Source organism: Pseudoalteromonas sp. JC3 (assembly GCF_030291895.1).
Taxonomy (GTDB): Bacteria; Pseudomonadota; Gammaproteobacteria; order Enterobacterales; family Alteromonadaceae; genus Pseudoalteromonas.
In genome coordinates, this window is record NZ_CP127855.1 from 283,015 (window position 1) to 340,685 (window position 57,671).

Annotated in this window: 52 protein-coding genes and 1 riboswitch (1 of these 53 running past the window's edge); of the genes, 30 read left to right on the plus strand and 22 right to left on the minus strand. The window is 44.1% G+C overall.

Annotated features, from left to right (window positions below; all coding sequences use genetic code 11):
• Positions 1-83, minus strand: partial view of a 2,3,4,5-tetrahydropyridine-2,6-dicarboxylate N-succinyltransferase gene (locus tag QSH61_RS01175; RefSeq protein ID WP_206471668.1) — the 5' end (the start) only. 658 nt of this gene lie to the left of the window's left edge; the window shows 83 of its 741 coding nt (coding positions 1-83); its start codon is at positions 81-83; its stop codon lies beyond the left edge, outside the window.
• A gap of 10 nt (positions 84-93) precedes the next feature.
• The gene (gene dapA / locus QSH61_RS01180; RefSeq protein ID WP_206471669.1) at positions 94-978 is read right to left on the minus strand and encodes a 4-hydroxy-tetrahydrodipicolinate synthase; all 885 of its coding nucleotides are present in this window, start codon (positions 976-978) and stop codon (positions 94-96) included.
• Between the two features lie 115 nt (positions 979-1,093).
• Positions 1,094-1,272, minus strand: a riboswitch (Lysine riboswitch).
• Positions 1,273-1,414: 142 nt separating this feature from the next.
• On the opposite strand from dapA, the gene QSH61_RS01185 reads away from it, so the two are divergent.
• Entirely contained in the window at positions 1,415-3,142 is a 1,728-nt protein-coding gene (locus tag QSH61_RS01185; RefSeq protein ID WP_206471670.1) for a response regulator, read from the plus strand.
• Here the strand turns inward: QSH61_RS01185 and QSH61_RS01190 are convergent.
• Together QSH61_RS01190 and QSH61_RS01195 are read right to left on the minus strand one after the other, a co-directional pair.
• Positions 3,128-3,745, minus strand: coding sequence for a toast rack family protein (locus QSH61_RS01190; RefSeq protein ID WP_010607762.1), 618 nt, complete (start codon positions 3,743-3,745; stop codon positions 3,128-3,130). The genes QSH61_RS01185 and QSH61_RS01190 overlap by 15 nt on opposite strands.
• A 159-nt stretch (positions 3,746-3,904) precedes the next feature.
• Positions 3,905-4,780: a TraB/GumN family protein gene (locus tag QSH61_RS01195; RefSeq protein ID WP_010607763.1), complete on the minus strand. Its 876-nt coding sequence runs from the start codon at positions 4,778-4,780 to the stop codon at positions 3,905-3,907.
• Between the two features lie 528 nt (positions 4,781-5,308).
• On the opposite strand from QSH61_RS01195, the gene ilvG reads away from it, so the two are divergent.
• The 9 genes from ilvG (at position 5,309) to can (ending at position 15,205) form a co-directional block, all read left to right on the plus strand.
• Positions 5,309-6,970 carry an acetolactate synthase 2 catalytic subunit gene (gene ilvG / locus QSH61_RS01200; RefSeq protein WP_206471671.1) on the plus strand — a complete coding sequence of 554 codons (1,662 nt, stop codon included), beginning with the start codon at positions 5,309-5,311 and terminating at the stop codon, positions 6,968-6,970.
• Positions 6,967-7,209 (plus strand): acetolactate synthase 2 small subunit, encoded by a 243-nt coding sequence (gene ilvM, locus QSH61_RS01205; protein WP_010376329.1) that lies wholly within the window; start codon positions 6,967-6,969, stop codon positions 7,207-7,209. Before ilvG ends, ilvM begins: the two co-directional genes overlap by 4 nt.
• A 20-nt stretch (positions 7,210-7,229) precedes the next feature.
• Entirely contained in the window at positions 7,230-8,153 is a 924-nt protein-coding gene (locus QSH61_RS01210) for a branched-chain amino acid transaminase (RefSeq protein WP_010607766.1), read from the plus strand.
• A 92-nt stretch (positions 8,154-8,245) separates the two neighbouring features.
• Positions 8,246-10,102, plus strand: coding sequence for a dihydroxy-acid dehydratase (gene ilvD / locus QSH61_RS01215; protein ID WP_206471672.1), 1,857 nt, complete (start codon positions 8,246-8,248; stop codon positions 10,100-10,102).
• Between the two features lie 2 nt (positions 10,103-10,104).
• Entirely contained in the window at positions 10,105-11,646 is a 1,542-nt protein-coding gene (ilvA, locus tag QSH61_RS01220; RefSeq protein ID WP_206471673.1) for a threonine ammonia-lyase, biosynthetic, read from the plus strand.
• A 57-nt stretch (positions 11,647-11,703) separates the two neighbouring features.
• Complete coding sequence (locus QSH61_RS01225; RefSeq protein ID WP_206471674.1) at positions 11,704-12,138, plus strand: hypothetical protein; 435 nt, start codon at positions 11,704-11,706, stop codon at positions 12,136-12,138.
• 122 nt (positions 12,139-12,260) lie between these two features.
• The gene (locus QSH61_RS01230; protein WP_206471695.1) at positions 12,261-13,313 is read left to right on the plus strand and encodes an ABC transporter substrate-binding protein; all 1,053 of its coding nucleotides are present in this window, start codon (positions 12,261-12,263) and stop codon (positions 13,311-13,313) included.
• A gap of 27 nt (positions 13,314-13,340) precedes the next feature.
• The gene (locus tag QSH61_RS01235) at positions 13,341-14,537 is read left to right on the plus strand and encodes a methyltransferase (protein WP_010607771.1); all 1,197 of its coding nucleotides are present in this window, start codon (positions 13,341-13,343) and stop codon (positions 14,535-14,537) included.
• Positions 14,537-15,205 (plus strand): carbonate dehydratase, encoded by a 669-nt coding sequence (gene can, locus QSH61_RS01240; RefSeq protein WP_206471675.1) that lies wholly within the window; start codon positions 14,537-14,539, stop codon positions 15,203-15,205. Before QSH61_RS01235 ends, can begins: the two co-directional genes overlap by 1 nt.
• A gap of 66 nt (positions 15,206-15,271) precedes the next feature.
• On the opposite strand, the gene ubiK is transcribed toward can, so the two are convergent.
• Positions 15,272-15,541, minus strand: coding sequence for a ubiquinone biosynthesis accessory factor UbiK (gene ubiK / locus QSH61_RS01245; RefSeq protein WP_010376312.1), 270 nt, complete (start codon positions 15,539-15,541; stop codon positions 15,272-15,274).
• A gap of 191 nt (positions 15,542-15,732) precedes the next feature.
• On the opposite strand from ubiK, the gene rep reads away from it, so the two are divergent.
• Positions 15,733-17,748, plus strand: a complete 2,016-nt coding sequence (gene rep, locus QSH61_RS01250; protein WP_010607774.1) for a DNA helicase Rep — start codon at positions 15,733-15,735, stop codon at positions 17,746-17,748.
• Here rep and QSH61_RS01255 read toward each other — a convergent pair.
• The 3 genes from QSH61_RS01255 to elbB all read right to left on the minus strand — a co-directional run bounded on the left by QSH61_RS01255 (position 17,734) and on the right by elbB (position 21,814).
• Positions 17,734-20,304 carry a sensor domain-containing diguanylate cyclase gene (locus QSH61_RS01255; RefSeq protein ID WP_174170896.1) on the minus strand — a complete coding sequence of 857 codons (2,571 nt, stop codon included), beginning with the start codon at positions 20,302-20,304 and terminating at the stop codon, positions 17,734-17,736. The two genes, rep and QSH61_RS01255, sit on opposite strands and share 15 nt — an antisense overlap.
• Positions 20,305-20,526: 222 nt before the next feature.
• A complete protein-coding gene (locus QSH61_RS01260; RefSeq protein ID WP_010607776.1) occupies positions 20,527-20,919 on the minus strand; it encodes a c-type cytochrome in 393 nt (130 codons plus the stop codon).
• Positions 20,920-21,163: 244 nt separating this feature from the next.
• Positions 21,164-21,814, minus strand: a complete 651-nt coding sequence (elbB, locus tag QSH61_RS01265; protein ID WP_039494621.1) for an isoprenoid biosynthesis glyoxalase ElbB — start codon at positions 21,812-21,814, stop codon at positions 21,164-21,166.
• A gap of 432 nt (positions 21,815-22,246) precedes the next feature.
• On the opposite strand from elbB, the gene polA reads away from it, so the two are divergent.
• The 3 genes from polA to QSH61_RS01280 all read left to right on the plus strand — a co-directional run bounded on the left by polA (position 22,247) and on the right by QSH61_RS01280 (position 26,705).
• The gene (gene polA, locus QSH61_RS01270; RefSeq protein WP_206471676.1) at positions 22,247-25,003 is read left to right on the plus strand and encodes a DNA polymerase I; all 2,757 of its coding nucleotides are present in this window, start codon (positions 22,247-22,249) and stop codon (positions 25,001-25,003) included.
• Between the two features lie 615 nt (positions 25,004-25,618).
• A complete protein-coding gene (locus QSH61_RS01275; protein WP_102055922.1) occupies positions 25,619-26,188 on the plus strand; it encodes a YceI family protein in 570 nt (189 codons plus the stop codon).
• On the plus strand, positions 26,175-26,705 hold the full coding sequence (locus tag QSH61_RS01280; RefSeq protein ID WP_206471677.1) for a DUF1285 domain-containing protein: 531 nt from the start codon (positions 26,175-26,177) through the stop codon (positions 26,703-26,705). Before QSH61_RS01275 ends, QSH61_RS01280 begins: the two co-directional genes overlap by 14 nt.
• A 17-nt stretch (positions 26,706-26,722) precedes the next feature.
• Here the strand turns inward: QSH61_RS01280 and yihA are convergent, their stop codons facing one another.
• The gene (gene yihA, locus QSH61_RS01285) at positions 26,723-27,361 is read right to left on the minus strand and encodes a ribosome biogenesis GTP-binding protein YihA/YsxC (protein ID WP_010607781.1); all 639 of its coding nucleotides are present in this window, start codon (positions 27,359-27,361) and stop codon (positions 26,723-26,725) included.
• Between the two features lie 453 nt (positions 27,362-27,814).
• On the opposite strand from yihA, the gene QSH61_RS01290 reads away from it, so the two are divergent.
• The 4 genes from QSH61_RS01290 (at position 27,815) to QSH61_RS01305 (ending at position 30,864) form a co-directional block, all read left to right on the plus strand.
• The gene (locus tag QSH61_RS01290; protein WP_010607782.1) at positions 27,815-28,447 is read left to right on the plus strand and encodes a c-type cytochrome; all 633 of its coding nucleotides are present in this window, start codon (positions 27,815-27,817) and stop codon (positions 28,445-28,447) included.
• 636 nt (positions 28,448-29,083) lie between these two features.
• Positions 29,084-29,737 carry a class I SAM-dependent methyltransferase gene (locus QSH61_RS01295; protein WP_010607783.1) on the plus strand — a complete coding sequence of 218 codons (654 nt, stop codon included), beginning with the start codon at positions 29,084-29,086 and terminating at the stop codon, positions 29,735-29,737.
• Between the two features lie 24 nt (positions 29,738-29,761).
• Positions 29,762-30,349: a Der GTPase-activating protein YihI gene (gene yihI, locus QSH61_RS01300; RefSeq protein WP_010607784.1), complete on the plus strand. Its 588-nt coding sequence runs from the start codon at positions 29,762-29,764 to the stop codon at positions 30,347-30,349.
• Positions 30,349-30,864 carry a DUF2489 domain-containing protein gene (locus tag QSH61_RS01305; RefSeq protein WP_010376294.1) on the plus strand — a complete coding sequence of 172 codons (516 nt, stop codon included), beginning with the start codon at positions 30,349-30,351 and terminating at the stop codon, positions 30,862-30,864. The genes yihI and QSH61_RS01305 overlap by 1 nt, the downstream gene beginning before the upstream one ends.
• A 159-nt stretch (positions 30,865-31,023) precedes the next feature.
• Here the strand turns inward: QSH61_RS01305 and QSH61_RS01310 are convergent, their stop codons facing one another.
• Positions 31,024-31,710, minus strand: a complete 687-nt coding sequence (locus QSH61_RS01310; RefSeq protein ID WP_174170893.1) for a 4'-phosphopantetheinyl transferase family protein — start codon at positions 31,708-31,710, stop codon at positions 31,024-31,026.
• A 121-nt stretch (positions 31,711-31,831) separates the two neighbouring features.
• Positions 31,832-32,398, minus strand: a complete 567-nt coding sequence (locus QSH61_RS01315; protein ID WP_010607787.1) for an NADPH-dependent FMN reductase — start codon at positions 32,396-32,398, stop codon at positions 31,832-31,834.
• 107 nt (positions 32,399-32,505) lie between these two features.
• On the opposite strand from QSH61_RS01315, the gene QSH61_RS01320 reads away from it, so the two are divergent.
• Positions 32,506-33,393 carry a LysR family transcriptional regulator gene (locus tag QSH61_RS01320; protein ID WP_206471678.1) on the plus strand — a complete coding sequence of 296 codons (888 nt, stop codon included), beginning with the start codon at positions 32,506-32,508 and terminating at the stop codon, positions 33,391-33,393.
• A 23-nt stretch (positions 33,394-33,416) separates the two neighbouring features.
• Here QSH61_RS01320 and QSH61_RS01325 read toward each other — a convergent pair whose 3' ends face one another.
• The 4 genes from QSH61_RS01325 to QSH61_RS01340 all read right to left on the minus strand — a co-directional run bounded on the left by QSH61_RS01325 (position 33,417) and on the right by QSH61_RS01340 (position 36,875).
• Positions 33,417-33,803: a hypothetical protein gene (locus QSH61_RS01325; RefSeq protein ID WP_010607789.1), complete on the minus strand. Its 387-nt coding sequence runs from the start codon at positions 33,801-33,803 to the stop codon at positions 33,417-33,419.
• The gene (locus QSH61_RS01330) at positions 33,803-35,395 is read right to left on the minus strand and encodes a S41 family peptidase (protein WP_010607790.1); all 1,593 of its coding nucleotides are present in this window, start codon (positions 35,393-35,395) and stop codon (positions 33,803-33,805) included. Before QSH61_RS01330 ends, QSH61_RS01325 begins: the two co-directional genes overlap by 1 nt.
• Positions 35,396-35,458: 63 nt before the next feature.
• The gene (locus QSH61_RS01335; RefSeq protein WP_206471679.1) at positions 35,459-36,079 is read right to left on the minus strand and encodes an endonuclease; all 621 of its coding nucleotides are present in this window, start codon (positions 36,077-36,079) and stop codon (positions 35,459-35,461) included.
• An 85-nt stretch (positions 36,080-36,164) separates the two neighbouring features.
• Positions 36,165-36,875 (minus strand): hypothetical protein, encoded by a 711-nt coding sequence (locus tag QSH61_RS01340; RefSeq protein ID WP_206471680.1) that lies wholly within the window; start codon positions 36,873-36,875, stop codon positions 36,165-36,167.
• A 155-nt stretch (positions 36,876-37,030) separates the two neighbouring features.
• Between QSH61_RS01340 and QSH61_RS01345 the strand changes: the two genes are divergently transcribed.
• Both QSH61_RS01345 and QSH61_RS01350 read left to right on the plus strand, forming a co-directional pair.
• Positions 37,031-37,411: a hypothetical protein gene (locus QSH61_RS01345; protein WP_206471681.1), complete on the plus strand. Its 381-nt coding sequence runs from the start codon at positions 37,031-37,033 to the stop codon at positions 37,409-37,411.
• 118 nt (positions 37,412-37,529) lie between these two features.
• Positions 37,530-38,699, plus strand: a complete 1,170-nt coding sequence (locus QSH61_RS01350) for a DUF3103 family protein (RefSeq protein ID WP_095729038.1) — start codon at positions 37,530-37,532, stop codon at positions 38,697-38,699.
• A 57-nt stretch (positions 38,700-38,756) separates the two neighbouring features.
• On the opposite strand, the gene QSH61_RS01355 is transcribed toward QSH61_RS01350, so the two are convergent.
• A complete protein-coding gene (locus QSH61_RS01355) occupies positions 38,757-40,367 on the minus strand; it encodes an endonuclease (RefSeq protein WP_206471682.1) in 1,611 nt (536 codons plus the stop codon).
• 299 nt (positions 40,368-40,666) lie between these two features.
• Between QSH61_RS01355 and QSH61_RS01360 the strand changes: the two genes are divergently transcribed.
• The 5 genes from QSH61_RS01360 to QSH61_RS01380 all read left to right on the plus strand — a co-directional run bounded on the left by QSH61_RS01360 (position 40,667) and on the right by QSH61_RS01380 (position 46,450).
• Positions 40,667-42,484 (plus strand): assimilatory sulfite reductase (NADPH) flavoprotein subunit, encoded by a 1,818-nt coding sequence (locus QSH61_RS01360; protein WP_174170934.1) that lies wholly within the window; start codon positions 40,667-40,669, stop codon positions 42,482-42,484.
• A gap of 44 nt (positions 42,485-42,528) precedes the next feature.
• The gene (cysI, locus tag QSH61_RS01365; RefSeq protein WP_174170887.1) at positions 42,529-44,250 is read left to right on the plus strand and encodes an assimilatory sulfite reductase (NADPH) hemoprotein subunit; all 1,722 of its coding nucleotides are present in this window, start codon (positions 42,529-42,531) and stop codon (positions 44,248-44,250) included.
• Positions 44,251-44,288: 38 nt separating this feature from the next.
• Positions 44,289-45,029, plus strand: a complete 741-nt coding sequence (locus tag QSH61_RS01370) for a phosphoadenylyl-sulfate reductase (protein ID WP_010607797.1) — start codon at positions 44,289-44,291, stop codon at positions 45,027-45,029.
• 104 nt (positions 45,030-45,133) lie between these two features.
• Positions 45,134-45,898, plus strand: coding sequence for a transporter substrate-binding domain-containing protein (locus QSH61_RS01375; RefSeq protein ID WP_206471683.1), 765 nt, complete (start codon positions 45,134-45,136; stop codon positions 45,896-45,898).
• 12 nt (positions 45,899-45,910) lie between these two features.
• Entirely contained in the window at positions 45,911-46,450 is a 540-nt protein-coding gene (locus tag QSH61_RS01380) for a DUF4124 domain-containing protein (protein WP_206471684.1), read from the plus strand.
• Here QSH61_RS01380 and QSH61_RS01385 read toward each other — a convergent pair.
• The 3 genes from QSH61_RS01385 to QSH61_RS01395 form a co-directional block, all read right to left on the minus strand.
• Complete coding sequence (locus QSH61_RS01385; protein WP_206471685.1) at positions 46,447-47,532, minus strand: NAD(P)/FAD-dependent oxidoreductase; 1,086 nt, start codon at positions 47,530-47,532, stop codon at positions 46,447-46,449. The genes QSH61_RS01380 and QSH61_RS01385 overlap by 4 nt on opposite strands.
• A gap of 71 nt (positions 47,533-47,603) precedes the next feature.
• Positions 47,604-47,822: a hypothetical protein gene (locus QSH61_RS01390; protein ID WP_102055937.1), complete on the minus strand. Its 219-nt coding sequence runs from the start codon at positions 47,820-47,822 to the stop codon at positions 47,604-47,606.
• A gap of 77 nt (positions 47,823-47,899) precedes the next feature.
• On the minus strand, positions 47,900-48,337 hold the full coding sequence (locus QSH61_RS01395) for a hotdog fold thioesterase (RefSeq protein WP_010607802.1): 438 nt from the start codon (positions 48,335-48,337) through the stop codon (positions 47,900-47,902).
• A gap of 95 nt (positions 48,338-48,432) precedes the next feature.
• On the opposite strand from QSH61_RS01395, the gene QSH61_RS01400 reads away from it, so the two are divergent.
• Positions 48,433-49,194, plus strand: a complete 762-nt coding sequence (locus QSH61_RS01400; protein ID WP_174170883.1) for a hypothetical protein — start codon at positions 48,433-48,435, stop codon at positions 49,192-49,194.
• A gap of 49 nt (positions 49,195-49,243) precedes the next feature.
• Here QSH61_RS01400 and acnA read toward each other — a convergent pair whose 3' ends face one another.
• Positions 49,244-51,979, minus strand: a complete 2,736-nt coding sequence (acnA, locus tag QSH61_RS01405) for an aconitate hydratase AcnA (RefSeq protein ID WP_206471686.1) — start codon at positions 51,977-51,979, stop codon at positions 49,244-49,246.
• Positions 51,980-52,247: 268 nt separating this feature from the next.
• A complete protein-coding gene (locus tag QSH61_RS01410; RefSeq protein WP_206471687.1) occupies positions 52,248-52,616 on the minus strand; it encodes an RNA-binding S4 domain-containing protein in 369 nt (122 codons plus the stop codon).
• Between the two features lie 198 nt (positions 52,617-52,814).
• Between QSH61_RS01410 and QSH61_RS01415 the strand changes: the two genes are divergently transcribed.
• Together QSH61_RS01415 and QSH61_RS01420 are read left to right on the plus strand one after the other, a co-directional pair.
• A complete protein-coding gene (locus QSH61_RS01415) occupies positions 52,815-53,084 on the plus strand; it encodes a hypothetical protein (RefSeq protein ID WP_010607806.1) in 270 nt (89 codons plus the stop codon).
• A gap of 84 nt (positions 53,085-53,168) precedes the next feature.
• A complete protein-coding gene (locus QSH61_RS01420) occupies positions 53,169-53,831 on the plus strand; it encodes a hypothetical protein (protein WP_174170881.1) in 663 nt (220 codons plus the stop codon).
• Here the strand turns inward: QSH61_RS01420 and QSH61_RS01425 are convergent.
• Positions 53,808-54,788: an extracellular solute-binding protein gene (locus QSH61_RS01425; protein ID WP_227387582.1), complete on the minus strand. Its 981-nt coding sequence runs from the start codon at positions 54,786-54,788 to the stop codon at positions 53,808-53,810. The two genes, QSH61_RS01420 and QSH61_RS01425, sit on opposite strands and share 24 nt — an antisense overlap.
• Positions 54,789-54,944: 156 nt before the next feature.
• Here QSH61_RS01425 and QSH61_RS01430 point away from each other — a divergent pair, with 156 nt between their 5' ends.
• Positions 54,945-57,602, plus strand: a complete 2,658-nt coding sequence (locus tag QSH61_RS01430) for a putative bifunctional diguanylate cyclase/phosphodiesterase (RefSeq protein WP_249122743.1) — start codon at positions 54,945-54,947, stop codon at positions 57,600-57,602.
• The last annotated feature ends 69 nt before the right edge of the window (positions 57,603-57,671 follow it).

The following is a 57,671-nucleotide window of genomic DNA, read 5'->3' on the forward strand; positions in this document are numbered from 1 at the left end:
GCATGCCAATGGCCTTGCTCATCCTGTGTTGCCGCACGTACTGTGCCATTTTCTAAATCGTTTAGTAGGGTTAACCAGCTCATGTTTACTGCCTTAATTCCAAGATAAAATAGTTTCGTTCGCGCGAGTGATCGCATCGGTATGGGTGAGTTCCAAATGTGTCAGTGGCGGGCGCAAGTTTGGACTTGTGAGCTTCCCTTGCAAGTGCATTAACACTTTGACTGGTATGGGATTTGCCACTGCAAATAAGCTATTTGCAGCTTCTGACCAAGTGGTAAATAAATTAGGAGAGGTGCCGCTTAACGAGCGCCTTACAAATTCTGCGGTTTGCTGTGGCCATGCGTTTGCTGCAACAGACACCAGACCCGTTGCACCTGCTTGTGCAAAGTAGGGCATAAGGCCATCGTCGCCGCTATAGATGGCGACATCAGGCGCTGCCTGACGAAATGCTTCAAAGGTGGCAATATCACCACTGGCTTCTTTTAGTGCCCACAGATTAGGGTGGCAAGCTAGTTCGCCGAGTAGGTCAGGGGCGATAGCAACGGCACTGCGACCGGGTACATTGTAGAGCATGCAAGGGTTATGGCTCTCATCGAGTAGCGTACTAAACCAATGCGCCAGACCAACTTTGCCGGGCTTTGCGTAGATTGGTGAGCCAAGTAAGAGCGCATGAATGGGCTGCGAATTACAAAAGCGCACCCATTGTGTTTGCTGCTCAAGATTACTGCCGCCAACGGCAACCATGAGCGGTACGCTTGGGGCGAGCTGGCAAACAAACTCAACGATTTGTTGCTGTTCTTGTTGGGTAAGCGCAAGGCCTTCGCCGGTACTGCCTAGTAAAAGAATACCGTTACGAGCTTGCTCTTGATCGCGTACCAGCGTCGTTAATGCGTTAAAATCAACCTGATTTTCAGCATCAAAAGGCGTTACTAAGGCCGTCCACAACGGATAGTCAGATAAGTTGAATTGTGATTTCATCTCTACCGAACTTAAATCATGTTCGGAGTTAGGAGGGTGTCCAAACTTCGAACTGTTAAAATTCGAAGAGCAATGGACTTAAAAAGGATAAGGCAGCCAATGGCCTTATTTTTCTAAGACCAGAAGCTCTCCACCAAGTATGTTGGTGACAGTCGCTGGGATTCAGCCCAGTCGCCCGAAATGAGTATTAGCAAACAATAACTCAATTTCTCGGCGTATATTCCCCTCACTAAGCTGCAACGGAGTTTGCTCTCCTTCACTTAGTTACCTGAATAACGCACCTCTTCCAGCCCTCAATTTGACGCCGTGGCATCAAACTATCTAAATAGGGTGAACGCGCATTGAAACATTTTGGCCGTCTAGGTGTCAAGCATCGGACTGTAAATAATGCGATTGTTAACTACACTTAACATTGCAGCTGAGACAATGCTATGAGATGAAAAACAAAAATATGTCGCTAATAAGTAAAGTTAAAAATCGTTATATCGGGGCATTACTTGCTATGGCTATATTGTTGTCGATGGCGATGGGGGTTATGCAATATCTACTGTATCAGCAGAGCTTAGATGCACACGTAATTAATATTGCGGGTATGCAGCGGATGTTGTCCCAACGTATCGCGCTATATAGTGCGCAAGACAATCAACGAGATAGTGAAGCGCTACGTCAAGCCATTGATAAGTTTGAAAGTAATCATGAGTTTTTAACTAAAACAGAAAGTAGTGGAGAGGCTATTTATCTGAATGAGGCGCTTGCAGCGCTTTACTACCAAGGGCCGGTGCAGTTGGATTTGCAAAGTACTACTTTTGTCACTTTATCAAGGTCTCGGTTACAGCAATCCACTCCTCAATTAATGGAGCAAATCTTTACTGCGTCTCAGCATATACTCCCAAACCTGAATGATGCCGTTTCACTATTCGAGCAGCATGCGCGAAGTAAAACAGAGATGGTGAGGAAAATAGAATTGTTAATCTGGCTACTTGGACTGTTGCTACTGTTTATAGAAGCGAAACTTGTATTTCGCCCAATGGCGCGAGAAATTGCTGAAGCACTCGATAAATTAGAGGCAGCAAGAAAGCTTGCTGACGATGCATTACACTCAAAATCACGATTTTTAGCACGCGTTAGTCACGAGCTAAGAACACCATTGCAGGCCATTCAGGGGTATTTAGATGAATATCTGAGGAGCAAAGACACGCAGCAATTACAGCATGTGAAAAGCGCAGCAAATCAATTGGATGTATTACTCTATTCGGTTCAAGACTTTAATAACCTTTCCGAGCAAGAAGTGGTTATTGAGCGTCATCAAGTCGCATTGCGAGAAGTAATAAAGTCAGCTTGTATCGCCTTTCAACTAACCGCACACAAGAAATCTCTCGCTTTTAATTTGGCATTGAGTAGTGAGTTAGATGTGGCTTGTTATTGTGATTGTAAGCGTGTTGGTTGGTTGATCAGTGAATTGGTTAATAATGCAATTAAATTTACTGAGCGTGGCAGCATTCAAGTATTTGCGGATTTGGTTATAGATGAAGATACACCATATTTAGAATTTGTCGTTGAAGATACTGGGCCTGGGTTCGACTATCAGCAGTTACGAGAAGCTGTGCATAGCGAGCATTTTCAAGGCACGCAGTTAGGGCTGAAGCGTTGCCAATTACTCACCTCAGCGCTTGGAGGACGATTAGATTTTAGTGCAAGGGAGCCAATCGGTACAAGAGCAATCCTGAGAGTCCCTATTGAAATTGACAATCAACAGGTACCGGCTCATACAATGGAGCAGGTGTCGGCTCGCATTTTACTGGTGGAAGATAATTTACTAAATGCACGCGTGATTGAAAAAATGCTTCAGCCCATAGCAAAATTGGTAACGCATGTCGAACATGGTGAAGGTGCCCTTGAAGTATATGAGGTGGGTAAGTTTGATATCGTGCTTATGGATTTGAATATGCCTGTGATGGATGGCTTTGAAGCCACTGAGCGTTTGAGAAAGCTAGATCCAGCTGTGCCTATTTTGGTCGTGACCGCAAATACCAATGCGGAGGATCTGGATAAGGTCTACGCACTTGGCGCAACGGCTCATTTGTATAAGCCGTTGCAACCGGATGTGCTGCATAGCAAAGTGGCGCTATTACTGAATAAGTGTGGAGACTTAGTCTCGTCTTAAACGAATATTTCCAACTCCGACTTCTGCATCGATGGAATACTGGCCTTGACCACGATAGTCTGTTGTCGAGCCAACCATACTCTTTTCGGAAGTTTCTACGTTGCCAAAACCTGACATTGCCGTTTTACCAACACCTGAATCTAAAGACACTTTTTTGAAATCGGTGGTGGTAGTCTCAATTTTAATTTTTCCTACGCCTACCTCTAAATCAGCAGAGTTATTAAGATCTTGAATATCAATTTTGCCAACACCAACCTCAACATCTAAAGCCAAATTAACAGGCACCTTAACTTGCCAAGATAGTTCATAATCATCCGAATTGATCTCAAGTGATAATTTATCCCCTGATGTGTTGCTGTTTAGGGTGGCCTCACTCACATCTGGTTTACCAAACCAACTGTCTGACTCTTTCGGTTCAACCAAAATTTCGACCTCTATGGTGTCGCCGTTGTAAGTTTGTAGGTCGATTTTACCTACGGCAATATCCACTTCTAACTCGGCTAGGCTATTGCTTGGGAATGATGCTGTAATGGTTTTTGAATCTTCTGCTTGTGCAGTCATTGCCGCTGCACTTAATGCTAAAACTAACGCTACCTTTTTCATTATTTTTTACCTTCAACGAGAGTGTTTGAAAGGTAAGTCGCACATAAAAATGAAAAGGTTTAAAAAGATTTTTATTTTTTTAGGGCGTGTTAATGGAAGTATCTGTTTAACACGCCTACAAAGTAAACTGCTTACCTCTTGGCAAGATAGCGCTGAGTGTTATAGTCGGGTGACTGAATAACCATTGTTTTTAAGCTGCTCAACAAGGCCATATTTTTCAACAAGATGTAATGCACCAACGGCAATAAACGTTGATTCATTGGGGAGCTGCTTTTTAAGCATTTTCACCCAGTTATTATTGCGTTCAATGATCATCAATTGCTCGGCTAATTTGCCATATTTATCATCCGAAAAACTTACCTGATAGTAATGTGATAACTTCTCTAAATCGCCGCTTCGCCATGCGGAAACTAAATCCAAGAAGTAGGTGTTCAAATCAGACATCTGTGCAAATGTTTCCTTGAGCATAGCGTCACTATGAATACTCAGCTGACTGAACATTTCAAGCTGATATTCTAAGGTTTCAAATTCACCAATTGGGATCTTCTTTTCGTTTGCGTAGGCAATTACTTGTTTATCGATGCCATTGGTATCGGTAAATCCAAGCTTTTGATATTCCAGTTGTAGCATAGTTATCATCACGGCCCATGGCGCATAGCGTTCAAATAAGGCGATATCTATCTGCTTTTTGGAAAAGTAGTCTTGTAGCTTCTGATAGACTTCTGCAGAGAGCTGATCTTTTAGTGTTTGGTTGTTTTTTAACAGCATAAATGGCATGGAGCGCTGTTGGATCGCAAATGGAGAAAGCGCCTCTAAGTTCACTTCAACCATAACTCTATCACTACTCGCAATGGCGCTTTTTACCTTGGCTGGTAAACCATGCATTTGTTCGTCACCGACGTGGACGGTACCAAATAAGTACGACGTTTTGTTGTCCTTTTCTACTTTCCATAGGCCAACTTCTGCGTTGGCGAGATTACTGAAAAGGCTTAAGCAAAGATAAATAAATAACAATGGTGAAAATACTTTAACCATAGTAATGATCCCTGTTGGTTTTAAAAAGTCAGTCTGCGATATCGAAATGTGAATGTCACTAAAAAATGAAGTACGCTTAGGCGGTAGAAAAAATTTCATATAGGCAAATCGAGAAAGTAAATTTTTCGTTATATCGAAGCTGAACCAATAGAAAATTCGCATTTTAAAATGTGTGGTTGTTTTGATTCTATAAGTGGTGGTTATTTGGTTTTTTTATGCGTTAAACTCAGGTTTTTAATTTTAAATAGCATAGTTTTTTGTGTTGACTTAAGTGTGCAAGGCGCGGTATTAATAGAAAAAGAGGCAGCGCAGTACTTACACTGGATGATTGCCAAGTTTAAATTTACGGAATTCAAGCAATGTTACTAACAGCAACTCTACTAGTCGTGATTATCAACGTGGTGATTATTATTACCGCGGGGGCTAGTTAGTGCTGTAAGAAAAGTATCAGCATAAGCGCCCCCCGCACCAAAAGGTTCGGGGGGCGTTTTCGTTTTAGGGCATAAAAAAGGCAACTGAGAGCAGATCATGAGCAATTCAACAACCGGCGCACAACTTGTTATCAAGGTGCTAGAAGAGCAAGGCGTTAAACACGTATTTGGTTATCCTGGTGGTGCCATCATGCCCATTTATGACGCTTTGTATGGCGCGCCAGTTAAGCACTACTTGACTCGCCATGAGCAAGGTGCTGGTTTTGCTGCTGTTGGGTATGCTCGCAGTACAGGTAAGCTTGGGGTTTGTTTTGCCACATCTGGACCTGGCGCTACAAATCTTATCACCGCACTTGCTGATGCCATGATGGATTCAGTTCCGCTACTGGCTATCACTGGGCAAGTGCCGACCGCTGCTATCGGTTCGGATGCCTTTCAAGAGGTGGATGTACTGGGCATGTCTTTGTCATGTACTAAGCACAGCTACATGGTTGAGCGAGCGGAAGACTTGGCTGAAGTATTACAAGAAGCCATGTACTTAGCGCAGTCTGGTCGGCCCGGTCCGGTGTTGGTCGACATTCCTAAAGATATCCAGCTAGCTAAAGTGCCTTTTCATCCTTTTGCTGCGCCAAAGGATGAGCAGCCCAGAGTTTCGCAAACTGAAGTAGCAAAAGCCAATCAATTATTATGTGATGCTAAACGGCCGGTTGCTTACATTGGTGGCGGTGTACAAAGTGCCGATGCGCAGTCGCAGCTGATGCAATTTTTAGAAAAGACCCATATGCCGGCAGTATCGACGCTAAAGGCTTTGGGCAGCGTAACGCCGGACTATGATTATGACTTAGGAATGCTAGGTATGCACGGTACTCAGGCGGCGAATCTGGCGGTTCAGCAATGCGACTTATTGGTATGTATCGGGGCACGGTTTGATGACCGTGTAACGGGGAATTTGGCAAAGTTTGCTGCAGGGGCAAAGGTGATCCATTTAGATATCGACCCTGCAGAAGTGGGTAAACGTAAACCCGCAGCGGCTTCGCTTATTGCAGATTTAAAACAGTCATTGCCGCAACTTGAATGTGTGGTTACTAATAGCGAATGGCTAGAGACCATCGAAGCACTGCAACGTCAACATGCATGGCGTTATGACTATCCTGGCGAAAAAGTATTTGCACCGTATTTGTTAAATCAACTTAGCCAGAAGCTACCCAATACAGCGGTAGTGTGCTGCGATGTAGGCCAACATCAAATGTGGGTGGCCCAGCACATGAAATTCAGTCACCCAAGCAATCACTTAAGTAGTGGCGGTGCAGGCACGATGGGATTTGGCTTACCTGCTGCAATTGGGGCACAGATAGCACGTCCAGACAACACGGTGATCACGGTATCTGGCGACGGCTCCATCATGATGAATATTCAAGAGTTGGCAACCATCCGCCGTAATAACCTGCCAGTTAAAATATTGATATTAGACAATCAAAAGCTGGGTATGGTGAGACAGTGGCAGCAACTCTTTTTTGACGGTCGTTACAGTGAAACCGACCTGTCAGACAATCCAGATTTTGTCTCTTTGGCTGCCGTGTTCGGTATTCCTGGGCAGACAATTACTCATGCAAACCAAGTAGATGACGCCGTTGACGCCATAGTGAATGCGCAAGGGCCCTATATTTTACATGCTTGTATCGACGATAAAGAAAACGTATGGCCGCTTGTTCCACCTGGTGCTGCCAATGATGAAATGATGACGGAGAGCCTTTCATGAAACACCATTTAACCGTTGCAGTAAAACAACAGAGCATCGCAGTGGAGCGCTTTTTACGCGTAGCCAGACATCGCGGATTTCGCTTAACGAATTTGGAATTACAAGGTCAAGATGACTTATTCCACGTCAAAATGACGGTAGATAGTGACAAACCTATCTATTTATTAACCTCACAACTGAGTAAGCTAGTAGAAGTGCAAGCGGTTGACTTGCATACACTACAGAAACAGGCAATTTAGAAGAATTAAGGTAGTTAACAATGACACAAACATCAGAAGTAATTTGGCATAACGGTGAAATGGTTCCTTATTTTCAAGCGACCACCCATGTGCTTAGTCATGCTTTACATTATGGCAGCTCAGTTTTTGAAGGGATCCGTGCTTACGATACGCCAAATGGTCCAGCTGTTTTCCGCTTAACCGATCATATTCAGCGCCTCTTTGATTCCGCGAAGATCTACCGTATGGAAATTCCTTTTACCAAAGAGGAAGTAATCGCAGCGTGTAAAGAGACTATCCGCGCAAATGACTTTACCAATGCTTACCTTCGTCCATTTGCATTTTTAGGTCATGTAGGTCTTGGTTTAAATCCGAAATCGCACCGTGCAGACATGACAGTCGCTGCGATGGAATGGGGTGCATACCTTGGTGAAGAAGGCTTAGCACAAGGTGTTGATGTGTGTGTTTCTTCTTGGAGTCGCCTCGCACCAAATACCATGCCTACTGCGGCTAAAGCGGGTGGTAACTACTTATCTTCACAGCTTATTTCAGGTGAGGCGAAGCGTAATGGTTATGTTGAAGGGATCGCACTTGATGTTAATGGCTACCTGAGCGAGGGCGCTGGTGAGAACTTATTTGTTGTGAAGAAAGGCGTGCTTTATACCCCGCCAACCACAGCTTGTATTCTACCTGGTCTTACGCGCGACACTATCATCCATTTGGCGAAAAAACGCGGCTATGAAGTACGTGAAGAGCCGATCGCTCGTGAAGCGCTTTATCTTGCTGATGAGTTCTTTATGGTTGGTACCGCAGCGGAAGTAGTACCTGTTCGCAGCGTAGACAAAATTACCGTGGGTAATGGTGGTAGAGGTCCAATTACGGAAGAGTTACAGCAGGCCTATTTCGCTTTGGTTAAAGGTCAAGCTGATGACGAAAATGGCTGGTTAGAGTACGTAAACGAATAATTTTATTGGTATCGGGGTCAAGCGCCCCGAACAAAAGCGCATTGTAAATTGTGGGAATGAGGAACTCGGCATAGCCGAGAAAAAGGTGAAACATGGCTAAATTACGGAGCAAGACAACTACTGAGGGCAGACAACGCGCGGGAGCTCGTGCATTGTGGCGAGCAACGGGAATGACGGACAGTGATTTCCATAAACCGATCGTTGCGGTCGTGAATTCATATACCCAATTTGTTCCGGGTCATGTTCACCTCAATCAACTTAGCGCATTGATGGCTGATGCGATAACAGAAGCAGGCGGCGTACCTCGCGAATTTAATACCATTGCCATCGATGATGGTATCGCCATGGGTCACGGCGGCATGCTTTATTCGCTTCCGTCTCGAGACTTAATTGCAGATTCGGTAGAGTACATGGTTAACGCTCATTGTGCTGATGCCATGGTCTGTATTTCTAACTGCGACAAAATCACCCCAGGCATGCTACTTGCGGCACTGCGGTTGAATATTCCGGTGATCTTTGTTTCCGGCGGCCCGATGGAAGCGGGAAAAACTCGTTTAGCGGATATAGATCTAAAATTGGATCTTGTCGATGCCATGGTAAAAGGCGCAGATCCGACGGTGAGTGATGAAGACTCTGAGCAAGTTGAGCGCTCTGCTTGTCCTACTTGTGGTTCGTGTTCAGGCATGTTTACTGCCAACTCCATGAACTGTCTTTTAGAAGCGCTGGGCTTAGCGTTACCTGGTAATGGTACGACACTAGCGACACACAAAGACCGCCAACAGCTGTATTTGGGCGCAGCAAAGCGCATCATGGCTTTATGTGATGAATACTATGGTAAAGACAATGAGCAAGTGCTGCCTCGCAACATTGCGAACCAAGCCGCATTTATGAACGCCATGACATTAGATATCGCGATGGGCGGTTCATCCAATACCGTGCTGCATTTATTGGCGGCTGCGCAAGAAGGCTTTGTCGATTTTGATATGAATGACATAGACCGCTTATCTCGTAGCACACCCTTTTTGTGTAAAGTTGCTCCGGCAACACAACAGTATCACATTGAAGACGTTCACCGTGCTGGCGGCATTATGGCCATTCTCAACGAGCTGGCCAGAGGCGATAAATTGGACCTGTCGGTGGGGCATGTTGCTGGCGGAAATCTAGGTGAAGTTATTGCGCGTTGGAATGCCGCAGACAGTGATAACGAACGGGCACAAACTTTCTATCGCGCGGGACCTGCTGGGATCCGCACTACCCAAGCTATGAGCCAAGAGTATCGCTGGGATGAGCTTGATTTAGACCGTGAAGGCGGCTGTATTCGCTCTATCGAGCATGCCTTTAGGCAAGATGGCGGCCTTGCAGTATTGAAAGGTAACTTAGCGCCTGATGGTTGTATCGTGAAAAGTGCCGGGGTGGCCGATGAAATGCTGCGCTTTACGGGGCCCGCTGTAGTATTTGAATCTCAAGACGATGCCGTCGAGGGGATACTGGGTGGCCAAGTTAAGAAAGGTGATGTAGTGATCATTCGCTACGAAGGGCCTAAAGGTGGTCCGGGTATGCAAGAAATGCTGTATCCAACTAGCTATCTTAAATCGATGGGGCTAGATAAAGACTGCGCTTTACTTACCGATGGTCGTTTTTCCGGCGGTACTTCTGGACTTTCTATTGGCCATGCGTCTCCAGAGGCTGCCAGTGGTGGCAATTTGGCGCTGGTTGAAAACGGCGATGTTGTCGCCATCGACATCTATAACCGCAGCATTGACGTTAAATTGGACGACACCGAGTTGGCGCTGCGCCATGAAAAGCAACTCGCTCGTGGTAAAGAAGCGTACAAACCAGTTAACAGAGAACGTTATGTGAGTCCCGCGCTAAAAGCCTATGCGCTGCTTGCAACGAGTGCCGACAAAGGCGCGGTACGTGACTTACAAAAACTAGAGGAGTTAGGCTAGCGATGGTTTCCCAAGAGCTTGATTACTTTAGAGCCATTATTCAGGCGAATGTGGCACCGCTCGTTGAGGTAACGCAAGTGAATCAATTAGAGCAAATGTCCGCCCAGCTTGGTAACCAAATTTGGCTAAAAAGAGAAGATCAACAGCCGGTCTATTCTTTCAAATTGCGTGGTGCGTATAACAAGCTACGTCAGTTGCCGAAAGGAGCGCGGGTGTATACTGCTTCTGCGGGTAATCATGCTCAAGGGGTTGCGCTAAGTGCAACGCATCTAGGTCAGCACGCCACCATTGTAATGCCTGTGACTACGCCAGAGATCAAGGTCAACGCGGTTCGTAAGCTCGGTGGTGAAGTGATCTTACACGGCCATCACTTCGATGCGGCAAAGCAGTACGCGCTAGATCTTTGTGCAGCGCAAAGTGGTGTTTTTGTCCCGCCGTTTGATGATAAAGATGTGATCATCGGCCAAGGTACGGTGGCGCGAGAGTTAATTCAGCAACTTGATGAACTAGATGTCGTATTTATTCCCGTAGGAGGTGGTGGTTTGCTTGCGGGAATGGCGGTGTATTTGAAGTCACTTCGCCCTGATATCCGTATTATTGGGGTAGAAGCTGAGGACAGTGCATGCCTTAAAGCCGCGCTTGAAGCGGGAGAACCCGTGGAGCTTGAGCGAGTCGGAGGCTTTGCGGACGGCGTGGCGGTAAAGCTTATTGGTACAGAAACTTTTCGATTAGCACAAAAGTTCTGCGACGAAGTCGTGACGGTTAATGCCGATGAAATTTGTGCGGCGGTTCAAGATATTTTTGTGGAGACGAGAGCAACTGCAGAGCCTTCCGGCGCGTTATCAACTGCGGGCTTGAAGAAGTGGCTCGCGCAAACGGGCGAAAAGGGGCTGAGTGTTGCGGCTATCTTGTCAGGCGCAAATTTAAACTTCGATCGGTTGAGGTATATCGCCGAAAGAACGGCGCTAGGTGCTAAACACGAAGCATTGCTCGGGGTGACTATTCCTGAAGAAAAAGGCAGCTTTAAGCGTTTTTGTCACTCTCTTGGTGGCCGAGCGATCACTGAGTTTAACTATCGCTATGCCGGCTGTGGCGAAGCGCAAATTTTTGTTGGTGTTGGGCTTAGAAATGGCCAGCAAGAGCTAACTGAGTTAACCGCTTCGTTGCATCAAAACGGCTACCTGTTTGATGACTTATCAGATAACGAACTGGCAAAGTTACATGTGAGATATATGGTAGGCGGCAAACCGCCGAGCGTCATGAATGAACGTTTATTGCGTTTTGAATTTCCTGAATATCCAGGCGCATTAGCGCGCTTTTTAGACATGCTCGGCTGTAATTGGAATATTACATTATTTCATTATCGCAATCACGGTGCGGCACAGGGTAATGTGTTAGCCGCTTTTGAAGTTGAGCCCAGTGATTATGAGCGTTTTGATGAACATCTTGCAAAGTTGGCGTATCAGTTTCAAGAAGAAACAGATAACCCGTGTTTTACACGCTTTTTGCATGGCGAGCAGTTGCAAAAGCAAAAGGCTGGATAATAAGTACTGAATTAGGTACGCTGGCCATGAAAGTACCTAATTTTATCAGTGAATTACATGATTAGAAAAAGAACAAATAAGGACATTTTCATAACGTTAGTTGCAAGGCTTTTACTGCTTGCGGGCTTATATTTTGGTGCGAGTGCGCTTTGGCCAGATCTGTTCGAACACACACTTTTCTTGCCAATTGCGTTTGCAATAACAGTGATATCGGTCGTATTCCAAGGTGGTACAGGTACCAACAGACGCCCAGAGCAAATGTTATTAAAAGAGGGCGAGAAGTTAATGCTCATCTACGGGGCAAATAAAATTATGATGCCAATAGCGCAAGTTGAGTCTGTCGCTATTGATGATAATTACCTTGGGATCATCGAGAAGAATAATGGTAATGGCTATGACATTATGTGCAAAGGCAGCCAAGAGCAGATCTATCATCACCTTAAGAACATACTAGGTACACATATAGAGAATTGCAACGTACAGCTGCTTTGAACCCTAGTCAGTTAAAGTAGTACTTAACTCACTGTTATATTCAATACTTACCCAATCTTAATGGCAGCCTGAGCACCTTAAACTATAGTTAGCTATTATCAGTTGAAAAACGCAAGGATATGATGTTTAGGTACTATGTTGCGTTATTACTTTTATTTTTGAGCACTCAAATTACAGCCCTTGAAAAAGTCACATTACAGTTAAAGTGGACACATCAATTTCAGTTTGCTGGTTACTATATGGCAAAGGAAAAAGGGTTTTATCATAGGGAAGGGTTAGACGTTCATATTCTTCCTGCCGATCCCAATAATCCTAACGTTGATTTTCGTGTGTTATATGGTCAAGCTCAGTTTGGAGTGTTTCACTCAGGCCTCTTAAAACAAAGACTCAATGGTAAACCCTTTGTGGCGCTTGCAGCGGTGTTACAGTCTTCTCCTTATTGTTGGATGGTAAGAGCCGACAGTGATATTTATGTTCCTCGTGATTTTCAGGGGAAACGCCTCAGTCATTTAGGACACACAGAAAACGGTGAGTTGCTCATGATGTTGCAACGTGCCGGCGTCAATACACAAAATATGCGCTTGTATTCAGGCAATGAGCCACTGAAAGACTTTATCGCTGGTAAATTTGATGCGATGCAAGTTTATAGCACCAATGAGCCCTATGCAGTACAGCAAAGCGGTCTATCAACCCGTGAAATTTGCCCAAAGCAGTTTGGTTTAAACGTTTATGCTGACGTGCTCTTTACTACGGAAAGCGTACTAGAAAACCGCCCTGAGCTTGTTAAACGCTTTCGTCGTGCGAGCCTTAAAGGTTGGCGATACGCTATGTTACATCTAGAAGAAACCTTAGCGATAACGAAGCAGCAATACGCTACCCAAAAATCCTTGGAACAGCTCGCATTTGAGGCAGAGAAGTTAACGGAGTTCATAAAGGTGGCTAATATTCCAATTGGAACAATGTCAACGGCAAAATGGCAATGGATAGCACAGCTATATCACTTAGATGTGAGTCAGTTTCATGAACACAAAGCGCGCTTTATTTATTCAGAAGTGAAGAATGAACAACCTAAGTTATCTTGGGTGTTGATTATTGCAGCGATTTTGACATTGGTTTGTATTCCAATGTATATCCACTTAATTTTTTCTCGTAAATATCATCAACAATTACGCTAGAATAAGGGTATTGTTTCCCTGACAACCGTGGCCATTGTGGAACCGAGCAAACGCTTTCAACTTCTAGATAAATTATTATTCGATACCCGACAATATTGGCAAGTCGTTGCTTTTGAGCATCTCACTATTCCTTGGCCACAACTACAATCTGAATTACTGCGATTAAGCGACGATGCAGTATCAACATTAGACAGTGACACTGATGCCCTTTTTACTTTTTTTAGTCGCTATATTCCCGAACTTGAACAACTTACGGTCTTAAGTGCTTTACCGCAAAAAGTGGGCCGTAGAGATGAGTTACCGTTTTGGCTGAGCAATGGCATAAAGGGACGTAAATTAGAGCAACTTCAAGACTTTGTTGCCGCAGTAAACGAAACTAAAGCATCGGTACTAGAGTGGTGCGCAGGTAAAGGTCATTTAGGCCGATTGCTTTCTTATCATGGCGCGCCTGAAGTGAACAGTATTGAGCTTCAAGCAGATCTGTGTCGACAAGGAGAGGAAAGTGCGAAGCGGCAAAATCTAAACTTGCATTTTCATTGTGCCGACGTGCTGAAAGATGACATACATCACCACTTCGTTGAAAACCGCCATGGTATTGCCCTGCATGCATGTGGTGAATTACATCGTGTATTTATGCACCAAGCAGTGGCGAATGGCATGAAAAAGCTATCGCTCTCTCCATGCTGCTATCACTTATTTACACCACCTGATTATCAAGCCATGAGTGTTGAAGCACAGCAGAGTCAGCTCAACTTATCTCATCACGATATGAAGTTAGCGCTGCAAGAGACAGTTACAGCACCCGGGAGAGTGGCACAAGTACGTAAAAAAGAGGTGAGTTGGCGCTTAGGGTTTGATGCGCTGCGCAGAGAACTTACCGCAGATAAACATTACGTGAGTGTGCCTTCGGTCAATAAGGCTATTTTTTCGGGGTCGTTTAGTGAATTCTGTTATTGGGCAGCTGAGCAGAAGCAGCTCGTCCTACCTGATGGAATTGATTTTGACCAATATGAACGTATTGGGCGTGAACGAAAGCAAGTAACGGACAGAATTGAGCTAGTACGACACGTGTTTCGTCGTGCGATTGAGATCTGGTTGGTCCTGGATAGGGTTTTATATCTGCAAGCAGCTGGGTATGATGTCACCCTTAGTACTTTTTGCGAAAAGTCGCTCACCCCAAGGAATATTTTGATACAGGCTGAACGTCAGTCGGAGAACCATTAATGTGTAATACGAGCCCAAGTCCACTGAGTCACTTACTCGATAATAATAAACAGTGGGCAGATCGCACCAATGCCAGTGATCCTGAGTTTTTCAAAAAACTGTCGCAACAACAGAATCCAGATTATCTATGGATCGGCTGCTCTGACTCTCGTGTGCCTGCCAACGAGATTGTTGACTTAATGCCTGGAGAATTGTTTGTTCACCGCAATGTTGCCAATGTTGTGGTGCATACTGATCACAACTGTTTGTCGGTCATGCAGTATGCGGTTGAGGTGCTCAAAGTAGATCACATTATGGTGGTCGGTCACTACGGTTGCGGTGGAGTGCAAGCGGTGCTCGATAATGCTAAGTTTGGCCTTATCGATAACTGGCTGCGTCATGTCGCTGATGTGAAAGAGAAACACCAAGCGATTATTGAACAAGTGAGCAAAGAAAAGCAGTGTGCGGCGCTTTGCGAGTTAAATGTGATAGAACAGGTGCGTAACGTGTGTCAGAGCAATATCGTTCAAGATGCTTGGCAGCGAGGTCAAGCTTTGACGGTACACGGGTGGGTTTATGGCCTTGCTGATGGCCTCTTAAATGAGGTGGTGAGCGCCGTAGAAAATATGGAGCAACTGTCGCTTTGCTATGAAAAGTCTCTGCTTGGTGTGAACCAGCGCTATTGCTAGGGTCAACAGAGTTTAGAGATTGCGTGCGCCACAAGCGCACGCTTTACTATCCGAAGCTGTGGTTGCTTATTCCTGCGAGTCGGATGCTTGGCTGGCAAGTTGTGCTTCTAACTGCGCCACTTTTTCTTCAAGTTCAACCAACTTTTCACGCGTGCGGATCAGCACTTTGCTTTGAATATCAAACTCTTCTCTGCTAACAAAATCCATTTCTGATAATTTGCTCTGGATCGCCTGTTTCGTTCTTGCTTCAAATGTTTCAGCAAGATTTTTTACGCCCTGTGGCATGTTACTGGAAATTTGCTTAGCAATTTCTTCAATTTTGGCTGGATTAATCATCTTCTTACCTTAGCTTGCGAGTCAGTATACAAATTCCATCTTACCTTATGCGCCGCAGACGGAAAAGGTTCGCTTCATAGTTTTATATGGATACGGTAAACTAGGGCCTGTTTATAAGAATTCCTCAACCCCTCAGCACTGACAGTTGTTGCCAACATTGTGCCAAGCGAGAAGATAACCGGATTAGTTGCATGAAGCTCAACCCAAAACAAGACGAAGCGGTAAAATATATCAGTGGTCCATGCCTTGTATTGGCAGGTGCGGGCTCAGGTAAAACCCGGGTTATTACCAATAAAATTGCCTACCTAGTGCAGCAGTGTGAATACAAAGCAAAGAATATCGCAGCGGTCACCTTTACCAACAAAGCGGCGAAAGAAATGCGTGAACGTGTGGCACAAACTTTGGGCAAGCAAGAAGCTAAGGGTTTGTGGGTGTCGACATTCCATACATTAGGGCTGGAAATCATTAAAAAAGAGGTCAAGACCTTAGGGTATAAACCTGGCTTTTCCTTGTTTGATGATCAAGACACGAATCAGTTGTTAAGTGAACTCACTGAAAAAGAGCTTGAGCGTGATAAAGACTTACTCAATTTGCTGAAAATGCAGATTGGTAACTGGAAGAATGAACTTATTTTGCCTGAGCGTGCTATTCGAGAAGCGCGAGAGCCACAAAAAGCGCTATTCGCTCAGCTTTATGCGCGTTATCAAACACAGCTGCGTGCTTACAATGCCCTAGACTTTGACGATCTTATTATGATCCCAACTTTGCTTTTGAATCAGTCAGTTGATGTGAGAGAGCGCTGGCAGCAACGTTTCCGCTATTTGCTGGTGGATGAGTATCAAGATACCAATACCAGCCAGTACCAGTTAGTGAAATTGCTGGTAGGTGAGCGCGCACGTTTTACTGTGGTTGGTGACGATGATCAGTCTATCTATTCATGGCGTGGCGCTAAACCGCAAAACTTAGTGCTACTGAGCAAAGACTTTCCAGGCCTAAGACTTATCAAGTTGGAGCAAAACTATCGTAGCGCAGGGCGGATCCTAAAGGCTGCGAATATCCTTATCGCCAACAATCCCCATGAATTTGATAAACAGCTGTTTAGTGAACTGGGGTATGGCGACCCGATCCGTGTGATAGCGACTCGTGACGAAGAACATGAAGCGGAGCGTGTGGTCGCGGAGATCATTTCACATAAGTTTATGAAACGTACCAGCTATCGCGACTATGCATTGCTCTATCGTGGAAATCACCAAGCTAGAGTGTTTGAAAAAGCACTCATGACCAACCGTATTCCATACAAAATTAGTGGCGGTATGTCGTTCTTTGCACGCAGTGAAATCAAAGACATCATGGCTTATTTGCGGTTCTTAGTGAATCAAGATGATGACAACGCATTTTTACGTATCGTCAATACCCCACGACGCGAGATTGGTCCGGTAACATTAGAAAAGCTAGGAAGCTTTGCCAACGAGCGTCATATTAGTCTATTTGCGGCGTGTTTTGAGTCAGAGCTTGCGGACCGTTTGGCGGGGCGTGGCTTAAATGCATTGATGGGATTTGCGCGCTGGGTGGTTGAGCTTTCCGACCGAGCAACCCGCGGAGATACCTTGGAAGCGGTAAAAGATATGATCCGTGAAATTAATTACGAAGCGTATCTTTACGAGTCATCTCCCAGCGCTAAAGCGGCTGAAATGCGGATGAAAAACGTATCAGAACTATACCGTTGGATAAGTGATATGCTCACGGGAGATGCTGATAACCCCGCCATGACACTGCCAGAAGTGGTAAGCAAACTCACATTAAGAGATATGCTTGAGCGCAATGAAGAGGAAGATGACTCAGATGCAGTGCAGTTATTAACGCTGCATGCGTCCAAAGGTCTTGAATATCCACACGTATTTATGGTGGGGATGGAAGAAGGGTTACTACCCCACCAAACGAGTATTGACGAAGATAATGTCGAAGAGGAAAGGCGTTTGGCCTATGTTGGTATAACTCGCGCTCAGCAAACCCTAACATTGACTTATACCAAAAGTCGTCGTCAATTTGGTGAGCAAATCACCCCAGAGCTGAGCCGCTTTGTACAAGAATTGCCGCAAGATGATTTACAAATTGAAGGAAAAAAGCCTGTAGCGACACAGGCAGAACGAATGGAAAAAGGTAAATCTAACGTTGCGAATTTACGGGCAATGCTAAGACGGGACTGATTCGTTATCAAAATTTTGGATAAAGGCTACACGTTCGTTGCCCTTATCCAACATTTGCTGTTTGCCAAAAAATAGCTGCAAGCCATGCTTTTCCAGTAAGCTTCTAAAGTTTAAAATCGCAGGACCTCGGGCGATGACCTTAATATTCTTCACTTTAGTAACGGCTAAAATACCTTGCAATTGAACCTCATAACTCGTTTGTTGTAAGACGCGTTTACTAAACGTCGAGCTTAATAAGACATAGGTAAAGTCAACTTGGCTGATCAGGGTTAGATCGCAGCGATCTTTACCAAAATTATTCAGTCCGATAGGGATCCCCATATCGGCCAAGGCTCTGAGATTTAATACTTGCTGACTAGAAGCAAAGCGAATTTCGCTCTCTTCGAAGAGTAAACAAAGTGTTTTGTCTTGCCGCTGTAGCTGCTGCTTTAACGCGTCAAAATGTGCACTTTCTAGTAACATTGCAGAACAACCAAATAGCATATCTTCATCGCGGTTACGTGCTATTTCTTGCGCTTTGTTTAGTAGATGCAATTCAATTTCAAGCAGCTGAGTTTTTTCTGCGGCAAACTTTTTCAGAATATCAAAACTGGTGCTGCCTAATACTGGATGTTCGCCAAAGGCTTCCAAAAAGCCAATTGGCTGGGCGCTATCTGACCAGTTTACGATTTCCGTGCAGCGGAAGTGAGTAGGGAGCTTATCTAAGTGATGCTGTTCTTGTTGCTTCTGAGCGTTTGAGCTTGCGGTAAGTAATGGATGATAAAATTCATAGCGACCACGGCCAGCGTTTTTGGCATAGTACATTGCCGCATCGGCATCTCTGATAATTTCATCGGTGTTACGATACAGCTTATTACTATAGGTGATACCTATGCTGGCACCACTTTGCATGCATACTCCTTTCAAGCAGAAAGGTTGTTGCATGACTTTGATAATACGCTTGGCGACATCTTCCGCTTGCTGACGATCGGTTAGGTGATCAAGTAAGATCACGAACTCATCACCGGCAAGTCGTGCTAATAAATCGTGTTCACGAATACACTCTAAGAATGACTGTGCCACCCACACCAAAAACTGATCGCCTGCTTGGTGACCTAATTCATCATTTATGTCTTTAAACTTATCTAAATCGATAAAGAGAACGGCAAAGTTATCTTCGGGGTAACGATGATGTTTTTGCAGCGTCTTTTCGAGCTGAGTTAAAAACAAACTACGGTTTGGTAGACCCGTGAGTGAATCATGATGGGCATCATGATAAAGCTGTTGCTCAATCTTCTTGCGCTCTTCCATCTGCATTTGTAGATGTAAATTGGCTTGCTGTAGCTCTTTGGTCTTCTCCGCAACTCGATGTTCTAACTGCTGGTGACTGATCTTAAGCGCTTGGTTCGCTAGGTGCGTTTGTAGTACAGAGGCAATTTGATTAGATACAAACGAGATCAGCTCAACATCATCATAATTAAATTCGTGTTTGTGCTCGTAAGCTTGGCATGCGATCAGACCGATGACGCCAGTAGCCGTTTTTAATGGTGCACCAAGCCAACTCGTTGCAGCAAGCTTGTGGTTATAGCCTGCAGGGCGCTCTACCGTGCCCTCTAGTGCTAAGGCTTTGGCACGGGTACTGTCTATTAATTGGCTTTGCTCAGTACGAATGACCAGCTCACTATACCCTTTTGCAAATGGACGAGGGTTGTAACTGGTTTTTTCATCAACGCTATACGGGAAGGTGAGCCAATTCGTCTCTTTATCGTAAAGTGCAATATAAAGATTGTCGGCAAAAGTAATAGAACGAATAATGTCGTGAACTTGTTGGTAAACATCGTCAATATCGGAGAACTGGGTTGCTAATTCAGAGATCTTGAATAAGATTTGCTGTCTTTCTAGCGCACGCTTGCGGTTTTCTATTTCTTTATTAAGTGCTTCATTACTTTGCATTAGTGCCCGCGTGCGAATTTTCACTTCAGACTCTAGTAACTCACGCTTTTTAACGCGTTCAATCGCTGTGGCCAAATATAATGACATCACTTCAAGCAATTCAACTTGATGATCGCTATAGGATTGTTCCGCTTTGTAGCTTTGCGACACCATAACGCCAATGATTGCGCCATCGCGATAGATAGGTACACCTACCCAATGCTCTGCTTGACTACCCATTATCTTAAAATCGCCAGCATTGGCTCGCGATAGCATGTCGTCTTTGGTGAGGTAAACAGTTTCACCGGTTTTAAATACAAACCCAGTTACACCATCTTTGAAGTGATGTGCTTCATGAAGAGGGACAGAAATACCATCTTTCTCATCAACAAAATACGATAGCTCAAGCGCTTGAGTAAAGCGATTTTGCAGGACAACATAAAAGCTTTTGCTAGGTAAATATTGAGACAGAATATTGTGGATTGCGGGATACAACAAGGTAAGCTCAGCAACAGTACTAGCCTGTTCTGATAACTGAATTAGTGTGTATTGAAGTTGAGACTTTCTTTTATACTTTTTAAGTAAAGACTCTAATCTGGCGGTTCGCCGAGATAGTCTCCTAACCTGCTGTTGTGGCTCTTCCAATGACGAAACCAGTTCTTATTGTTGTTTAATTATTGAGCTTAATAGTTTCACTTTTAGCCGAAGCGGTCAAGTGTAAATTTCTCATTCCTGCTCGTTTTATAGAGCGATATCAAGCCAGCGTTAATCATGGCTTTTATGGCACTATATTGAGACGAAAATGCAGCGATAAACGCTGCACTGTCCAATAAGTCTTTTTACCCTAATATAGAGAAGTTGAAATATTTATTTGCTTGTCATGAAATCAATTGCCGCTGCAATCTCATCATCCGAGCAGTTCATACAAGTACCACGAGGAGGCATTGCATTGAAGCCATTGATCGCATGGTCTAGTAATACGTCTTTACCTTTGGCAATGCGAGGCGCCCAATCGTCAGCTGTTTTTGGTGCACCTAGTGCGCCTGTGCCGTGACAAGCAAAACATGCTGCTTGATAAACCTGCTCACCTGAACGAGGTCCTGATGGCTCGGCTTCTGCAGCACTTTCAGCACCAGCTAAATATACTGAGCCGATAGGCTGAAGACGTTTCTTAATCGCTTCTTCAGTTAAAGAATTGTCGTATGGTTGCGCAACTGCGGCTGTTGATAGCAATAAAAGTGCTGCTGAAAGTTTTTTCATTTACCTTGCTCACTTCGTTTGAACGTGTTCAATCACGATAATGGATGACGGAATTATTGGGATTATAACGTCACCTGTTCATTTATAAAACGTAAACTTGAGTATAAATGGTTAAAACCATTAATTTATTGCGTTAGGGCAAGCTTTTTCGCCTAAATTTGCAATAACGTTAGGCCGAAATGTGAGTCGATCGGCTCTAACGTTTTCCTTTACTATTACGAATGGGTAGGAGAAGCGATCGCTTTTATGCCATTTCGATTAGTTTCGTCACCGCCTTTTCGATACCTGTCGCGGCTTCAAGGATGGATGACGCCAGCATGTATGCCGGTGTACTAATCACTTTTTCATTATCATCAACGACGATCTCGGTCACTTCACAATCCACGTGCTTTGCACCAAGCGTATTAACTGCCGCTGCGGTATCAACATCATTGCCTATGGTCGCGAGTGTACCCGGTGTGTGGATATGGGCGATGAGTGCTGGCGCAATGCACAAATAAGCGATAGGCTTTTGCTGGTGATTGAACTCACGACATACGCGCTTTACGCTTTCAAGAATCGTAGAATCTGCGCCTTTAAAAGCAAAATCAGAAAGATTCTTTGCTACACCAAAACCTCCTGGTAATACCAAAGCATCGAATTCGTCAGCACTTAATGTTTCCAGATCTGCAATTTCTCCGCGTGCAATGCGGGCGGCTTCAACAAGAACATTACGACGTTCATCTTGTTCTTCACCGGTGATGTGATTGATCACATGGAATTGATCAATATTAGGTGCAAAGCACTGATAGCTTGCCCCTGCTTTTTCAAGATTGAGTAGTGTTAATACTGACTCGTGGATCTCGGCACCGTCGAATACTCCACAGCCACTTAAAATTACCGCTACTTTTTTCATTCATTTCTCCCTTCAATGTCACATCATGCGCGCTATATGCATAAAAAGAATTATGCACGAATTAAAAAATTATAAAGGATCTTCTATGATCTTTGATCAATTGTGTTAGTATACTCCTCCGCTTGAGAAAATCAGGCTATTTTTTACTCACCCAGATTGTTAAGCGTGACTAAAAAAATTCTTTATCCACAAAGCGGTAAAGATAATAACAATAAAAAAGGCACAAAAAGCGCAAGTAAATCAAAGTTTTAATTTACACTCTGACTTTTACAACAAAGTTTCGGAGCGATTTTTCGTGTTTGTCTACAAAGTTATCCACAGGTGCAGCACGATTTATCTAAATGATGAGACAACGCGAAACTCGTTTTATCTTGTGCCTTGTGGCATCCTTACATTCTACTCCACAAAAGACTAATTTAGGATCCAATATTTATGTCTCAGATCCCTCAAAATCCGTTGATCTTGGTTGATGGTTCTTCCTATTTATTTCGTGCTTATCATGCGCCACCACATTTAACAAATTCAAAAGGTGAAGCAACTGGTGCGATCTACGGTGTGATCAATATGCTTAAGAGTTTGCTTAAGCAATATCAACCAAGTCATATGGTAGTAGTCTTTGATGCTAAAGGGCCAACTTTTCGCAACGAAATGTATAGCGAGTATAAAGCGCATCGCCCGCCTATGCCGGATGATCTGAGAACGCAAATTGAGCCGATCCACGAAATAATTAAAGCAATGGGTCTGCCACTGGTAAGTATTAGTGGTGTCGAGGCCGATGACGTGATCGGTACATTCTCTAAAATAGCGTCAGAGCAAAGTCGCCATGTGCTAATCAGCACTGGTGATAAGGATATGGCGCAATTGGTCAATGAACATGTCACGTTGATCAACACAATGACAAATACGATCTTAGACCCTGAAGGGGTAGTGGATAAGTTTGGTATTGGTCCTGACTTGATCATCGACTATCTCGCGTTAATGGGAGATAAAGTCGATAATATTCCGGGCGTACCAGGCGTTGGTGAAAAAACTGCATTGGCGATGCTTCAGGGGTTAGGTTCTATCGATTCGCTCTACGAAAACTTAGACAAAATTGCTGATTTAGGTTTTCGTGGCTCAAAAACCATGGCGAAAAAACTAGAGGAACACCAAGAGCAGCTAAAATTGTCGTATGAATTAGCCACAATTAAGCTGGATTGTGAAGTAGAGCAAGACTTAGAGCAATTTAAGATAGCTGAGATGGATAAAGATCGCTTAATCGAGCTATATGGTCAGTGTGAGTTTAAGCGTTGGTTAGCTGAATTGCTGGATGGTCAGTCACAAGCTGATATCGTTGATGTGGAGGCTGAAGGGTCGGCGCCTGCAGCTGCGCAGGTCGACACCCGATACGAGACTATTCTGACAAAAGCACAGCTTGATGACTGGGTAACTAAGTTAAAAACAGCCCAGCTCATCGCTTTTGATACTGAAACCACCAGCGTTAACTATATGCAGGCGGATCTAGTTGGAATGAGCTTTGCGGTTGCACCGGGCGAAGCGGCTTACTTACCAATCAATCACGATTATGTGGGAGCGCCCGAGCAGCTTTCTCAAGACATAGTGTTCGAGATCATGGCACCACTACTTGCAGATCCTCAGATCAAAAAAGTGGGTCAAAATTTAAAATATGATCAAAGTGTGCTTGCTCGTGCAGGGCTTGAACTGCAGGGGATCGCTTTTGATACCATGTTGGAGTCATACGTATTTAACAGCGTAGGAACTCGCCACGATATGGACTCCTTGGCGCTAAAATATTTAGGCCATAAAACCATTAGCTTTGAAGATATCGCTGGCAAAGGTAAGAATCAACTGACCTTTAACCAAATCGAGCTAGAAAAGGCGGCACCTTATGCAGCGGAAGACGCTGATATTACACTGAGATTGCATCAACACCTCTGGCCGTTAATAGAAAAAGAAAATCGCCTTAAGCAGGTATTTACAGAGATTGAATTACCGCTGCTGAGCGTACTTTCTCGCATTGAACGTACTGGTGTGCACATCGATGGCGATATGCTAGCGAAGCAAAGTATCGAGATTGAAAAGCGCTTAGGTGAGCTTGAACAACAAGCTTTTGAAATTGCAGGTGAGGAGTTCAACCTGAGTTCAACAAAGCAACTACAAGCGATATTGTTCGACAAACTTGAGCTACCAGTGATTAAGAAAACGCCAAAAGGCGCGCCTTCAACGGCCGAAGAAGTGCTACAAGAGTTGGCGCATGATTATCCACTGCCAAAACTTATTATTGAGCACCGTGGTTTGGCTAAGCTGAAATCAACCTATACCGACAAATTACCAAAATTGGTTAATGCGGATACCGGTCGCGTGCACACTTCTTATCATCAAGCCGTTACCGCAACGGGCCGTTTAAGCTCAAGTGATCCTAACTTGCAAAATATTCCGATCCGTAATGAAGCGGGACGTCGTATTCGTCAGGCATTTGTTGCCGACAATAATAAACAAATCGTTGCGGCGGATTACAGCCAAATCGAGCTTAGGATCATGGCACATTTGTCACAAGACAAAGGGTTGTTGAGTGCCTTTGCTGAAGGTAAAGATGTACACAGTGCAACAGCGTCTGAAGTGTTTTCCGTGCCGCTTGAGGAAGTGACTTCTGATATGCGCCGCAAAGCCAAAGCGGTTAACTTTGGTCTGATCTATGGCATGAGTGCGTTTGGTCTGTCACGTCAGTTAGATATTCCAAGAAATGAAGCGCAACATTATATGGATATGTACTTTGAACGCTTCCCTGGTGTATTAGAGTATATGGAGCGCACGCGTGAAGAGGCTGCTGATAAAGGGTATGTAGAAACCTTATTCGGTCGCCGCTTGTATCTACCGGATATCAATGCGCGTAATGGCGCTCGCAGAAAAGCAGCAGAACGTGCAGCCATCAATGCACCGATGCAGGGCACTGCGGCGGACATCATCAAAAAAGCGATGATTAAAGTGGATGAATGGCTACAAAGCTGTGATAGCAATGATATCCAGTTGCTCATGCAAGTGCACGATGAATTGGTGTTTGAAGTACACAGCGATAAAGTTGCTGAATACAGTGAAAAAATCTGTGAGTTGATGAGCGCTGCGGCAGTACTTGATGTACCGTTATTAGTTGAAGCTGACAGTGGTGACAACTGGGAACAAGCACACTAGTCGATATTAAAATCTACCCGAGTTGCACTATGCGTTTAGATTAGTGCAACTTCATTCATCTTTGTTTGCAAGTATACACTAGCAGCACAGCGTCTTAATTTTGTAGCTTCTGTTAATCCCTAGTAACAAAAAATAAATTAACGTTGAAAGTTTATCAAATTGGCTCAAGTTTTGCTTTTTGGTGTTTATTTCTGGACGTCTATTTGTTAGAGTTCGCGCCGTCCTCATCCTGTAGGACATCCTGTTGATGATGTATCTCTCGAAAGAGGATACAGTGTATTGATAGCTTCTCCCCAGATTGCTATAGCGGCTCGTAACTTTTACGGGCCGTCTTTTTCTTCTCTTATCAAAGATGATAGCAATTGATGTAACTCCCCAATCAATGTGCATATGAAACCCCTATTAACTTCGTTAAAAATTGATCGTTTAGGGTAGCTAAATCACAACGTTTTTGCTTGGCTACTAAGGCTATTTTCTCGCTATAAAGTGAATACGATGGGCGTAAAAGTATTCCAACATAACGACGAGTTTATGATTAAAGGTTTATTTAATTTGCACTGCGTTTTACACTGAGCGCTCAAATGCAATTCACTCTCATTTCATAAGGAAGTCGTCATGCTAAAGTACCTTCTTTTAGGTAGTGCACTTATTTCTTCTCAGGCGTTCGCAGCTTGGCAATTTAATCAACAACAAAGCGATGTTAGTTTTGTGTCTGTGAAACAGACTAGCGTTGCAGAAGTACATCATTTTAAAACGATAGATAGTACATTATCTGCTAAAGGCGAGCTTGAGGTTAATATTGACTTGGCAAGCGTTGAAACGATGATCCCGATCCGTAATGAACGTATGCAAAAGATGCTGTTCAATGTAGCGCAACACCCAAAGGCGAAAGTTAACGCTGATGTTTCTGAAGTGCTTGCTAAACTTAAAGCTGGTACACAAAAAATCAATGATGTAACAGCAACATTGACACTGCATGGTCAGATCCAAAAGATCAGCCTAGACTTATTGATAACGAAAAGTGCTAATGGCTTGGTGGTTACACCGGTAAATGCATTTATTCTCGATTCTAAGCAGTTTGGGTTAGATAAAGGAATTGAAGCGCTACGAGAAATTGCGGGTCTGAAGACTATCGCGACTAGCGTGCCTGTTAGCTTCAACTTGGTTTTTGATGAACAAAATTGATGCGTTAATCAAACAGTATGTTACGACTCATGCGCCGACCGAAAATTGGTCGGCGCCGTCGTGCGGTTTTTCTGACATAAAAATTGCTGCGGATGGTCGTTGGTTTCATCAAGGGCGTGAAATTAAACGGCAATCACTTGTTGCCTTGTTTGCTAGTGTTTTAACCTTTGATGGTCAACAGTATTGGTTAAAAACACCAGCAGAAAGTTGTGAGATTGAGGTGCTTGCTCATCCTTTTATTATCGAGCAATGGCGTTATTGTGATGAAGCATCGGCTTTGGAGTTATCACCTTGTATTATCGCGATAGATAATTTAGGCCGTGAGTGGCCCATTTGTGATGTGTTTCCACTAGCCCTTGAGCATGTTAATGGAGGAGATATTCCATATCTCACACTCAATTATGGTTTAACCGCTAGAATTTCACGAAATGTCTATTATCAGTGGGCTGAATTGCTCGAGGAAGATGAAAAAGGTCTTTATCTGATGTCGGCAAAGACGCGCTTTTATCTTAGCTAAGCGCGCCCTACGTTTGATTATTCGCTCGCTTCTTCTTGAGCTTCTTTCACAAACGGACCTAAGTACCAATCATCCAGTTTCCACGCCAATTCGTTCAATCCGATACCTTTCAAAGAAGAAAACGCGTGAACGGTGATATCACCGTCTATTTCAGCTAGCGCTCGACGTACTTGTAGTACTTCTGCTTTGCGCTTACCTTGTTTTAGCTTATCGGCTTTGGTCAACAACGCTAATACCGGTATATTGCTGCCAGTCGCCCAGTTGATGAGATCCATATCGAGGTCTTTAAGAGGGTGACGAATATCCATTAATACCACAATCCCTTTAAGACATTTGCGGCGTTGTAAATATTCACCTAATGCTTTTTGCCATTTCTTTTTCATCTCTAATGGGACTTTCGCAAAGCCATAGCCAGGTAAATCAATCAAACGCTGATCTTCACCTAGAGAAAAAGTATTAATAAGCTGAGTCCGGCCAGGTGTTTTACTGGTGCGTGCCAGCTTTTGGTCTGTAAGCGTATTGAGCGCGCTCGACTTACCAGCGTTAGAACGACCCGCAAAAGCAACTTCAATTCCAGTGTCTGGTGGCAGTTTACTGATATCTGGGGCACTTGTGATAAATTGTGCCTGATTGTATTTAACGCGAGATTTTAGCACGCTGACTCCTAACTGATTAAACTTTCGCGGATGGAATTGCGTATTTTATAACAGTATGACGGAAACCAAAAGCATTGTGAGATTTGTTCTAAACGCCGCTTTTGTCGCTAATTGACCAAACCGTCGTCCCAATATTAATTAATCTAGGTCAAGTCCCTATAAATTATAAGCTTAATATGGGCAGAAAACGTGCCAGAGAAAGTAATATCGTGTAGAATGTAGAAATTGCAATGTCAATCTAAAGTGTATACCTATCAGTAGTCACTACTGAGCAAGGCGTATTTAGATGGATCGGTGCTGTTTGGCGTTATATTTGCTAAGTTTGCATGTATGATTCATCTGATTAACATAACAACCTAATTAGTACTGATTGGTATTATTTGCCCGAGCAATAAAGAGAGCGACTTTGTTCGCGAGGGTACAAATTACAGGGTCGGAAACAGAGAATTTACCATGAAAAAAATAGCATTAACTTTAACAATGTTGCTTGGTACGTTGTCAGCAAGCAACGCATCGGCATTCGATGGTGACGCGGAAGCAGGTAAAGCAAAGTCTGCAACGTGTGCAGCATGTCACGGTCCAGATGGCAATGCCCCTGTGACTATGTATCCTAAAATCGCAGGTCAGCATGCAGATTATATCTATAAGCAGCTACAAGAGTTTAAGCTAGGTATGACGTCTGGTGGTAAAGAAGGGCGTATGGATCCTGTGATGAGTGGTATGGCTATGCCGCTGTCAGATCAAGATATGAAAGATTTAGCTGTATATTTCTCTTCTTTACCTATGTCTGCGGGTTCAACGCCTGAAGATGTTGTTGCTTTAGGTCAAAAGCTATACAAAGCGGGTGATGCTGAGCGTGGTATTCCAGCTTGTGCTGCGTGTCACGGTCCTCGTGGTAATGGTACTTCTTTAGCTAAGTTCCCGAAAGTGTCATTCCAGCACCCTGAGTACATCAAATCACAGCTTGAGAAGTTCCGTGATGGCACTCGCAACAATGACATGAATGGTATGATGCGTGATATCGCGAAGAAGCTTACGGATAAAGACATCGAAGTATTATCTAAGTACTTAGGTGGTCTACACTAAAGTCGTATAGTGAGTTTACCTCTCTCAGTGTAAACTCCTACTATTGAAAAAAGGGCAGCATAGGCTGTCTTTTTTTGTTGTTGAAGTTGTGAGATATATCTCACTTTTAATGTGAGATATTTGCTCGTGCAACATGTGAGTTTTAGCTTATTTTTAAGCTGTTGTTCAGTGTAAGTTTATGTAATTCATCTTTTTTCTGTTTAATTAAAAAAATTAAGGTAAGAAATTTGTTATTAAACAGTTGTAACTCAAGCTCAGGAGCGTAGATTATTCGTTGTCGCCAAGCAATACAAAAAAAGGGACAATTCGATACGGAAGCGTAGGTGGCAAAGTTATGTATCTAGTTGGATACGAAGGACTATCAAGAAAGCGTCAGGAAGGCCGAGAATAAGAAAATCACGGAAGTCTCATAATAAAAACAATATGGAAAGTGTCACGGAAGTCTAAAATAAAAACAATACGGACGACAATAAAATAAAAAGAATAATAATAAGACTTAAAAGTCGAAGGGAGAAGTGTCCAGTTGTGACGCTCAGATTAGTAGGCGGTAGAGAGTGATCTCTGCCGCCTTTTTATTTGGTTGCCTCTATTATACCTGATACAATAGCCGCCTTATTAAGCAATCACTGTTGACCATTGCAAGATTCAACTCTATTCAGTTGTGGCCTGTGCCAAGGTAATCAGCTTGAAGCCTACCATCAAGACAAGTATCGACTGTACTGGCAATGTCAAACCTGCCAGTTGGTGATGGTTGATCCCAAGTCGAGATTAACACCAGCTCAAGAAAAGGCCATTTATGATAGCCATGAAAACGATCTGGCTGATGAAGGCTATCGTCGCTTTCTAGCACGAGTGGCGGATCCACTGTTGGCACGTTTGGTGATACCAAGCCAAGGCTTAGATTTTGGCTGTGGGCCAGGGCCGCTGCTTGCGAAAATGCTTGAAGAAGCTGGGCATCAAGTTGCTTTGTTTGACCTGTACTATGCTAATGATGCCAGTGTACTGACTCGTCAGTACGACTTTATCGTCAGTACAGAAGTGGTGGAACATTTAGCAGAACCGGCAAAAGTATTAACGCAATTGTTAGCATGCTTAAAAGTGGGAAAGCCGCTAGCCTTGATGACCAAGCTCGTCATTGATAAAGCACGCTTTGCGAATTGGCACTATAAAAATGACCTGACACATATTTCATTTTTTAGCCAAGAAAGCTTTGCGTATTTTGCCGCGCAGCAGGATTGTGAATTAGAATTTATTGGGAATGATGTCATCATTCTCACCAAGCGTAGTTAACGCGAGAATTTTGGATAACCAATTATGACCAGAAAGAAAAAGACACGTAAAGTTGCAGCCAATGGAACACCAAGGCTGAGTAAAGAAAAGCTACAAGCGTTACGTGCACTCAAAGAGCAGCGTAGCAAAAAAACCAAAGGTAAAAAGCCGGGTTCTAGAAATGCACCAGAGATCCTAGTGAAAGAGCAATCAAACACGACGACCAATAAAGATCCGCGTGTTGGTAGCAAAAAGCCCATTTCTTTGGTTGCAGAGCCACAACCGACTAAGTCGAATACACAACCAGAGATGAAGCGCCATCTACAGCCGCAAGTTAAGTTAACTACAGCGGTAGAGACGTTAACTCCAGAGCAAGAACTTGAGCAGTTAGAAAATGATGAACGCTTGATGGCGCTACTTGAACGCCATGAGCGCGGTGAACTGCTAACAGGTAAAGATGCGAAATACTTCAATCGCGGCATTGCACGTCATCAGGAGCTATGTGAGATCTTAGGAATTGATGATGAGTTTGAAGAAGGCGATATGCTAGAAGATGATCCAATGGATCAGTTTATGAGTAATGATCTAGCAAATGAATGGTTAGATGACGACTTTGAGGAAGATGATAAGTAATGAATACTGCATGGATCATCGCAATCATTATTGGTGCCCTGATTATTGCTGGACTGGCGTTTTACGCGGGTAAATTACTATGGCAACTGAAGGTGCAAAAAGAGCAGATTGCCAAACATCGCGAGCAAAAGGCTGCTGAGCTTGAAAAGTCACGGCAGCAGCGCAATGGAAAAATTGCGGATAGCGTTAACTTGATCGCGCGTGCGATGAAGGAAAAACAATGTGAATATTCTGAAGGGTGCTTACGAGTTTGGGTACTCATCTCGCAATATAGCTTTGACGAGGAAGTTGACTTACAACAAAGTTATCCTGGTGTTTATCAGATGTATGATGAAGTCAAAGAAATGCCAACTCATGACGCCCGTAAGAAGTATTCTAAAAAAGAGATTTTCAAAATGGATAGCCAGCGTTGGCGTGCTGAAGAGCGCCTAGAAGCGGAGATCTTACAGGACTGTGAAAAGCTGATAGCGCGCTTTAAAGCGGCTGCTGGCAGTGAAAATGTTGTGTTTCAGTAAGTTGGCTTTGGAAAACGGCTAAGTGAATCTTTATCCAAACTTCAGATTAAACGCCCCAAGTGGGCGTTTTTAGTTCTAAATGAGAAATTTTTAACGCAGCTAGGGTTAGGTTTACTCTTTCAACAAGTTGAGTAAGTATTAAGTCAAATAGATATGACTTTACTGTGCGATGTATTCACACTCGGTTAGCACTAAGGCGTCTTTGCATTGGTAATATACTTCCACTTGTTGTCCTTTGCTTAAATCCTTGTGTAGTGTTTCCATCAAAGTGAAAATAAGTTTCTTGTCATCAAACTGAGTCAGCTTGACAGCATCAAAACCAAAGAACTTTTGCACCGTGCTATAAAGTGCCTTAAATATGCTCTCTTTGGCCGAGAAAATAACAGTCAACGGGCAGTGCACTTGCTCGCCGAACAGTGTAAAAATTTCAGCTTCTTCAGGATGTAGAATTTGTCGTTGTAGTTCGACTTCTTGCTTCGGTTTCATATCTCTTTCGATATCAATGCCTAAGCCTTTCACGGCGATATCATCTGTAGCAATCGCAGCCGCGATCCCTCGAGTATGCGTGATACTGGCAACAATATTAGCAGGCCAGATAGGCGCCCGATCAGAGCCGTTAAGCAGTGTAAAGTCACCTTGTCCAAAATGCGCTAGGCAAGTTTTGGCACATATTCGTCCCGCTAAAAACTCGGCTCGCCTTTTCGCTACCGCTTTATCAAGTGAAGCGGGCAGGAGTATATTTTGCTGTTCAAAGGAATGCGCGTCAAAGCTGTCAGGATCAAACTGAATGCAATGAAAATGGTGTGAGAGATAGGGGGTAAATAGGTGACTCTGAGTGCTTTGCAAAGCTGACTCCCGTTATTCGTATCCATTATTACAAGGCTGATATTGCGCCTCTAATTCGCTTTGGACGCTTAGTGTGCATGAGCTAAGCGTCCATAGCAAGATATGAACGAGAGATTGAAAGTTATTTTAGCTTACTTGCAACTGACACCAGTTGCAGGGCGAGGCTTGATACTTTTTCAGCAAGCTCTGGGTCTTTAATTTTACCTTGGTCATCAAATACATTAAATGCGCTAGGTACAGCCAATTGGTCTGCGAGTACTAAACTGCCAATGCCAGATAACACATCGCGGACATGGTTTAGACCGCGTAATCCACCTAAGCCGCCTGGTGAGGCCGCATAGAGTGCCACTACTTTGTTTCTAAATGCTGGCACTGCACCTTGTTCTGTTCTAGAGGCCCAGTCTATTGCGTTCTTGAGCACCGCAGTGAAAGAACCATTGTATTCTGGGCTTGCCAATAGAATACCATCGGCATCGCGCAGCTTGTCTTTTAAAAGTTGAGCACCTTTTGGTGTGCCTTGCGCTTCAAGATCTTCATCGAACATTGGAATATCTAAATCTTGTAACTTGATCACTTCTACTTCTGCGCCACTTTCTAGTGCAAAGTTTGCCGCGGCTTGGATGAGTAATTGGTTGTAGCTGTCTTTTCTTAAACTGCCTGCGAGTGCGATAATTTTTGCTGTAGTCATCTTGCTTATACCTTATTTTGTTTCGTTAAAGTGATAGTAGCAAAATTTTACTTGCACAAAACCGAAATAAACGCAAAGCTTATGTGCATATATGCACAGAGGTGGTTATGGATAAATTCACAGATTGGCAGGATCTTAAGGTCGCTTATACGGTTGCCAAGCTTGGTACCTTATCAGCGGCGGCAGAGCATTTAGAGATCCACCACAGTACGGTACTGAGGCGAATAAATAGCTTAGAAGAAGCACTGGGAACGCGGTTATTTCACCGTCATGCCCGAGGTTATCAGGTAACACAGGCAGGAGAAAAGTTACTTGCGACGGCGAGTCAAATAGACGAGCGCTTGATGGAGTTGAGTACTTCTATTGTTGCTTCGGACAGCCAGCTTAGAGGTAAGCTTTTGGTGACAACGGTCAGTGGTTTTATGGATATGCTGTCGGAGCCTTGTTTGACTTTTCAGCAATTACACCCACAGGTACAACTTGAAGTCATTCTCGACCAAAAGCGTTTACGCTTAGATCATGGACAGGCGCATGTTGCGGTGAGGGCAGGACCAAAGCCCGATGAGCCCGACTACATAGTGCAGCATCTAAATACTTTAGGAGCAGGCTTGTATGCGTCTTCAAGCTATATCAAGCGTATGGGGATCCCCAAAACACTTGAAGCGTTACAGACGCATTACTTTGTCTCTGGTGTGGCCGGGTTTAATGCAAGAGTGCCATATTTCGCTTGGGTAGATGAACATATCCCTGAGACACAAGTGACACTTAGGGTATCTGAAACGTCAGACGCGTCGCGTGCCATTGTTAACGGTTTAGGTATTGGTGGGCTACAGCATGATGTGGCAAAACGTTATCCAGATTTACAGCCGGTGTTGCATGATGAGTTAAAATGGTTAAGCCAAGTTTGGCTAGTTACCCATGTACTGGTTCACCGAACTGCAAAAGTACAGGCATTGTGTGACGTGTTAAAGCGCTATTTTGCTAATTTGAGTTGAGGCTAATAGATTGAGATCAGGCGCTATTTTTCCAGCTTTTTGCAGCTAACTTTACTGAGCACGACATAAGTATCCTTTTTCGGATAGTAGAGTACACACTGGGTGTCACGAAGCTGCAAGATGAAACTCTCATAAGCGAGATTATGGGCACCTAAAATTGGACTGCCATTGCCATCTAGGCTTTGGCCATGCTCAAGCAGTAGTGTTGGACTACGTTGAAAAACGGTGCTTGCGAGCGTCGGTGGTACGCCGCCTTTGAGTTTTACTATAGCTTGCTTGAGTTGTGATAACACCTCGGGCGTAGAGGCCGAGAGTACAGCCTCATTAACCGAAGTTGATGCAGGCGCGCTATTGCATGCTTGCATCAATAAAGCCAAAGCGATGATTTTCACCGCTTTTAGCGGCGCCATTATTGCGGATCCTTAGGCTTCATTAAAATTGCATTTTCCCGCAGTGGATAGACTGGAAGCGTAACCGCATGCTCCTTATTTTGATACTGTGGCAGAGCAGTAGGCGCAAATTGCGCTACATTTGGGCAACGACCGGTATCTATATGTGTCAGTGCTGCGGCGAAAAGATCTTCCTCTTGACTGCCTAGCGGTGCAGAGAAGTCATCTGCGACAATACAGCCTGGCACTTGTGCGCTTAGGCCAATTTCACCACTGCTTGACGCTCCTGAAGGGGTAAAGCCATCGGCATAAGCATCAAAGCCCTTCGCATTTTCCGAACCAAACTGAATGGTATAGTAAACCGTGCCGCAGTTTTGCGCGGGCACAAAGCCATAGGGCTTACCTCGAGTGGTACCACCGATCAAAAAGACTTCAACATCAATGCCGCGCAGGCCATTAATTACATTTTCACTGGCAGAGGCCGTGCCTCGTGTCGAGAGGATATAAACTCTAGGTAAAGTTACGGTGGGTAAAGAGGTGGTTGTAAACTTGTTTTCAGCCCAGTTAATTGCTCTAGACTCAAAAGCGGTGCGCTCTTCTTCAGCAGTACGCTTGTCATTTAAGGTGCTATAAGTGAAGGTTTTGTTTAGGCTGCTGTTGCCCGCAACCATATAGCCTAGTTGCGCTGCCATAATGACGCGACCACCACCGTTGTAACGCATGTCGAGTACCAGGTCGTCTATTTGCCGTGTTTTAAATAGATTAAAGGCTTCAATTAATCCTTCTTGGGCTGTTGGAATAAATTGATTGAACTGCACATACCCAACCTGCTTGCCGCCATAGCTAATGACTTTAGCGTTTTGCACCGGTGAGGTTTCAATATCGACTGAAGTCAGGGTGACGGATTTTTCGTTGCCTGATTTATCTTCAAATACAAAGTTATGAGGCTCGCTTTGCTCTGGTGACAGGCCTGCATTCAGCGCAGCGGTATTATCACTTGAAATAAAGTCGACGCCATCTATCGAGAGGATCTTATCTCCACGTACGATCCCTGCATTCGCGGCTGGTGAATTAGGCTCTACTGCGGCGACAGTAAAGTTACGTGGTGGTGATGTGGATATGGCCGCCCAACGAATGCCATAACCGGTTGCAACACCCGATTGCGCTTCTTTTTGGAAGCTTTCATAAGATTCGTAGAAATGAAATTGATCTTTGGCATTGCCCGACGCCGTCGTTTGGTTTGTCTTTAATTGCTCGAAGTAATCAATAACAGTATCGAATTGTGTTGGATCGTTATCTAGTACTTCGTCGTACCAAAGGTAGGTTTCGTTGGTAAAAGAGCGGAGCCACATTTTTTCATGCATCGCCGTACCAACCTTATCGGGATAAGGTTGGTCGTTGTTATATTTGTCTGTACCCGTTCTTGGGGAGGCGCAATAGTTAATTAACTGACTTGACGCAGGAAATTGATTAAACGTCCAAGTGGGCGGCTCGGTTTGTCCCGTGTTACTACCTGGGTTATCGGTGCCTAACGAATCGCTGCCACCGCCACCACAAGCGGCTAATAACAAGCTCATTGCTGTTGATGCGAAAACTAGAGTAATACGTTGCATCGTATTCACGTTCCTGTTTTAGTTGTATGACTAAAAACTAGCACCGCTTGGGTTATCTCGCAATCACTGTTTCTGCCAAGCCGTGAATAATTTCCGTTGTTGTGGAGAGATTTTTAACCCGTAGGTTTTTTCCATGTAAAAGTACGCATCAGCAATGCGTTTTCTAGCGTACTCTGGTGGTTCAATTCGGCGTAACTTAAAGTCTATCTTTACTGGACACGCGCCATAGTTTGCTTCAGCACTTGGTAACATGCCAAAACGAAAATTAGACCGATCCCCATTGATCTCACCAATCGCTGGAGCAAGGTTGTGAATATCTGCTTCCATCTTCCTGAATTGCTCACTGACTTTACGGCAGTGCTTTCTGCCGCCATCTTGCCAGCACTGCAACTGATGTCCAAATTCCCACGCGGGCACGATATGCTCCCACTCAATGCGCTGAGCACGGGCATTTTCTTTGCCATTGCGAGTGTAAGGTAACCTCGGGGTATAACCACAACTTGCGGGATCAGGCACCAGCTTTTTGCCTTGCTTTTTGATATTACAATTACAATAAAGCGTGCGGGTATTGTCGGTAACTTGTTGTGATAAATGTTTCTTTGCTTTTGAGAAAGACGTGAATTCTTGAGCGTTAGCTGTTAATACAAATAAGCTAAGCGCTAAGATATAGCAATATCGTGGCATAACCTCTCACCAAATGGTGGAATACAGGGAATATCACTATATCAAAAAAATCATCAATACCAACAAGCGTATACGGTAAACCCCTTTATTTAATCAGTGCAGGGCGACGTTTTCGCCAAGGTGGAGATTGCAATAATAACAATATCCCTGTTAGACAAAAGAGCACACTCGTAGCGGCGAAAGAAATGAGCAAGGGGTTATTAAAATCCTCACGTTCGTCGTAATCCATAATGTGTAACATCCAAAAAAAATCAAAGATGCGCCACAACGTGCTACGCACCGTCACAACTTCACCGCTAGTTGCACTTAGATACAGCGTGGTGGAGAGGATATCGTTATATTCGACTCGCCAAACATCTTCCTTGTAACCTGCTTCTCTGGGGGCTGTGGCAAGTCGTTCAATATGGCTCACATCCGCTGCAATTAATAGGTGTTGCTTGGCCTGTTGTATTATTTGCTGTTGATTTGGAGTGGTAAAAGGTGCGCCTGTTATTCCGTTGAAAATGAGCTTTTCATCTTGGTTTAGCTTGATGATGGGAGTATCGAGAAAATGGCCGAACTGGATTTGGCGCACTTGCACCGTGCTTTGTACTAACTGATTGAGATCAGCTTGGTACGCGGCGGTGGGAAAGGGGTTGTCTAAGCTTCTATGCGCTAAGTGTTTACCATGGATCTTTGCCAATGGGATCGCGCTCATGACCAGCCCGCCTAATAGCCAAGCAAAGATCTGTAAAAACAATAAATAGCCAAGGTACTTGTGGAGTTTACGTGCGGGTTTTAGCAGTTTTTTAATCATCACAATATGTTATTCTAGTTGCTCGTGAGTATGATAACTATAATGCACGGTGCTTAGAATGTGACAAATTGTCGCATTGTCCAATAAGTAATGTCCTTATCACACTGATAAATAAGTCATTACTAGATTTAGCTTTACAAGGTAGCTTTTAATACATGTCTGAAATTCAATTTTTAAATGTCGATTTGGAACTGGAGTCAAAGCAGGATATCAGTGCGCTAGTTTCGGATTTAAAGAAAAATGCTATCGTGCTGCATTACGATCAAGATGACTATCGTCAATTGGCTCGCATCGAAGCAAATACCAATGAATTAACCCCTGATAAAGCGATTAACCATCTGTGTGAGTTAATTGAGTCTTGCTCTAAAGCGGCACTTAAGCAATGGCTAGGTTGTACCAAGCGAACTTTTGACATTGGCTTTAACTCAGGCAAGTCGCCAAAGTGCTTTTCGCAAGCACTACAGGCAGATACGTTGCTTAGGATCTCTGCAATAGGTGCCGGTATAGAAATTACTATCTACCCAGTAGAAGAATAAAAACTCTAAAAGCTAGATTAAATTGTTTTATATGTTAACTATGTTAACGTGTTGATAATTTACTTTTGTTGTTTTATCTTGTTTATTCCATAACACGGATTATTTCTAGGAACGCAAGATGAAACAACATGTAACCCTCTCTACACTAATGATAGCCATGCTCGGCGGAATGTCTTTCGCAAGTTCTGCGGCAGACAAGGTTAATCTTAATACCTACAGTTCACTTAAGCAGCTTGATAAATTTAACGCTGCACCAGTTCAAGTTGCTGATATAAAAAAGCAAATTGCGAAAAAATTAGCGCTATCACTTAATCACTTAGGTCCCCAAGTTCAAACTCAACTTAGCCAGTATCAGGATGCAGTTTCACTGGAGCAGCTACAAGTTCAGGGGTCAACTAAGCAGCTCATGACAGAAGCGAGCCAGTACACTCGCTCATTAAAAGGCCTGACTGACTATAGCTCTAATCTATACCAGCTGCGTATTGCTTCTAGCGAAATGCTAACAAAGTGGCAACAAGGTGAAGCGCCATTAATTGCTTTTGCGCCTAAAGGTGATGATAAGCACTGGCAATATGTAGAGGCTTTTGATGAGCACGGTCAATTGCATTTACTTGACGCACATACAATGCCAGAGCGACCTGTGCTAATCGTTGAACTTGATAGTGATAAGGTAAAACAAGAAGGCATTCAGGTAATGAAGCAAGTGTTTGCCAAGCAAGGCTTGGCAATGCCACCAACAGCTGTGCAGAGCAACGATGATGCTGAGCCGATTTCAACCAGTGTATTGAAGAAAATCAGACTAAATGACGATGAAGAGCCTTGGGTATCTGGGGCTGCGGAAGTTTACGGCATTGTAACAGGCGTCAACCCATCCCGAGATGAGCCTGTTCTAGATATTGTGGATATGCCATATTTGGACCACGATGGTACGGACTATACGCCTAACCAAATTATCATTCATTGGGAGCGATATCGTTGGCAAGCGGCAGATTTATTGCTGATGGAGCAAGACGACAATACTAACTATCAAGACTTAGCAACAACACTTTTGGATATTGTGACGCAAGTGATGCGCGCTATTCCTGATCCTAATGTTCAAGGCTATGCGATTATCCCGCAACTGACGAATCAATTGATCAAAGCGATGCCAAGCCATTGGTTTACTAACGATGATGACTATGTTGATGTGTTTTACACCTTGTTTGAAGGACAAACTTACAACGGGCATATGGGCGCAAGTGGTAATGCGAAAGTGACGATTGAGCCACTTACAATTAACCCTCGCTAAATATTAGCCAAATATGTTATTGAAAAAAGGCCAGTTACTGGCCTTTTTTATTTATAGTTACCAAATTGCTTCGACAAACTCTGGATGGTCTACAAATGGATTTCGGTTACCCTGAAATTCATAAGCCGCTTGGTTGCGCGCTTGCTCTAGGGCATCGACAGGATCTTCGTTATGCCATCTTTTTAGCATGTTGACGACCCAAGTTTCGAATACCTGGTGTTGTGTGCCATTGAGTACTGCATTGCTGTAGCTGGTATTATTTTGCCAGTTTGCAATCACATCTTGATAACGTGTTGCCATATAAAAGTAGACACGAGCAAAATCGCCTTTGAAATTGTCAATTGGCTCAAATACAGTGCCACTGTAATTAATACCAGATGCTGAACCTAGACGACTCCCGTTACTAGAGGTATAAGAAGCGCTTCCTACTTCACCAAATGGATAGTTACTGCGCTTTGAATTTACATAGCCATCAGAAGCAAAAATATGATGGATATCCGAATTCATCGGTTCTACTTGACCGCCAAACCAAGATTTGGGGAAGGAGTGTTCTCGGTTATAGCAATCGCCTTCGCTTCTGTAACTGCCGCACTGGGATCCTGTAGAAACATAGCTAACACTATCATTTGCCGTTGGCTTCTCAGAGTAGCGATCTAAGATGCTGTTATCTTTTTCAAAATGGCGATCGCGCTCGTTCTGATCGATAAAGCCCCAAATAGCAGAATAACCTTGTGATTGGTGGTTACGAATAATCTGGTGTAACTCTGTTTTCAGTGCATAACCGCTCAGTCCAGTAGTAGAGGCATAGTAACCATCGCCTGAAGGAGGAGGCGTGGTTGTGCCAAGCGTAAAGGTATGATCTTGACGATTGCTGAACTGGCCGCCGGAAGCGAGCGTTGTACCCGCGTGCGTTAAGGTATACTGGCCATTACCATTGGTGCAACAAATTCCGTCGCCATAGCTGTCTAAAATCGTAAAGGTATAACTACCGCCGTTAAGGCATAAGTTTTCATTTACTGATTGATTATTGCTATAGCCACTACCACTAGCAACGGTTGTGTTTGCTGTATTAGTGATTTGCCAGCTTGTTTCGCTACCATAATTATCGGTCATCAAAGCGAGAGTGACACTATTATTTTGACAGCTCTGAGGCGGCTCTGGTGTGGTAGAAGTTGGACCAAAGCCGTCAACGTAGACAGTTTCATTACCGTCAAAACCACTGCCATCGTAAAAACGTAAGCCAACATTAATCGCAGTGGTTGCGGTTGCGGTATAGGTATAGCTAAGTTGTTGCCACTGCCCGACATTGAACTGATCTGAATAGCCATGATAGCCGTCCACCACTAATCGTGCTTTGACACCACCTTCCGTGTGATAGACCCAAGTGCTAAATTGATAGCTTTTACCTGCTTCAACGTTTACTTGCTGTTGTAAGTCTGTGCTACTTTGCGTTGCTGTGGTTACCTGCACCGCTGCGGCAAGATTACCGTCTTTTATTGGTGTCGTAACCGAGCTAAGTGTGATGCCCGAGTCTATCGTCGTCCATCCACTAGGGACTTGACCGCTCCAGCTCTCGAAACTGCCATTTGTAACTTCTGCAGCAGCGCTTAAGCTGAGTATTGAGCAATAAGAACTGAGTATTAGGTTTATATATTTCCCGTGTTTCATTTTTAGTCTCATTATTATGATTATCTGTATTATTGATTTGTCTGTGTATGACAGTTTGATTTTGCATCAAAACTGTTACGGCAATGTTAAACTTTTTAACGGTTAAATATCGAACTTCTTTTAATCTGTTTTCTTTGGACTTTTCAATCTTCAATAACTAAAAGGAATATAAAAGCAGATTCTATTCTTTTTGATCTCTCAATTTGCCACGTATGCTTCACGCTAATAAAAGTAGGCTACGCTGCGTGCGAGCCAGTTATGCAATGAGCAAGCAAACCTTTTGGGTACGGGGATCCATGATGTTGTTAAGTCAACTTAATGCTGCAGCAAGTCCGCTGACACATGAACAACTGCAAAAACTACAAGGCTTAGTTGGAGAGTTAAATCCAATCCAACAGGCATGGGTAAGTGGCTATTTAGCTGCAACCGCAAATTCAGCTGCATTATCAGGTATTGCTGGACAAGCAACAGCGGGCGCTGACGAGTCTGCACCTCTGACTATTTTATTTGGTTCACAAACTGGTAACGCAAAAGGGGTTGCAAACCAAATTAAAGCTCAGGCGGAAGCGCGTGGCTTGACGACTAAGTTGGTCAATATGGCTGACTACAAACCTGCCAACCTGAAGAAAGAGAAGTTCTTAGTGATTGCTGTCTCTACTTACGGTGAGGGTGAGCCACCAGAAGATGCAGAAGCATTGCATGAATTCTTAGCTGGTAAGAAGGCGCCTAAACTGGAAGGTGTAAAGCAAGCTGTGATTGGCCTTGGTGATTCAAGTTATGAATTTTTCTGCCAAACGGCAAAGGATTTTGAAGCGCGCTTGGCTGCCCTTGGTGCTGAAATTGTTGTGCCGCGAGCTGACTTAGATGTGGATTATGAAGCTGAAGCCGAGGCGTGGATCGCACAGGCGCTAGATGCATTAGAGCCTGCGCTTAAAGCCCAGCAGCAAGCAGGTGGTGGTAACGTTATCAGCATGCCGTTTGGCGTTCCTCAGGCTGCAGTAAGTCAATATACAAAGCAAAACCCATTTGCGGCTGAGCTGAGTGTGGTACAAAAGATCACTGGCAGAAACTCAAGCAAAGATGTGCGTCACATTGAAATTTCCCTTGAAGGTTCCGATATCACTTATCAGCCGGGTGATTCACTTGGCGTGTATTTCTTAAATGACCCACAAGAAGTGGCGGCGGTGATCGATGCCTTAAAACTCGACAAAGCACAAACCGTAAAAATAGGTGAACTCACCGTTTCATTAGAAACGGCGTTAATTGAACATCTTGAGCTAACACAGTCGTATCCTGGCTTTGTTGAAAAGTATGCGATTGCGACTGGGAATGAGGAGCTAAGCGCACTTGCAAACGATAAAGCGGCATTGCGTGCTTATATTGAAGAACGCCAAATCTTTGATGTGATAAAGCAAAACCCTGCCAACATTGAGGCGCAAGCACTAGTTGATTGCTGTCGCAAGTTACAAGCGCGCCTGTACTCTATCGCGTCAAGCCAAGCTGAGGTGGAAGAAGAGGTGCATTTAACCGTAGGTTTAGTTGAATTTGATACCTTTGGTGAAAAGCATTTTGGCGGCTGCTCAGGTTATTTAGCGAATCGTGCTGAAGAAGGCACGAAAGTGAAAGTATTCAGTGAGCACAACGATAACTTTAGATTACCAGTGGACAATGCTACACCTGTGATCATGGTTGGCCCAGGTACAGGTATCGCACCGTTCAGAGCCTTCTTGCAAGAGCGTGAGGCGCGTGACGCTGAGGGTGAAAACTGGCTGTTCTTTGGTAATCCACACTTTACAGAAGATTTCCTTTATCAAGTAGAAATTCAAAAGTATGTAAAGTCGGGTTTATTAACACATGTAGATTTGGCATTTAGTCGTGATCAGGCAGAAAAGATTTACGTGCAAGATAGACTGCGCGAGAAGGGCGAAGCTGTATTTGCATGGCTTGAAAAGGGCGCTCATTTTTATGTCTGTGGTGACGCTAGCAGAATGGCCAAAGATGTACACCAAGCACTTATCGACATCATTAAAACCCATGGAGGGAAAGATGATGAACAAGCTGAGCAATATCTTAAAGCATTGCGTAGCGCAAACCGTTATCAGAAAGACGTTTACTAACGCGTCTTGTTATACCGTCAGCCAATTTTAATGTAGGAAAGACAATGAGCAACTCTGAAATCAAACCGAATAGTAAGCTCGATGCAAACGCAAAGTTTTCTGATAATGAGCGTTTGAAGTCACAAAGTGCCCACTTACGTGGCACAATTTCAACGGATCTGACCGATCAACTAACCGGCGGCTTTACTGCGGATAACTTCCAATTGATCCGTTTCCACGGTATGTATCAGCAAGACGACCGCGATATCCGCCCAGAGCGCACTAAGCAACGGCTTGAGCCACTGCATAACGTGATGCTTCGTGCTCGTATGCCTGGTGGTATCATTAAACCACATCAGTGGTTGGCGATTGACGAGTTTGCAGCGGATAAAACCATGTATGGCAGCATTCGTCTGACAACACGTCAAACTTTCCAGTTCCACGGTGTACTGAAGCCAAACATCAAAGGGATGCATCAGCTGCTGAATAGCGTAGGTATCGATTCTATTGCGACGGCGGGGGATGTAAACCGCAACGTGTTATGTACAACTAACCCGGTCGAGTCTGAGTTACACCAAGAAGCGTACGAGTGGGCGGCTAAAATTTCAGAGCACTTGCTGCCAAAAACTAAAGCTTACGCTGAGATCTGGCTGAACGGTGAAAAAACCGAGACAACGGCAGAGCCGATTTTGGGTGATACGTATTTACCACGTAAGTTCAAAACTACTGTGACTATCCCTCCGAACAATGAAGTCGATGTGCATGCCAATGACCTCAACTTTGTTGCTATTGCAGATGAGGGCAAGCTAGTTGGCTTTAATGTGCTAGTGGGTGGTGGTTTGGCGATGACCCATGGTGACGTTAATACCTATCCACGTAAAGCAGATGAGCTTGGCTTTATTCCGCTTGAGCATACACTTGCCGTTGCTGAGCATGTGGTTTCTGTGCAACGTGACTGGGGTAACCGAGTAAACCGTAAAAATGCAAAAACCAAATATACGCTAGATACATTTGGTACTGAGGTGTTTAAAGCGGAAGTTGAAAACCGTGCCGGTATGACGTTTGAGCCAAGCCGTCCTTATGAATTCACTCACCGTGGCGACCGCTTTGGTTGGGTTGAAGGTATTGATGGTAAGCATCACTTAACAGTGTTTATCGAAAATGGCCGTATTTTAGATTTCCCAGATAAACCACTTAAAACAGGTTGTCGCAAAATTGCAGAAATCCACAAAGGGGATTTCCGCATGACTGCAAACCAAAACTTAATTATTGCTGGAGTTGCAGCTGAGGATAAAGCGCAAATCGAACAAATTGCCCGCGAGCATGGTTTGATAGATAGCGAGCATTCAGAGCAGCGTAAAAACTCGATGGCGTGTGTATCGCTACCGACGTGTCCACTTGCGATGGCAGAGGCGGAGCGTTATTTACCTGAGCTTGTGACAAAGGTAGAAGGGTTGCTCGCCAAGCATGAGGTTGCTGAAGAGAATATTATCCTTCGTGTAGTTGGCTGCCCTAACGGCTGTGGTCGAGCGATGCTAGCCGAGGTTGGATTCGTGGGTAAAGGACCTGGTAAATACAATATGTATTTAGGTGGTAACCGTGCTGGTACTCGCATTCCTAAGCTGTACTTGGAGAATGTCGGCGAAGACGTCTTCCTGCCAGCGCTAGATGAGTTGATTGGTCAGTGGGTCAGTGAGCGCAACGAAGATGAATGTTTTGGTGACTATGTCATCCGCAAAGAAATCGTTGCGGAAGTCAAAGTGTCAAAAACTGATTTCCACGCTTGATTTAGAACGGGCAGCTAGGCTGCCCATTGGATGAGAAAATGAGTGATTTTAAGCAAATATTGACTCTGGACAGCGCAACTCAGCGGATGCTACTCGCGGATGCTAATGCCCTACTGAGTGATAAAACTGCCGAGCAGAGAGTGGCTTGGGCACTGGAAAACTTACCGGATACTCACTTTTTGTCTTCTAGTTTCGGTATTCAAGCTGCGGTTATGTTACATCTTTTGACTCAGCAGCAGCCTGATATCCCCGTGGTACTTACCGATACGGGCTATTTGTTTCCTGAGACGTATCAATTTATTGAATCACTGTCAGAGCGTTTGGCACTCAATCTTAAGATATACCGTGCTAAGCAGAGTCCTGCTTGGCAAGAGGCGGTGTATGGTAAGTTATGGGAGCAAGGCGAAGAAGGGATTAAAAAATACAATACCCTAAACAAAGTTGAGCCGATGACTCAAGCGTTACGGGAACTTGGCGCAGGCACTTGGTTCAGTGGCTTACGTCGTCAGCAGTCTTCAACGCGTGCGGATAAGCCAATCGTTGAGCTCAGTCGCGGCACGGTCAAGTTTTACCCTATTATTGACTGGCATAATCGTGATGTGTATCAATATCTTACAAAGTTTGATTTGCCTTATCACCCGCTCTGGGAACAAGGTTATGTTTCTATGGGGGATGTTCACACCACCCGTAAGCTTGAACCTGGAATGACTGAGGAAGAAACACGTTTCTTCGGTCTGAATCGTGAGTGTGGGTTGCATATTGATGGTGATGGTATTTAGATCCGTAATATTCATTTAGTAGATTTGAGTGTGGCTGGCTTTTTGACTTGGAAATTCCCAGCGATCGGTCATACTTAGTCTATTATTCGTTCAAGGTCTTGGAGGTGGCTTTGATCTACTTTCCAAAGACGATATTATTGCTATTTAGTTGTACCTTGTCTTTTGCTGGCCACGCTAAAACAGCGGAAGAAAGCAAAACGTTTATCAACTTTGCAGTACAGTATTATCCTCCGTTCATTATCGAACATGCCCAAGAACGGGGTGTGCTCATTGATATTTTTGAGCTGTTTGCAGCACAATATCATTACCAACCAAACTACCCTGTTTATCCCGAAAAACGTTCGACTGTAGAAATCGAACGAGGAAATGTCGATGTGCGGATGGAGTCAGAGCATTGGTATCGTGGCACTATGCAAATGTGTTGGAGTGCGCCAATTTACACAATTGAAGACGTATTTGTTACACACAAGCAGGCTGAGCAATTTGATGTAAATGGCTTAAACGAGCATTTATTTTTAGGTCGATTTGGTTATACCTATCCTCAGCTAGAGCCGTATTTTGATAGTAATATGCTGCAGCGCAAAGACTATTACTCAGAATTTGATATTTTGTCCGTGCTTGCGGGCGGAAGTGACAAAAGTCTCGCTTTTTCTATTGTTGGCGAACCAACACTGCGTTGGTTACAGCTGAAATATCCAGTATTAAAAAGTACTATCAGCGTGCGTGGCGTTTCGGATGTCGCGCCGTTGCAATTGCAGTTTGGCCGCACTCAAAGAGCGAAAAAATTGTGTGATGACTTTAATCACTTTTATGCTGACTTTAAAAAAACGGAGCAATTTAAGCAGATACTGTTAAAGTATGGTCTCTAAGGAAAGTCGAGTATGAAGATGAAAGCCGCAAGTTACTTAATGATTATGATAATGCTGGTGGCGTTAGCCAGTTTGTTTGTATTGAAGCGCCCTGATGGCAAGCCATGGTTAAATGTAAATTCGTTGACCAACAAGGTTGAGCAGCAGGTAACAGCATTAACGGATCAAGGTGTGACAGCGTTTGATAAAGTGAAAACACACACGAAGGAATTTGTGAGTGACGACACTCAGCAACCTACATCTGGGGTACAAGTGTATCGTTGGCAGGATGCTAAAGGACAATGGCATTACTCTGATAAACCCAATCCAAACGGCGAGTCGCAGTACTATCAATTAGATGAGCGTAAAATTACCGTGGTAGCAGCTGAAGACATAAGTATTCTGAATAAACAACCAGCGCAAGCTGTAAGTAAAGAAACCGCTTCGGCATTACCAACGGCATTAAATCCAAAAGCGGTAAAACAGGTGATGGAAGATGCGAAAAACATCCAACAGCTGATGGACGATAGAACGAAACAGCTTGAAAAGGCGCTGGAGGAAAACCAGCGCTAAAGTCGTTGTTCAATATATTCTGCAATGGCGAGACTTGCGGTCAATCCCGGTGACTCAATCGCCATTAAGTTAACAAAGCCTGATATTCCATGGGTTGCCTCGAACTGAATTACAAAATCACTTTGCTTTTCTTTGCTTAATTTAGGTCTTATCCCAGTGTAATCCGCTGTCAGTCTATTCTCATCCAGAGTCGGCCAGTATCGCTTTATTGCGGCGACAAAGTGCGCTTTTTGGGAGTCATCAAACTGGTAATCAATATTTTCAATATATTCGGTATCAGGGCCAAACTTGAGTTGCCCAGCTAAATCTACTGTCGCGTGTACGCCTAATCCATGCGTGTTAGGGAGAGGGTAGATGAGCTGTTGAAATGGGTGCTTACCATGATAGCGATAGTAACGGCCACGACAATAATAGGCGATGACTTTGTCGCTATCGCCGGTAATTTTATTGAGCACATCGGGGGCATTCAGCCCCGCGCTGTTTATCAGCTGGTCACAGCCCATTTCGAACTGCTCGCCATTGCAGCGCATCGCAACAATAAAATCACTGTCTAATTGCTGTGCGTGAATAAACTCACTTTGCGTTGCGACAATCCCCCCATTACTTTCAATCTCAGCGATGAGTGACAACATAAATTGGTGACTATCTAAAATACCGGTGGAGGGAGAGAATAGTGCGCTATGTATTTTCAAATAGTTGAGCTGTTGCTCGATGGTCTTGGATGAAGCAAAGTCAATATCCGTGACAGAGTTAGCATGGGCACGCGTCTTAATTTGTTCTAGGCTTTTCGCTTCCTCTGCGTTTGTCGCAACAATGAATTTACCGAGTCGCTGAAAGGGAATATTTAGCTGCTCACAGTGCGTGTAAAGGAGTGCTTTTCCTCGAACACAGAGCTGGTGCTTTAAGCTACCATAAGGATAGTAAATGCCCGCATGGATCACTTCACTATTACGGCTACTCGTATGCTCACCAACACGAGATTCTTTATCGATAACAATAACGCTGCGGCTCTTGCTGAGCTTTGCTGCTATCGCTAAGCCTACAACGCCTGCGCCAATAATTAGGGTGTCGACCTTTTCCACAAACTGAGTACCTTCATAAACGTAGACGCTCAGGGTGCAGTAAAACCAACCCAATATCAAGCTGGTATACGCTAATCTCGGTGCTCTCGACGCATTAGCAAAATGGTCAGATATATTTTAGTCGGTAAAGAACAAATGAGACCGAGCGCGACACAGCTCGCACCAATTATAAAACCGCTCGGACCAAGATCATTCAGCCAGTCGGTCGTTAACATGGTGTGGCCCGTGAAAATTAAAATCAATCCCGCTACGATGAGCATATGCAGAGGCCAAAGCTTTTGAGTTGACACAGTACCACCTCACTATTTTGTGTGTTGCAATAATAATGAGGTGGATTTGGTTTTTTGTAGTTGTGATAGATCAAGTTTTAGCGTGATACTACTGCGGCGGTCATTCTGGAAATGCAGCATAGTTCATTGCGACTGTTAGTGATGCGGATCTCCCATACAGATGAACGTTTTCCTAGGTGCACTGGCTTAGCTATAGCTGTGAGCATGCCTGTTCTCGATGCTTTTAAGTGATTAGCATTGATCTCTTGCCCTACACAGTAGAATTGTTCGGTATCTACAACAAAGTTTGCTGCGTAACTTGCAACGGTTTCCGCTAAAGCAACGTTTGCGCCGCCATGGACCATACCCATGGGGTTATGATGTTCAGGAATCGCAGGCATAGTAGCAACTAAGTAGTCGTCACCCACCTCGCTGATTTCTATCCCTAACGTTTTCATAAGCGTACCTTTACCTGTCATGCCATCTTCCAGCTTTTTGCATAACTCTACACTTACGGGTTTAAACCAGATTGCCATACTTGTCTCTCTTTTGAATACATATGCTTACATTTTTTTACTATGGCGATTTTTTTTCGTAGTTACAATCGTTTCATTAACATAAAGGGGAAAGTATGAAAGCATTATCACTGATAGGACTGTTAATTTATTCAGGTTTCAGTATGGCCAACTCTCACGAAGTAAGTGTTGGTTTCGGAGAGTTTTTAGAGATTGAGGATGGATTCTTAGGTGTTCAGTATCGACACTACCTTACTGAGTTAGAGAATGATGGTACACCCTATGGTTTACAGGGGTATCTGCAAAAGAGTAATAACTTCTCTGTAGGTGGTTTTAAAAATGATGATTGGCATCTTTATCAAGCTGATGCTGAGTTCTTTATTGGACGAGACTGGCGAGTTGCCGTTGATGTAACTCAATTTAGAGATGACTCTGCACTTTTTACTGCGACGCGAGATACGATAGCGCTGGTACAAGTGGGACGTTTTGTTAGTGAGAATATGCAGCTTGGTGTTACGCTCATTGGCGAGCGCTCAGAATTTGATAACTACGGAGTGGATGAACGAGATACAGAAACGGCAATAGCGCCATTTTTTCGTTATACAGAGATTGATAATGGCGTTGGATGGGATGTAAAAATGCAAAAAGTCGCAGCCGACATCGACTTTTGGCAGATCCATGCTGGCTATTATTTGGCTAAGAATTGGCAGATCTCTGCATCAGCTCGATTACGTGAAGATGATTTTGATCAATCCGTAGTGGAGTTACAGACTGATTATTGGTTTAGTTCACAATCGGCGCTGAAGTTTGGAATTGGCAGTGCGCTTGATGATGGTGGCATCAATACAATTACGCTGATTTACACTCAAAGGTTTTAAAAAAGACGGCCGGTGCCGTCTTTTCCATTAAAGTATTGCCAAATGAGGCCTATAGCATTTGTCTTAAGACGTACTGTAAAATCCCGCCATGTCGGTAGTACTCCCACTCTTTAGGGGTATCGATCCGGATATCCGCCGAAAACTTGATTTCTTTGCCATCCGCATTTGTTGCCGTGACTACCACTTCGGTTGATGTGTCGTATATCCCTTCAATTTCAAACTCTTCTTCGCCAGTTAGTCCCAGTTCTTCGTGGCCATCATCTGGTTTAAATTGTAGCGGTAATACCCCCATACCAATGAGGTTAGAACGGTGAATACGCTCGTAGCTTTTAGCAAGTACGGCTTTAATCCCAAGTAGTAAAGACCCTTTAGCAGCCCAGTCTCGTGATGAACCCGTGCCGTACTCACTGCCCGCGAGCACAACGAGTGGCGTATTACGCTGCTGATAATGCTCCGCAGCATCGAAAATACTCATAAGTTCGCCCTCAGGCAATAGGCGAGTAATACCACCTTCGGTACCCGGAGCCAATTGATTGCGTAAGCGCACGTTTGCAAATGTACCTCGCATCATAACTTCGTGGTTACCACGACGCGAACCGTAAGAGTTAAAATCAGCTTGTTTCACTCCTTGCGCTTGTAAATACTCCCCAGCTGGGGCCGAGGCCTTGATATTACCTGCTGGAGAAATGTGGTCAGTCGTTACTGAGTCACCCAGTTTAGCGAGACAGCGTGCGCCTTTGATACTTGGGATCCCAGGTGGCTCTTTACTCATATTATCAAAGAAAGGGGCTTTTCGAATATAAGTAGAGCTATCTTGCCAATCATAGCGCTCACTCTGATTTACCGCGATTTGTTGCCAATGTTGGTCGCCTTGGTAAACGTCTGCATAGTTCTTCTCAAACATGGCTTGTGTGACTGTCTGAGACACAAGTTCACTGACTTCTGAGACCGATGGCCAAATGTCTTTTAAGAACACATCCTGGCCATCATCGGTTTGGCACAATGGCTCATTGTAGACATCGATATCAGTGCGGCCTGCAAGTGCATAGGCAACAACAAGTGGCGGCGAGGCGAGAAAGTTCATTTTTACATCTTGGTGGATCCGCCCCTCAAAGTTGCGGTTTCCTGATAAGATGGAACTGACAACCAGCTGATGTTTAACGATGGCTTCGTTAATTTCTTTCGGTAAGGGACCTGAGTTGCCGATACAAGTCGTACAACCATAGCCCACTAAATCAAAACCTAGTTCAGCAAGCGGTTCCAATAGCTCGGCTTGTTTTAGGTAATCGGTAACTACTTTTGAGCCAGGAGCCAATGAGGTTTTTACCCAAGGCTTAGGCTTTAAGCCAAGTGTCTTTGCTTTTTGTGCAACAAGGCCTGCGGCAAGAATAACACTTGGATTAGAGGTGTTTGTGCAACTTGTGATGGCGGCAATTACGCAGGCGCCATCGACTAATTCAAACTCTTGCTCTTTAAATGTAACCTTACCGACGCCAAGCGTCGCGGGCTCATCTTGATCAACTCGAGAAGTCCCGCCTTCACCAACAGTGCGAGCTTCATCTTGATCTGACACGGCATTTTTTTCACTGCGCTCATGTTGGAATTCACCTAAATGGGCTTGAATTGTTTTGCCTGCGTCATTGAGAGGAATTCTATCTTGTGGGCGCTTTGGACCTGCAAGGCTTGGAACCACTGTCGCTAAGTCTAGTGTCAGTACGTCGGTGTAAAGTGGTTCATCTCCTGGTTCTCGCCACATGCCTTGATGTTTGGCATAACCTTCGATTAATGCAATTTTTTCTTCATCACGATTGGTTAGTCGTAGATACTCCAAGGTTTCGTTATCAATGGGGAAAATACCGCAGGTTGCCCCATATTCAGGTGCCATGTTGGCGATGGTGGCACGATCGGCAAGTGGTAAGTCTGCTAAGCCATCACCAAAGAATTCGACAAACTTACCCACTACGCCGTGTTCACGTAGCATTTGTGTCACGGTGAGTACCAAATCAGTTGCGGTTGTGCCTTCAGGCAACTGTCCTTCCAGTTTAAAACCAACGACCTGAGGAATGAGCAGCGAAATTGGCTGACCAAGCATGGCGGCTTCGGCCTCAATGCCGCCTACGCCCCAACCTAAAATGCCAAGACCGTTGATCATTGTGGTATGAGAGTCAGTTCCCACTAATGTATCAGGGTAGGCGAATGGCATACCATCGATTTCTTTTTCGAATACGACACGTGCTAAATACTCTAGGTTAACTTGGTGCACGATCCCGGTTGCGGGTGGCACCACTTTTAGATTGTCAAACGCGCCTTGCCCCCAGCGCAAAAATTCATAGCGCTCTTTGTTGCGTTGGTACTCTAACTTTGCATTAAGATCAAAGGCGCCATCGTGGCCATATTCGTCTACTTGTACAGAGTGGTCTATGACCATTTCAGCGGGTGATAAGGGATTGATTTTATTTGGATCGCCACCGAGTTTTGCCATAGCGTCACGCATTGCTGCAAGATCCACGATGGCTGGTACGCCTGTAAAATCTTGCATCACGACGCGCGCGGGCGTAAAAGCAACTTCTTTACTGGGTTTATCTTCCGGCTTCCAGTTGAGTAAGGCATCGATGTCTTGTGCAGTCACGTTTTTGCCATCTTCATGACGCAGTAAATTTTCTAATAAAATTTTAAGCGAAAACGGTAATCTTCTTGCCCTATCGCTTAAAGCTGGAAGTGAGTGAATATGGACCTGACGCTCGCCGACGGTAAGCTGAGTCAGGGTGTTATATGAATTATTCATGCTTGACCCTTTCCTTATACCAACTGCACTTAAGATTTGCTCTATATAAGAGGGAAGTAGAGCATCCAATTAAATGAATTGGTTTTGTTCTAAAAATGCATAACAAGGTGCATAGAATGTACCAGTTGCAGACTTGCCGTTTTTTTGTACTGCTATAGTCCTAGTGTTGATTGGACACTTTTTCAAGGGGGAAGTGCACTTTCGCGAAGCATCGGTGCACTAAAAAGGTGAGCATTTTTGTAATTAAATACGTCAGCGTGTGAGATTGCTAGCCAAAGGAAATGGGTTTTCGGCCTGTATTTTTGTCCACTTGTGTGTAAGATTTTCCTGGCTTTTGTCGTTTTTTCTTACTCGGCGTTGGTGCCGTTTCGGCGCGTGGAGTGGCAACTGCACGCGGTTGCGGCGTTGCATCAGGTGCTAAGGTTAAATGAAATTCATCACCATTAAAATGCAGAATATCGCCTGAATAAATCTTTTTACGTTTTTGCGTACATATTTCATCGTTGACTGCTACATAACCTTCAGTGATCAATAACTTAGCATGTCCACCAGTTTCTGCTAAGTCGAGCACTTTCAAAAGGTTACACAATTCTATCGGCTCTTCTTCGAGCTCAATTTCAATAAACCCATCTTGCATTTTCATAACCTCAACATGCCGTATTTACCTAACACAGCCAGTGTCTTATTGCCTTGTACGACAGTATATAAAATTACTGCGGTGAATGACGAAACTTTTTCGTTAAATCCGGGGTCTTTAACATTACTGAAGCATTTGGTGTGTATCTTGCACGCCGTCCACGCGATTTGTTTTTATCAGTATTTTATGGAGGCAACGATGGGTATTCGCACAGCATTAAGAAAAGAGCTTATGAATGTAGATAAGACAGATCTAATGACCGCGGATGATGTACGTCACTATGTCAATGAGTCTCTCACACAAGCCAAGGATAAGCTTTCTGTCATCTCCCGATTTAATGAGCATCATAGTCAGGTGCAAGCAGGGCTGCCAAGTCAGGAACTGCACTTACGTCATCAACAGCATCGATTGTTTAAAGATATTCTTTACCCTAAATCTTCTGTTGAAAATTGGTTGTCTAGGTGTTAATTTGAAGCATTAATAAGACTGAGGTTGAAGCATACTTCCCTAGGAAGGTGCATTTCAAACCGAGGCGTAACACCAAGGATGATAATGCAACGTATCTTCGCAATTGCTACTTTATTATTGGGTGGCTGTAGCACCCAAACTTTACATATCTTTGAATCCGGCCTCGATGAAGGTACTAGAGCTAACTTAGTTCAAGCATTAGAAAAGCGAGATATTCATTATCGTTTTACCGAGCTTCCCGTACCGCTACAATATGAGAGTGCACAATTAAATATTCCACCGATGACTTCAGGCGACAATTGGCTTAGGGATATTGAATATGTAGTGAAAGAGATTGGTTTTGATACGCTGACAATTTCAGAATTTAATATGGAAGGGCACCGTTATACACCGAATAACGCGGGGTTGTATCTGGTGCAAAACAGAGCTGCTCAAGCATTGCCAGATCTATTGTTTGCCCACCAATGTAAAGATGATTCTATCCAATTGCAGCTGAAACCCAATGGTCATTGGCAGCAGGTTGGCACTGAGTATCGGGGGCGTTGGATCTATAAAAGTAATTCTCTTACGCTCACGTGGCATGAGAAATCCGAGCAGCACCCCTACCAGCAAGTGTATGCCGAGCGTGAACATACAGTGCAGACATTACAGGGACCCAAGCCTGCAAAAACATTTACCCGCCAGCAGCTTTTCGATGGGCCTGTGCCTGTATTTAACTGTGACTTACAAGTGATCTTTGCTGAGTGAGTTAATAACTCGTTGGGCTCGTGACACTTGCTGCAGGCCGAGTTTCACCTGTTTCGTGGCGGGGACAAATGGAGTAGGAGCCGTTTGCGAGCTCTGAATCACAGGATATTCATGAAGCAAATTAGCATACATGGATTGAGTACTCGGTTTCAGCAAGAAATCAATAAATAGCTCGGCATTGTGTGCATTGGGTGAATGCTTTGCTATCGCAACCGTGGTGGTAGAAATAGGCGTTTTTCCCGAGTGCATTTTCAGAAAGTGGATCTCTAGCTGTTCGGCAAGTGCCTTATCGCGCTTATTCTCGGAGTGCTGCATCATGCTCCAGTAATAGTGATTCGCCAGCGCAAATTCACATTGGCCTTGTGCAAGCGCTCGCAGTTGATCTCTATCTCCTCCAGCAGGACGCTTTGCTAATAGCGTATTAGCGTGGTTGAGCCATGAGGAGTCATTGCTATTTGAAGAAGCGTAGAGGCTCGATGCTAACGTCAAGTTATAACTATGAGACCACTGGCGAATGCAAAACTTACCCTGGTAAAGCGATTTATCTAAATCCGAAAAGTGCTCGGGCAAGGGTGTAGAAACACCTTTTTTACGGAATAATGCGCGTGTCCTTATCGAAACACTGAGCCAACGCTTATCATCATCCTTGAGTTCAGGATTTACTGCTTGCCAATTTGTGATCTTGTCGATAGGACGCAGTAGTGCTTTGTAATCATGCAGCTGAATTAGATCAGAGGTGAGCAACACATCGGCCTTTGAGTCCGCGCCATCGCTTTTGAGACGCTCAAGCAGTTGTGCTGATTTACCATTTACGAGGTTTACGGTGATCCCAGTCTCTTTTTCAAATGCCTGGAGGACAGGTTGAATTAATTCATATTTTCTAAATGAATAGACGTTTACTTGCGAGGTGTGGGGTTGCTTCGCAACCGCTTGACCAAAATGTACCCAAAAGAGCAAAAAAAGAAAAAGTTTACTTTTATTCATTGCAAATAAGAATTATTATCGAATAGGTGTAGCATACAATGTTCGATGAAGATGTCCAGATTTAAACGACGCGTTTTTACAAATGCCATTCTCCATAGTGCTCAGCAGGTTTTTAAGCGAAGGCTTCCTGTGTTGGGGTTCATATTGTTGTTCGCCTGTTTGATATATGTTGGCTTGATAGCGAATGTTTACTACCAAAACCAATCAGAAAGCAAAAGCGCGCAGGAGTTGACGCGGTTAGAGTACTTACTGGATAGTAAGTTGCAACACGTTGCCCACCTACTGTATTCGATAGACGCCTACCTCAATACCCATCAAGATGCTGACTTTTATGAGATAGCGCAATCACAGCTTACCACGGCGAATTTAGGGTTGAGTATGGAAACATACGCAGTGGTTTCACCTGAACAATTCTCCATATTAGAGAAAGTGCAGCGAGAAAGAGGGTATTTTGACTTTAAAGTTAGAGGCAATGTAGATGATCAGGCTAACCAATGGCTGGTGGTTACCCGTGCCGCACCTGTGTCTGAAGTTGGCCAGACAGTCGGGCAGGCGGAGGTACTTGAGAGAGATATTTTTGCAGAGCGGGATGAGAATGACTTAACGACCTATGTCCAGCCAAATAGGCAAAAACTCAGTGTATTGATAGAGCAACCGCGTTTTGGAGAGTTTAAAACGCTACTGGGATTAAGTTTTGAGTTACCTTTTTTATTGGATTCACTATTTGGCCAATTATATCAGCAGCGTAAGCAACACTTATTGGTCTCTTCAAAAAAAGAAATTATTTATAGCTCCGATTGGCAGACACGTTTCGACCTTCAGAATTTAACGCCAAGTGCGGTACACACCATTAATTTTTATGGTTTGCCCATTACCATGCAGTTGTATGATGAGGCGTGTTTACATCCAAGTTGGTTAAATAACCATAGCGTACTGATTGTACTCTTTTTAGGTATTCTGGCCGCCTGTATTTTATTGGTGTGGCTCCAGCTAAGACAACTGAAAAACCGCAATGACACCGTCAATAATTTAGTTGTTGAAAGAACTAAAAGCTTAGAGGTGTCTAACCACAGGTTACAAGTCGAATCTAATAAGCGCTTAGGGGCTTTGCAGCAACAGGTCGCTGCAGAGCGTAAGTATAAAAGTTTATTCGTTAATAGCCATGAAGGTTTATTTGTACTAGACCGCCTGGGCTACATTATTGACTCCAACCCCGCTTTCAATGCGTTACTTTTTGGTGGGCGTATTCCTTCGCCAAATACAGACTTTAGTGCGCTTATGCGAGACTCTGAGTGTCATGAGCAGTGGAACCAGATTGTTGCCACGAAGCAAGCTCACCAAGAAATGGAGTGGTTAGCAAAAGCGGAATCGGGAGAGCATATCTGGCTTAGACATTCAGGGCATTGGCTGCATCAACCGGATAGTTGCCAGTATGAGGGGAGAGTGACGGATATTACTCAGGCTAAACTGTTCCAAGAACAATTGCGATATAAAGCGCAACATGACAGCTTGACCGATCTGCTAAATCGTCAGAGCTTTGTGTCTTTGGTTGATAAGCTCCGTGAGCGTAAATGCGCCAAGTTTACTTTGCTATATATTGACTTAGACCGCTTTAAGCTAATAAACGATACCTTAGGCCATCAAGCCGGCGATAGGCTGCTTATCGAGTTTGCAACAAGAATGCGTATGCTGCTTAGTAGCTATGCCGATATTGCTCGGCTTGGCGGTGATGAATTCGCCGTCCTTATTTACGATGAGCATCTACATGAACCAATTGAGGGGGTGCTTGAAGATATTCTTGCACGGATCCGAGCGCCATTTCTGTACCATGGTAACAGCCACTGTGTAAGTGGTAGCGTTGGCGTACGTCACTTTACCGTTCCGTGTCTACATTGCGATGCTGAGAAGCTACTGCATGATGCCGATATTGCAATGTATGAGGCAAAGAAGCGAGGCAAGAACACTTATCATATATTCACTAATGCTATCGCTTGCGAAGCAGCTCGAAAGATCCAGATTGAGCAAGCGTTACAGGCAATAGTTATGTCTCGCGAACTAAACCTGAATTTGCAACCCGTTTATTGTCAAAAAGGGCAGAATTTAAAAGGGTTCGAAGCGCTACTACGCTGGAATAGCCCAACGCTCGGAGAAGTAAGTCCTGCGGAATTTATTCCCATCGCAGAACAATGCGCGAAGATTTCAGAGCTTGGTCGCTGGGTATTTGATCAGGCGATTAAGTTTATCAATGCCATAGGAGACAGCACCCTTTTTGTCGCGGTTAATGTTTCTCCGTTGCAACTCCAGTCGCAGGAATTTATCGATTGGTTAGTGTCTCGCTGTGAGGATGAAAATGTTGCGATGAAACAAATTAAGCTTGAATTGACAGAATCCGCCATGATGGCAGAGGAAAACATGCTTATAGGGCCGCTGGAGCAACTTCATCAGGCGGGATTTGGCATCTATATTGATGACTTTGGCACAGGTTATAGCAGCCTTTCCCGGCTCAATCATCTTCCTGTGGATGGCATTAAAATAGATAGGGCTTTTATGTCCGGCATTGAGCTGGGCGGTAAGGCGACGCAACTCATTGAAGCAATTTGTGCGATTGCGCACAGCTTTAACCTTGTCGTGACAGCCGAGGGCATTGAAACGGCAGCGCAGCTTGATACGTTATCAAGGCTTTATTGTCATCAAACGCAAGGCTATTTTATGTCGAAGCCGCTGGTTGTGGCAGAAGCTAAACGCCTCGCTTTGCCGAGCAAAAAAGTGCATCAGTTATTTGCCTAGTTAACCTGAGGTTTGGATAACAAAGTGACATCTTATGAGGTAATAGAAACAATGGTTGAAAAAGTAAAA

Coding starts and splice junctions, on each gene's coding strand:
- dapA (WP_206471669.1), bottom strand. CDS start 978: ATGAAATCACAATTCAACTTATCTGACTATCCGTTGTGGACGGCCTTA.
- QSH61_RS01185 (WP_206471670.1), top strand. CDS start 1,415: ATGAAAAACAAAAATATGTCGCTAATAAGTAAAGTTAAAAATCGTTAT.
- QSH61_RS01190 (WP_010607762.1), bottom strand. CDS start 3,745: ATGAAAAAGGTAGCGTTAGTTTTAGCATTAAGTGCAGCGGCAATGACT.
- QSH61_RS01195 (WP_010607763.1), bottom strand. CDS start 4,780: ATGGTTAAAGTATTTTCACCATTGTTATTTATTTATCTTTGCTTAAGC.
- ilvG (WP_206471671.1), top strand. CDS start 5,309: ATGAGCAATTCAACAACCGGCGCACAACTTGTTATCAAGGTGCTAGAA.
- ilvM (WP_010376329.1), top strand. CDS start 6,967: ATGAAACACCATTTAACCGTTGCAGTAAAACAACAGAGCATCGCAGTG.
- QSH61_RS01210 (WP_010607766.1), top strand. CDS start 7,230: ATGACACAAACATCAGAAGTAATTTGGCATAACGGTGAAATGGTTCCT.
- ilvD (WP_206471672.1), top strand. CDS start 8,246: ATGGCTAAATTACGGAGCAAGACAACTACTGAGGGCAGACAACGCGCG.
- ilvA (WP_206471673.1), top strand. CDS start 10,105: ATGGTTTCCCAAGAGCTTGATTACTTTAGAGCCATTATTCAGGCGAAT.
- QSH61_RS01225 (WP_206471674.1), top strand. CDS start 11,704: ATGATTAGAAAAAGAACAAATAAGGACATTTTCATAACGTTAGTTGCA.
- QSH61_RS01230 (WP_206471695.1), top strand. CDS start 12,261: ATGTTTAGGTACTATGTTGCGTTATTACTTTTATTTTTGAGCACTCAA.
- can (WP_206471675.1), top strand. CDS start 14,537: ATGTGTAATACGAGCCCAAGTCCACTGAGTCACTTACTCGATAATAAT.
- ubiK (WP_010376312.1), bottom strand. CDS start 15,541: ATGATTAATCCAGCCAAAATTGAAGAAATTGCTAAGCAAATTTCCAGT.
- rep (WP_010607774.1), top strand. CDS start 15,733: ATGAAGCTCAACCCAAAACAAGACGAAGCGGTAAAATATATCAGTGGT.
- QSH61_RS01260 (WP_010607776.1), bottom strand. CDS start 20,919: ATGAAAAAACTTTCAGCAGCACTTTTATTGCTATCAACAGCCGCAGTT.
- elbB (WP_039494621.1), bottom strand. CDS start 21,814: ATGAAAAAAGTAGCGGTAATTTTAAGTGGCTGTGGAGTATTCGACGGT.
- polA (WP_206471676.1), top strand. CDS start 22,247: ATGTCTCAGATCCCTCAAAATCCGTTGATCTTGGTTGATGGTTCTTCC.
- QSH61_RS01275 (WP_102055922.1), top strand. CDS start 25,619: ATGCTAAAGTACCTTCTTTTAGGTAGTGCACTTATTTCTTCTCAGGCG.
- QSH61_RS01280 (WP_206471677.1), top strand. CDS start 26,175: ATGAACAAAATTGATGCGTTAATCAAACAGTATGTTACGACTCATGCG.
- QSH61_RS01290 (WP_010607782.1), top strand. CDS start 27,815: ATGAAAAAAATAGCATTAACTTTAACAATGTTGCTTGGTACGTTGTCA.
- yihI (WP_010607784.1), top strand. CDS start 29,762: ATGACCAGAAAGAAAAAGACACGTAAAGTTGCAGCCAATGGAACACCA.
- QSH61_RS01305 (WP_010376294.1), top strand. CDS start 30,349: ATGAATACTGCATGGATCATCGCAATCATTATTGGTGCCCTGATTATT.
- QSH61_RS01315 (WP_010607787.1), bottom strand. CDS start 32,398: ATGACTACAGCAAAAATTATCGCACTCGCAGGCAGTTTAAGAAAAGAC.
- QSH61_RS01320 (WP_206471678.1), top strand. CDS start 32,506: ATGGATAAATTCACAGATTGGCAGGATCTTAAGGTCGCTTATACGGTT.
- QSH61_RS01325 (WP_010607789.1), bottom strand. CDS start 33,803: ATGGCGCCGCTAAAAGCGGTGAAAATCATCGCTTTGGCTTTATTGATG.
- QSH61_RS01330 (WP_010607790.1), bottom strand. CDS start 35,395: ATGCAACGTATTACTCTAGTTTTCGCATCAACAGCAATGAGCTTGTTA.
- QSH61_RS01335 (WP_206471679.1), bottom strand. CDS start 36,079: ATGCCACGATATTGCTATATCTTAGCGCTTAGCTTATTTGTATTAACA.
- QSH61_RS01340 (WP_206471680.1), bottom strand. CDS start 36,875: ATGATTAAAAAACTGCTAAAACCCGCACGTAAACTCCACAAGTACCTT.
- QSH61_RS01345 (WP_206471681.1), top strand. CDS start 37,031: ATGTCTGAAATTCAATTTTTAAATGTCGATTTGGAACTGGAGTCAAAG.
- QSH61_RS01350 (WP_095729038.1), top strand. CDS start 37,530: ATGAAACAACATGTAACCCTCTCTACACTAATGATAGCCATGCTCGGC.
- QSH61_RS01355 (WP_206471682.1), bottom strand. CDS start 40,367: ATGAAACACGGGAAATATATAAACCTAATACTCAGTTCTTATTGCTCA.
- QSH61_RS01360 (WP_174170934.1), top strand. CDS start 40,667: ATGTTGTTAAGTCAACTTAATGCTGCAGCAAGTCCGCTGACACATGAA.
- cysI (WP_174170887.1), top strand. CDS start 42,529: ATGAGCAACTCTGAAATCAAACCGAATAGTAAGCTCGATGCAAACGCA.
- QSH61_RS01370 (WP_010607797.1), top strand. CDS start 44,289: ATGAGTGATTTTAAGCAAATATTGACTCTGGACAGCGCAACTCAGCGG.
- QSH61_RS01380 (WP_206471684.1), top strand. CDS start 45,911: ATGAAGATGAAAGCCGCAAGTTACTTAATGATTATGATAATGCTGGTG.
- QSH61_RS01395 (WP_010607802.1), bottom strand. CDS start 48,337: ATGGCAATCTGGTTTAAACCCGTAAGTGTAGAGTTATGCAAAAAGCTG.
- QSH61_RS01400 (WP_174170883.1), top strand. CDS start 48,433: ATGAAAGCATTATCACTGATAGGACTGTTAATTTATTCAGGTTTCAGT.
- acnA (WP_206471686.1), bottom strand. CDS start 51,979: ATGAATAATTCATATAACACCCTGACTCAGCTTACCGTCGGCGAGCGT.
- QSH61_RS01410 (WP_206471687.1), bottom strand. CDS start 52,616: ATGCAAGATGGGTTTATTGAAATTGAGCTCGAAGAAGAGCCGATAGAA.
- QSH61_RS01415 (WP_010607806.1), top strand. CDS start 52,815: ATGGGTATTCGCACAGCATTAAGAAAAGAGCTTATGAATGTAGATAAG.
- QSH61_RS01420 (WP_174170881.1), top strand. CDS start 53,169: ATGCAACGTATCTTCGCAATTGCTACTTTATTATTGGGTGGCTGTAGC.